We start from the raw sequence: 52,584 nt of genomic DNA on the forward strand, positions 1-52,584 counted from the left end.
GGCAGGGACGATTCTACGAGGATTTCGAGATCGGGGACGTGTACCAACACCCGCTCGGGCGCACCGTCAACGAGACCGACAACACGTGGTTCACGTTGCTGACCATGAACACCAATCAGGCGCACTTCAACGCGCAGGTAGGTGCATCGTCGGAATTCGGTCGCATGCTGGTGGTGTCACCGCTGACGATCGCCATCGCGATCGGGCAGTCCGTCACCGACCTCACCCAGAACGCCTTCGCCAACCTCGGTCTCGACGAACTCAGGCTGACCGCCCCGGTGTTCGCGGGTGACACCCTTTGGTCGGAGTCCATCGTGCTGTCCAAACGGGAATCAAAATCTCGGAGCCAGGCTGGCATCGTCACGGTCAAAACCCGAACGCTGAACCAAGAAGCTGTTGAGGTGCTGTCGTTCAAGCGAACTTTCTACGTGCACAAGAAAGAAGCCGGACGCGCAACGTCGCTGTTCCCACAGGCTGCCGATCCGCTGAGTTTGGAGAACGAATGAGGCCGCTAGAAGATGTTCGGATCATCTCTCTGGAGCAGTACGGCGCGGGGCCGTTCGGCTCGATGCACTTGGCAGAGCTGGGTGCCGAAATCATCAAGGTGGAGGACCCGGCCGCAGGCGGTGATGTCGGCCGCACGGTGCCGCCGTATGCGGCCGAGGGCGATTCGCTGTTCTTCCAGTCCTTCAACCGGGACAAGTACTCGATCACGCTCGACGTCCGGTCCCCGGAGGGGCGCGAAGTGTTCGAGGACCTGGTTCGCGGTGCGGACGCGGTGTATTCGAATCTGCGGGGTGATGTTCCAGAGAAACTTCGGATCCGATATGAAGACCTGAAGGAAGTGAACCCGCGGATCGTCTGCTGTTCGCTGACCGGTTTCGGCATGACCGGTCCGCGATCGAAGGAGCCAGGGTACGACTACGTGTTGCAGGCGCTCGGCGGCTGGATGTCCCTGACAGGGGAGCCCGGCGGTCCACCGCAGAAGACCGGTCTATCCCTTGTGGACTACTGTGGCGGTTACGTCGCCGCGATCTCGCTGTTGTCCGGGATTCACGCAGCTCGTCGTGACGGTGTGGGAATGGACTGCGACCTCTCGTTGTACGACACCGCGATCAGCCTCCTCACCTATCCGGGAACCTGGCATTTGACCGCTGACTACGAACCGACCCGCACCCGACGATCTGCGCACCCATCGCTGGTGCCCTTCCAAGCGTTCGAGGCCGCTGACGGCTGGTTGGTGGTTGGCTGCGCCAAGGAGAAGTTCTGGCAGCGCCTCACCGAAGTGATCGGGCAACCTGAGCTGGCAGCCGACGAGCGGTTCGCCACCTTCGCCGACAGGGACCGAAACCGCAGCGAGATCCTCCCGCTGTTGGAGGATGTGTTCCGTACCCGAACGGTCGCTGACTGGTTGGCACCGCTGTACGAAGCGTCGATTCCCTGTGCGCCGATCAACGATGTTGCTGCGGCCATGGCTGACCCGCACACGGTTGCGCGGGACCTCATCGCCAGCACCGAGCATCCCGCGTTCGGCACCGTGCGCACCTTGCGTAGCGCGGTGCGCGTTGGGCCGCCGGGCGCAGACCGGGTGTCGACCCGCCGGGCCCCGGCAATGGGCGAGGACACCGACCGCGTGCTGCGGGATTTGGGCTACGACGACAACAAGATCGCCGCGCTGCACGCCACCGGCGTGCTCGGAAAGGACTGACATGGATTTCACGCTCAACGACGAGCAGCGACTCTTCCGCGACACGCTTCGCGACTTCGTGGACAAGGAGATCGTGCCGGTCGCGCGGGATTGGGAGCACTCCGGCCGCTATCCGACCGAGATCGTGGAAGGCATGAAGCAGCTCGGCCTGTTCGGGCTCGCGGTGCCCGAAGAACATGGTGGACTAGGAGCGGACACCGTCTCCTTCGCGTTGGCCTTCGAGGAGATTTCCCGCGGCTGGATGGGCATCGCCGGGATCCTGGGCAGCCACTCCGTTTCCTGCTTCATGCTCAGCCGGCATGGCACCGAAGAGCAGAAGGCGAAGTACCTGCCCGAATTGGCGACCGGGCAAAGGCGCACCGGCATCGCGCTGACCGAGCCCGGTGCGGGTACCGATCTGCAGGGCATCCGGACGACCGCCCACCGGGACGGTGATGACTACGTCATCAACGGCACCAAGATGTGGATCACCAATGCCCGTTATGCGGATCCTCTGCCGGTGCTGGTGAAGACCGACCCGACGGCTACTCCGGCGCACAAGGGGATGAGCATCCTGCTGGTCGAGGCGGACACCCCGGGCCTTGAGGTCACCAGGGACATCGGCAAACTCGGTTACAAGGGCACCGAATCCTGCGAAGTCGTGCTCTCCGGCGTCCGAGTTCCCGCAACTCAGCTTCTCGGAGGGGTGGAGGGACGCGGGATGCAACAGGCGCTGTCCTCGCTGGAGACCGGTCGGATCAATATCGCCGCGCGCAGCGTGGGCATCGCGCAGCGCGCTTACGAGGAGGCGCTGAGCTACGCCCGTGACCGCACCGCCTTCCGTCAGCCGATCGGCGACTTCCAAGCGGTGCAGTTGCGGATAGCCGAGATCGCTGTGCGGCTGCAGTCGGCCCGGCTGATGACTTACTGGGCGGCATCCCGGATGGACGACGGGGTCCGGATGGACACCGAATCCGGGATGGCCAAAATCTTCGCGTCAGAGCAGGCCTTGGCCTGTGCGACCGACGCGATGCGGATCCACGGCGGCTACGGGTATTCGACCGAGTTCGAGGTGGAGCGTCTCTACCGGGACGCACCGCTGATGTCCATCGGGGAAGGCACGAACGACGTGCTGCGCAGTGTTGTCGCGAAGTCCCTGCTCGCGGGCAAGGCAACGCTCCAGTGACGCTCCACCACTCGATCAGGAGGTCCCCATGACGGACGGTGATGTCAGCGCGGCGTTCTCCCGGCAAGTGGCAGAATTCGTCGCAGACGTGTCGCTTGCCGAGGTGCCCGACGACGTCGTGCTGCGGGCACGGCACCTGGTGTTGGACGCCGTCGGTCTCGCCTTCGCTTCCACCCGCTACCACTTCCCGACATCAGCACTGCACGCGCTGTCCGCTTTCGGTGGTGGTGACCACCCGGTGCTGGCGATGCCCGACCGGCTTTCCGCGCGTGACGCTGCTGTGCTCAATGGTGTGCTCATCCACGGCCTGGATTTCGACGACACGCACATCCCGGCCATCACGCACGTGTCCGCGGCCGCTCTTCCCGCCGCGCTGTCAGCCGCGGTGAGCCACGGTGCCACGACGCGGGAGCTGTTGCTGGCCTACATCCTCGGGGTCGAGGTCTCCGCCCGGGTCGGCATCGGTGGTTCCGGCGGGTTCCACGACCTCGGGTTCCATCCGACCGCGGTGGCGGGCTCCTTCGGTGCTGCGGTGGCTGCAGGCAAGGTGGCTGGGCTGGACGCTGACCGTCTGTCCATGGCGCAAGGGATCGTCGGCTCGATGAGTTCGGGGCTGCTGGAGTTCCTGGCCGACGGTGCGTGGACCAAACGGCTGCACCCCGGGTGGGCGGCCATGTCCGGACTCACCGCAGCGAGCTTCGCTTCCGCGGGTTGGAGCGGACCGAACGAGGTCTACGAAGGCCGGTTCGGGTTGTACAACACGCACTTGGCAGGGCGCACCGCCCGACCGGAGGCGGTGATCGAGGGGTGGGGCGAGACGTGGGAGTTGATGCGCACCGCGATCAAACCCTACCCGATCTGCCACTTCATCCATGCTTTCGCCGACGCCGCTCTGGCTCTGCGGTCGGAGATCGGGGATGCCGAGATCACCCGCATCAGGTGTGCGATCCATCCGGTGCCGGGCAAGGTGGTCTGCGAGCCCCTGGAGGTGAAGTGGGCACCGCGCGACGAGTACGACGCGAAGTTCAGCCTGCCGTTCGTCGTCGCCGCCGCGCTCGCCCGCGGTCGGTTCACCTTGATCGAGCTCGAAGATGAAGCGCTCCATAGCGCGGAAATCCTCGACATCGCCGGGAAGGTGGAGGTGACAGAAGACCCCGAGAGCTCCTTTCCAGACGCCTATTCGGGGGCCATCGAGATCGAGCTGTCCGACGGCCGCCTGCTTCGGCACCGGGAGCAGATCAACAGGGGACACGACGAACGCCCTCTGAAAAACCCCGAGATCGTCGCGAAGTTCCGGGAAACGATCGGCACGGTCGCTTCGGACAGCACTGCGGACCGGGTCCTGAACGCGGTGTTGTCACTCGGCGACGAGACCCCTGCTTCAGCGTTCGCGGAGGCACTCCGTGCCTGAGCGGCCGAGCAGCTGGGATCGTTCCGGCTCACCAAGGCCTGCCGGCCGGAACCCGCTGAGGGCTTTGGTCGGGGTAGCACAGGTCGGACAGGCCGGTGTGAGACGACGCCTGGATTCGCCTTGAACGCCGACATGGCGATCCGCCGTGTGGAGACGTTCAGAAGACGCGTTGCGGATCAAGCCGAAAGCCACTCTGGAGATGAGCCGGGTGCCAGCTCGTGGTCTTCCACGCCGAGCGCTGTCGGGCAGTGGCGCGGCGCGATCAACCTGGGCCTGCGAGTACGCGGTGCAACCGACTGGGGTGGTGAGGATCGGTGTCTTCAGACGAGTCACTGCCCACGGACTACCTAGGTCCTGAGGACGACGGTTGATGCCCGGAAGCCCCGCCCGGCTGCTTTGCTGCCGCGGCTGGACGAAATGGGCGCGAGGACTTCGGCGTTGCGCTCCGCACGAGCGGCATGCCGGTGACTGATGCGTTGCCGGCGGTGTCCACGAGCGGGGCGCTGAAGTCGCGTCGGTGCTTCTGGCGAGCTGAGCACGGACGTTCGAAGCCACGCATGCGGCAACCAATACCTCTGCTTTTTTTGGGGGGTGGCCGACTGCAGTGGCACCCTTCTATCGCTAGGAAGTGGCGATCACGAAGATAAAGATCAGAGGTATTGCCAAGGCGGTGTGTCGTGGGACACCATGTGCTCGCCGCTCGTCGACGGTGGCAAAACCTATTGGAGACAACAGATCGGATACGCATGAAGCGCATAGGAGTAGACGTCGGCGGCACGTTCACCGACCTCGTGCTGTGGGACGATGACGGGACGGCGACCGTTCACAAGACACCGTCGACCAATGACGACCCGTCGATCGGCACGATGGACGGGATCGCGGTCTTGGCTGATCGGGCCGGTATCGACCCGAGCGAGATCGAGATGTTCTTCCACGGCACCACCGTTGCCACGAACATCGTGCTCGAGCACAACGGCAGCGACGTCGGTATGATCACTACCGAAGGTTTCCGAGATCTGCTGCACATCGCGCGCAAGAAGCGCCCGCTGAACTACTCCAACTACCAGGATCTCCCTTGGCAGAAGTGGCAGCTGGTGCCGCGCCGCAATCGGCGCGTCGTGGCGGAGCGGATCGACGCGGCGGGGCGAGTCTTGACGCCGCTGGACGAAGACGCGGTCCGCCGGGAAGTGCGGCTGCTTCGCGAACGCCGGGTCCAGGCCATCGCGGTCGCCTTCCTGCACGCCTACCGCAACCCGGCGCACGAGCGGCGCGTCAAGGAGATCATCGCTGAGGAGTACCCGGAGGTCTTCGTCTCGCTCTCCAGCGAAGTCGCACCGCAGTACCGCGAGTACGAGCGCTTCTCGACCACTGCGCTCAACGCCTTCGTCGGCCCGAAGACCTCGAGCTACATCGCCAACCTCGCGGCAGCTGCCCAGCAAGAGCAGGTCGCCGACGACGTGCACCTGATGACTTCCGCAGGCGGCCTGGTCACCTCGCGCAGCGCGCAGGACAAGCCGGTGTCACTGCTGGCCAGCGGCGTGGTCGCGGGACTGCTCGGGGGCTGCGCGATCGGTCGCGCGTCGGGCTTCCCCAGCGTCATCACGCTGGACGTGGGTGGCACGTCCGCCGACATCGGCGTTGCGCCAGACGGCCGGCTGAGGATGAAGCACTTGCTGGACACCCGCGTCGGCGACTACCACGCGATGATCCCCATGGCCGAGGTGGACACGATCGGCGCGGGCGGCGGTTCGATCGCCGCGGTCGATGAGGGCGGGATGTTCCGCGTGGGGCCGCGCAGCGCAGGTGCGGTTCCCGGCCCCGCCTGCTACGGCCGCGGCGGTGTCGAACCGACTTCGACCGACGCGATGGTGGTCATGGGCTGGTTGCGGGAGGACAGCTTCCTGTCGGGCTCGATGGAAGTTGTTCCCGCGTTGGCGGAGACCGCGATCCGCGATCAGATCGCCGGCAAGCTCGGTACCAGCCTGGACAAGGCGGCTATGGGGATCTTCACCATCCTCGCCCATTCCATGACCGAGGCGATCGGCCTCCACTCGGTACGCAAGGGCTATGATCCGCGCGAATTCTCGTTGGTGGCCGAGGGCGGTGCTGGTCCACTCTTCGCCTGGCAGATCGCGGAGCAGCTGGGTATCCCCCGAGTCATCGTGCCGCGCCATCCGGGGATCACCTCGGCGGTGGGGTTGCTGACCACCGACATCCGCACTGAGCTTCCCGCCACCGTGTGGACCTCTTCCAGCGATCCCGACATCGAGCTGATCGCGCACGAGATGAAGCGGCTCAGCGACGAGGCTCGTGCACAACTGCGCGCGGACGGGGTTGCGGACAGCGACATCACGCTCGAGCGGACCGCGGATTGCCGCTATCTCGGGCAGGGTTACGAACTGCGTGTTCCCGCACCCGACGGTGAGATCGACGCGGACTGGGTGGCGCAAACGGCCGAGGCGTTCCACGAGATCCACGGTCGTACCTATTCGCAGCGGTTCGACGAGAAACCGGTGCAGCTGATCAACATCAGGGTCACCGGCGTCGGTGCGGTTCCGCACATCCGGATTGGCGAGATCGGCAAGGGCGGTGCGGACGCGTCCGGTGCGTTGAAGACGACGACACGGGCGCTGTTCTGGGAGCCCGGATCCACCGAGCCGCAATGGCACGACACCCCGGTCTACAGCCGCGAGCAATTGCTCGCTAGGAACACCTTCGTCGGACCGGCCATTGTGGAGCAGTTCGACTCGACCACGATCATCGGTCCTGGACAGCGCGCCACAGTCGACGAGGTTGGCCACATCATCATCGAAAGGGCGGCCGCATGACCACGACACCCATGCCCACAAGCGGTGTTTCGCTCGCCGGAGTCGCTAGCCGAACGTGGAACGACGTCGACGTCGATCCGATCACTTTGCGGGTCATCGGTGGTGCACTCGACTCGATGGCCAAGGAAATGGCCCAGGTGCTCTACCGGATGGCCTATTCCAGCTTGATCCGCGAGTCGGAGGACCTCGGTGCGGGGATCTTCGATGTCAACGGACGAGAGCTCTGCGAGTCGGATTCGACGCCGATGCACTGCGGCTCGATCCCCGCCTACATCCGCGGCATCAACCGTCGACTGGCCGGTACGTACTCGCCGGGTGACGTCATCCTGCACAACCACCCGTACCACGGCGCCGCCCACTCCCCGGACTACGGCATCGTCATCCCGATCTTCTGGCAGGGCGAGCACGTGGGGTTCGCCGGCTGCACCGGGCACGTCTCGGACATCGGAGGCAACTTCCCCGGCCTGTGCATGGACGTCGTCGACGTCTGGGCCGAGGGCAAGTTGATGGATTCGATGAAGATCTACGACGCGGGAATCCGCAACGACATGCTGATCCAGCACATTCTCGACAATGTGCGCACCCCCGAGCAGAACAGCGGCGACCTCGAAGCGCTCATCGCATGCGCCCGGATCGGTGAAAAGCGGTTCCTCGAGCTGCTGGAGAAGTTCGGGCTCGACACCGTGATGAGCGCCTCCGAGCGCTGGATGGACTACTCCGAGCGGATGCTGCGCGCCCGGATTCGTGAGATACCGGATGGTAGTTACGAGGCGCCGATCGGCTACCTCGACGACGACGGCAAGAACCGGGGCGTTCCGTTGAAGGTCGCGGTGCGTGTCCAAGTCGACGGCGACGAGGTGCTCGTCGACCTGACCGGCTCCAACGACCAGGTTCAAACGGCGTTCAACGTGCCGTTCGAGGGATCGGTCTTGCCGGTCGCGGTGAGCGCCATCCGAACGATCCTGCTCGACGAGGCCGTAACCGAGGAGTACGTCCCGCAGAACGACGGCTGCTTCCGACCGGTGAAGGTGTACGCGCCCGAGGGGACGATCTTCAACCCCAACTTCCCAGCGTCGTGTTTCGCGCGGTTTTCCCAGGTCAACCGCATTTTCGACTCGATCAACCTGGCGCTGGCGCCGGTTCTGCCCGACCACGCGGTCGCGGGCTCCTCCGCAGCGCTGTGCGCGATCGCCTACTCCGGGCTGGCCTCCGATGGTGAGTCCTACTGGGTTTACATCGAGATCAACGAGGGATCCTACGGCGGGCGAAACGGCAAGGATGGCATGGACGCCGTCGATGCTCTGATGGCCAACACTCGCAACAACCCCATCGAAGAGCTCGAACTCAACCATGCGATGCAGGCGTTGAGGTACGAACTTCGTGACGAATCGCCGGCGCCCGGGAAGTGGCGCGGCGGCATCGGCAGCGTGCGCACGTGGCTCATGCAGACCGACACGTTCCTGGGCTCGGAGGCGGACAACCGCGTCGACGCTCCTGCCGGGGCACTCGGCGGTGCCGATGGCGTGTCCGGATCCTTCGTCCGGAACGTCGGCACGGACTCCGAGGAGGTGCTGTTCTCCAAGGTCACGCAGGAGATCATCCGCAAGGGGGAAACCCTGCAGATCAAGCTGCCCTCCGGCGGAGGCTTCGGAGACCCGTTCGAGCGCGATCCCTTCGCGGTTCTTTCCGACGTGTGGGACGAGTACATCACCGAGGAGGAAGCAGCCCGGGATTACGGAGTCGTCGTCGACACCGAAACGTGGACTGTGAACCACGAAGCGACGATGAAGCTGCGCGCCGGGGAACCGTCTTGAACGTCGACCGGGGAGGAGAGAAACTCCCCACCCCAGAGCAGTTCAAGGTCGACGAACAGCTGAACACCGTGATCACCTGGATCGGAGATCGGCCAACAGGTGCAGACGGCCCCCTCGCCGGGCTGACCGCCGGGATCAAGGACAACATCGAGGTCGCGGGTGTGCGATCGACGTGCGGGTCCGGATTCCTGTGGGACAACGTTGCTGAGTACGACGCCCCTGTGGTGCGTTCGCTCGAAGAGGCGGGAGCGACGGTGCTCGCGACGTTGAACATGGCGGAATTCGCAGTGGGTGTGACCTCGCAGAATTCCGCGGCGGGCGGCTCGCGCAATCCGTGGGACCCGAAGCGCGTTCCTGCGGGTTCGAGCGGTGGGGCCGGTGCGGCTGTGGCAGCGGGACTCGTCGACGTGGCACTGGGCACCGACAGCGGTGGCTCAGTGCGCCTTCCGGCTTCGGCGTGCGGCGTTTGCGGGTTGCGCCCCAGCTTCGGCTTGGTAGACACCGTTGGTGTCTATCCGGTCAGCAGGGACTTCGACGTCGTAGGGCCGATCGCCCGTGACGTCGAGCTGGTGGCACGCACCTTCGACGTGCTGACGCACCAGCCGCAACGCCCCCGCGTTCGACCGAGTGTGATCGGCGTGCCGAAGACCTTCGTGACCGACGATGTCGACCCAGCGATCACGGCTGCGACCGGCGGGCTGGTGGAGAGCTTGCGCGATCAAGGTTACGAGATCCGACAGGTCGACATCCCTCAAGCGGAGCGGGCGCAGGACCATGTCTACACCTTGCTGTACTCCCAGCTCGCCGACATCCATCGGGACCGGTTGCGCACGTCGCCGGAGGACTTCCAACCGGCGACGCTGGAGCGGGTCCGTCTCGGCCTGGAGATCGGTGAGCGAGCGATCCGAGATGCAGCCAAGGCACGCGACGAATTCCGGAAGGTCATGCGCCGCGTCTTCGAAGAAGTCGAAGTGGTGGTGACCCCAGCTATGCCGGTCGACGTACCGCTGATCTCAAGTAGCGAGTCGGTGATCGCGCAGTCACGCCGGCTCGGCCAGTTTTCCTACCCGTGGTCGCTGCACACCGGACCGACGCTCGTCGTGCCCGTGGGATTCCACCCCGGCTCGGGCATGCCGATCGGTGCGCAGCTCACCGCGGGGCACGCCGACGAGGCTGCGCTGTTCACCGTCGGGCGTGACTACCAGCGGGTGACAGAGTGGCACGAGCGGAGACCGCCGATCCGCGCTGATCAGTCCTCGTCCGCTGGCTCGCGCAGCAAGCCCATTTCCTTGTAGGCGTCGATCAGCCGGTCCAGGTGCCGGCGCATCTCGCTCATGGCCGCCATGGAGTCGCCGCGCTCGATGGCGGCCATGATGCGTTCGTGATCGACGTGCGATGTGGTCCAGAAGTCCTCCGAGGCGAACTCGCTGGCGAACCGGTCGTTGAGCACTCGAAACACCGGCGCGCAGGCCAACTCCAGCATGGGATTTCCTGCGGCGGCGAGGATCTGCAGGTGGAAGTCTTGGTCGGCCTCGTAGGCCGGACGGTTCTCGCGCGGTCCCAACGAGGCGCGCATCCTGGAGAGTTGCTCGTCGGTGCGCAGGTGTGCCGCGGTACCGGCAGCGTGGATTTCAGTGAGCAGGCGCACGTCCATGAGCTGGTCAACGGTGACCATCTCCGCAACCGTCATCAAAGCCACGCTGTTCTCGACCTGTGTGGTCAGCTGTCCCAGGTCGGGTCGCAGCACGAAAGTACCACCACCGGGACCTCGCGTGGTGTGTACGAGGTGCTCGCTGGCGAGGATCCGGGTCGCCTCGCGGATCGTGCTGCGGCTGAAGCCGAACTCCTGCATCAGCTCCGCCTCGGTGGGAAGGCGAGCGCCCGGCGGTAGATCACCTGAGAGGATCCGGCGGCGTATCCGGTCTGCGACAACCGCGTACGCGGGTAGTTTTACCGACTCTTCGGCCACGTCGTTCCTTAGAGCGTGTCTCGTTTGGATCTTGATCGGTGTTCAGGGCAAGATCATCGTCTGTGGTTGATGCGTTGTCACAGCGGTTGGTTCCCGACGAGCTCTGGGAGCTGGTCGAGCCGCTGATTCCACAGGCTGGAGAGCGCCCGCAGGGTGGTGGGCGGGCACCGGCGGATGCACGCAAGGTGTTCACCGCGATCGTGTATGTGCTCACCAGCGGGTGTGCCTGGCGGTGGTTACCGCCGTCGTTCGGGGTGAAAGTGCCCACCGCGCATCGATGGTTTCTGCGATGGACCGAGGCCGGATTGTGGGCCCGGATCCACCGGGGGGTGCTCGACGAGCTGGGCAGTCAAGGGCTGATCGACTGGTCCCGGGCCGTGGTGGATGCCGCCGCGGTGCGGGCGAAAAGGGGGGCGCTATGACCGGACCGAATCCGGTCGACCGAGGCAAGCCGGGCTCGAAGCTGCATGTGCTCACCGACCGGGGCGGACTGCCCCTGGCCACCGGCATTTCCGCGGCCAACACCCCGGACGGGTTCGCTGTCAAGCCCTTGGTCAACGCCATCCCCGCGATCCGGTCCCGCCGCGGACCTCGCCGCCGCAAGCCCGGCAAGCTGCACGGCGACAAGGCATACAACAGTGCCGAACGCCGAGTCTGGTTGCAGCGACGGGGAATTGTCGCCCCGCCTGGCTCGCATCGGCATCGAGACCAGCCAGAAACTGGGCCGCCACCGCTGGGTCGTCGAACGCAGCATCGCCTGGCTGGCCGGTTACCGACGCCTGACCATCCGCTACGAACGCCGCGCCGATGCCTTCAAAGGCTTCCTCGCCCTCGCCGCCGCACTGACCTGCTTCAAGAAGCTCAAACAAGCCAAGTGAGACACGCTCTAAAGCTCCACGACTTCGTTCCGCAACGCGGCCTGGACACCGCGGGTCTCGGTGAGCCACTGCTCGCGAGTCGTGTTCTTGGGTACGTACTTGGCGAAGTAGTACCTGAACGACTGGCTCACTCGGTTGGCGAAACCATCATCGAAGTTCCGATCGATCCACGTGCTGGAGAAGCAAAGATCGTCTTTGGCTCGCAACCGCGCGTTCCGGTAGTGCCACTCCAGCGCGGTACGGGAGGCCACGAATCCGGCGACGATGGCGAGCAGGTAACTCAAAACAGGCAGCACCGCAGTCTGCTGCAAGAGCAACCAGCCGAGATGTGCGACAGCGGCGACGAACAGGATGGACGAACCGATAGCCCGGACACGGTCGCTGCTGGTGGTCGAGTCGGGTTCCGGCTGCCGAGCCCGTGCACCGGCCGGCCTGGGATGGAAGTAAGCCCAAACTCTGTTGAGACGATCTTCAGCGAACCGACCCTCCTCAGCTGCGCGGCGGGTCTCAGCCCACACCGAGTCCTTCATCCCGCCCGTGAGGACGAGATCGAGGTGGCGGACGACCTTGTCACGCTGCAGCTGTGGCAGTGCGAGCAACTCGGTGACGGCTCCACCGGGATCACCGCGCGCCTCCTTCAGCCGTCTCAGCAAATCACAGATAGCTGATAACGCACGTTTCCACTCATCGTCTCGGTAGTTGCACAAGAGATCAGCGACGCAGTCGAGCTGTTCCCGCTCCGGCGGGGTCAGGTCGCGATAAGCTCGCTTGCTGAGCATGGCCAACACCCAGTGGAAGCGGACCTCTCCGGAATCATGTCCCCGCGCGATCGCTTGACCGATCAGTTCACGTGCCCTGCTCGGGACACCGTCATCGAGGTACCTCACGCCGATTTGGTACTTCTCGCTCGGCGGTGCATCGTGAAAGACTTGGTAGACTGGCGAGTTGTGCACCTCTTCGGCCTGGATGCCGACCACAGCCCCGTTGCTTGCGATGTTCGTCGTTGGAGTGGCCGCTTGGGTCATGACAGCCCGTTCGCCGCAGTGATCAACGCAGTCACCATGGCAGCCAGGTCCGCCAAGTCGTCGACGAGCCCGCGCAACTTCTTCAGCGCCACGACGAAAGTCCGCTTGTCCTCCGGGGTAGCGCAGTCCGCCGCCTTGGTGGCGGTGTCGAGCTCCGCCTGTGCCGCCTCGTACGTGATCTCGTCGACGTTGCCAGCGGAACGCTCCTGCATGAGGCGGTCACGGATGGCGGCCAGCTCCGCTCCGAGGTCGACCGACGTCGATCCCTGGGACGTCGTGCCCATGTAGACGACGTTCCCCGAGACGTAGCCGGCCTGGATCGCGACCTGACTGGAACCGGTCGCGATGTTCGTGACGCTCCTGGGCGCTTCCTCGTGCTTCGACCTGCGCATCGTGGTCTCCCCCTGTTCTTCGATCAGTGCCACTGCGAGACGGGTGCCGAACGCGGCGGCGTGGTCCGCGGCCCGCGGCTGCCATTCCCGGTCGGTGCTGGTGGCCTTGGTCCCGTCCGCCCTGTCGCTGATGCCGCGCACGACGGCCACCGGAGTGCCGCTGAGGTGTCCGGCCTGCGCCACCCCGGCGGATTCCATCTCGATCGCCAGCGCATCGTTGTAGTACTCGCGAAGCCACCGCGCTTCGTAGGAGATCCGCGAGTTGTGCACGATCTCCCCTGCCGCGATGGGTCCGAAGTGGACACGTGGCGTCCGAGGACCAGCCGGCACTCCGTCCAACCAGTCCCCGGTGCGAGCGAGGTGCGACGCGAGCTGGCTGATCCCGTGGTCGGTCTCCCACACGCGGGGACGCGACTTGAGACCGTCGTCTTCGCTGGTACCCCCGTGGTAGGCGTAGACATGCTTCGCCACCACCACGTCTCCCAGCGGCATGTCATCCCACAACGCACCAGCGACACCCACGAACAGCACGGCCACCGACGAGAACTCCTGGACCGCTCGCTCGGCCAACACCGCCGCCGAGTGGTTGCCCTTGTCCGTGAGCCCCAACGCGATGCGACACCTCGTGCCGCGAACCGTGCCGACTTCGAACCTGGTGCCCCGCTCGTGGCGGTGCACCTGCAGGTCGGTCAGCCGTCGGCGGACCGCTTCGTACTCGAGGTTCAAGGCGGTGAGGACCACCACCACGTTCTCCGTCATCGGTCACCCTCGTCGTCGCTCGGTGGTTCGGGTCGTACCAGCGGCGGGTGCAGCACTGCCCTGGGCCCAGCTCGGAACAACCGCGCGGGGCGTCCTCCCGTGGTCTTGCGTTCTCCCCCGGCCGGGAGGATGAAACCCGAGACCTTCTGGACCTTGCGGTAGAAGTTGCGGGGGTCGAGGTGCACGCCCCACACCGCCTCGTAGACCTGTTGCAGCTCCGAGATCGTGAAGGTCTCGCCGCAGAACGCGGTGGCCAACGACGTGTGCTCCAGCTTGCGCCGCGCGCGCTCCACCCCGTCGGCCACGATCCGCCGGTGGTCGAACGCCACCTTCACGCACCCGGCCAGGACGTCGTCGGCGAGCACCCAGGAAGCCCCTGCCGCGTCGGTACCCGCCACCGGCTCGGGCAACCCAGGTGCGATCGCCAGGTAGGCCACGGACACGACCCGACCGCGCGGATCACGACCGGGAGCCCCGTAGGTCCCCAGCTGCTCCAGGTGCAGCCGCGACGGGTCCAGATCAGCTTCCTCGCGCAGCTCCCGCTGAGCAGCGTCGAGGATGTCTTCCCCCGCGTTGTTCAGGAACCCACCGGGCAACGCCTGATCACCAGCGAACGGCTCCACACCACGCTCGACCAAGAGCACGTGGAGCGCAGAGTTCCGCAACGTCAAGATGACCAGATCCACGGCGAGCAACACGGCTGGAGGCGACCAAGACCCATCCGACATGGCGCCGACGATAGCTTACTGTCACATGGACAGGAAGTAGTTCCCCGACTCAAGACGAAGGAGGACCCGAATGGAGCAGTCCGGCGAACGCGATGCACACGAGGACGCAGGCTGGGTCGTTTTGGCAGGTCATCACCCAGATCGAGGACCGCGCCGAATGCGAGGAAGTCAGGTGGTTCACGCACCGAACCGGCCTGCGGCCGCTCGGGGGAAGTCGTGATCAGAGCTCGGGCGTCGATGACGACGCAGGACGACGTCCTGGCCGGAGATCAGCGCACGACCCCACATCGCCCTCCGACACCACAGCCGTACCCCTGATCACCCACCTGCACTGGTGCCAGCGGTGACATGCCTTCCCCGCGGCGCTGAGCGTGCTGTTCGACAGCCTCGTCCGGAAGCTCCACGACGTGTGACGGCGACGCGCGGGCACGATGCTGCCGGGAGAACGCGGTGCCTGCCGCGTCCTCCCGGTCGGATCAGATGGGTCGCACCCTCTCCTCGAGGACGTGCTGGGTCAGGCTGGCGTAGTCGAAACTCAGAGTGGGAGGTGGGATCCATCCCGTACTCCCCGAACTGCACCGAGGACTCCACGATGAGCTTGCAGCGCGCGTACCGGCGTTCCGTGTAGCGCTCGAACGCGTCGCCGGTGCTCTCGCCGGCAGCGAGGCATTCCGCGAGCACGACTCCGAACTCGATCGCCTGCGCCGCGCCCTGGCCGAGGTGCGGGATGACCGCGCGCGGCGTCGCCGATGAGCACGATGCGCCCGCGGCCCCACGGCGGCGGCGCGATCAGCCAGTCCTCAGGGAGGCAGACGATCGGGTACGGGGCGGTGAGGAACTCGTCGCGCACGCGTCCGGTCAGACCGCCGAAGGGCTTCAGGTGCTGACGCAGGACTCTGTCCACCTCGGACTGCTCGATCCGGGCGTCCCGGTCCGCCGTGGTGGTGTGGAAGAGGTACGCGAGGTCCGGACCGATCGGCACGGACCCGACCATGCCGTTCGGCCCGTGCTGCCAGGCGATCCGGTCGAGGGGATCGCGCCGCGCAGCGCGGTGAACGCGTCCTCTGACCACTGTGGACGACGTGGGGGCGGCGGCCCGGAACCGCCGCCCCCACGTCACCCGCTCAGCGGGGTTGCTGGCCGTACCGGGAGAACTGCTCCGCGCAGCGGGCCAGCTCCTCCTCGCTGAGCAGGCTCGGTTCGCCGACCCGCGTCGCGGTCAGCCAGAGCTCGCACAGCCACTCCAGCTGGCGGGCCCGGTTGTAGGCCTTCGGCAGGGTCTCGGCGATGGTGACCGTGCCGTGGTTGCGCAGGATGCAGCCGCCGCGGTCGGTCAGCGCCTTCGACATCGACTCGGCGAGCTCGGGGCTGCCGAACGTCGCGTACTCCGCCACCCGCACCGCGCCGCCGAACTCCGCCAGCTGGTAGTGCACGGCCGGGACCTCGTCGCGCAGCAGCGACAACGCCGTCGCGTGCAGCGAGTGCGTGTGCACCACCGCGCCAGCACCGTGCTCGCGGTAGGCGGTGAGGTGCATCGGCAGCTCCGAGGTGGGCTTGAGCTCCCCCTCGACCACCTCGCCGTCCAGGGTCACCAACGGGATGTCGTCGACCCGGAGGTCGTCGTAGTCGACGCCGGACGGCGTCACCGCCACCAGGTCGCCGCAGCGCACCGACACGTTGCCGGAGGTGCCCACCACCAGCCGGTCCGCCGTCATGCGCTGCGCGATGGCGATGACCTCGCCGCGCTGCTCGGCCAGTCGCGAACTGCTCACGTCACACCTCGTTCAACAGGAGACGCCGGGAACGTCCGACGCCGACTCGTAACCGGTGATCGCAGCCACCTTCTCAGCCGACGGCGACGCCTCGTCGAAGTGGTAGCCCAGCCACTCGGACGTGAGCTTGCGAGCCAGCTCCAGCCCCACCACGCGCTGGCCGAAGCACAGCACCTGGGCGTTGTTGCTCAGCACCGACCGCTCCACCGAGTAGCTGTCGTGCGCGGTGACCGCGCGGATCCCCGGCACCTTGTTCGCGCTGATGGCCACGCCGAGCCCGGTGCCGCACACCAGCAGCGCCCGGTCCGCCTTGCCCTCGGCGACCAGCCGCGCGGCGTTGACCGCCACGTGCGGGTAGGCGGTGTGCTCGTCGGAACCCACGCCCACGTCGACCACGTCGGAGACCCGCGCGTCGTTCTCCAGGTCCTTCTTCAGCGCGTCCTTGTACTGCAGCCCCGCGTCGTCGGAGCCGACCACGATGCGCAGCGGCGCGTGCTCTGTCACTTCTGTCCGTCCTTCCTGTCGCCGGCGAGCACCTCGCCGATCCGGGTCAGCACGAGCGCCAGCGACGTCGCGCCGGGGTCCGGCGTGCCGACGCTGCGCTCGGCCAGCGGTCGGGCGCGACCGGTGCGGGGCCGCAGGTCCGCGGTCCCCTTCGCCGCCTTCGTGGCCTCCTCCGCCGCCCGCGCCCAGGCCTCCGGCCCGCTCGCGCCGCCGTCGACCTCGCGGCGCAGGGTCTCGACGAAGGGCACCATCGCGTCGACCAACGTCTTGTCGCCGAGTTCCGCGCGCCCCAGCCGCTGCACCGAGGCCAGTGCCGCGGACGCCCCGGCGGCCAGGTCGCCCGGCAGCGCGGGACGGTCGTCGGGCAGCAGGTCGCCGAACGACCGCAGCGCCGCGCCCCACAGCACGCCCGAGGTGCCGCCGGCCTTGGCGGCCCACGCGTCACCGGCGGCGACCAGCACCGCGGCCGGACCGACACCGCGGGCCGCGGCTGCCTCCGCGGCCTCGACCGCCGCCGAGCTGCCGCGCGTCATGCCCCGGCCGTGGTCGCCGTCGCCGGCGATCGCGTCGAGGCGGCCCAGCTCCTCTTCCTCGTCCCGCAGCAGGTCCGCGACCGCGCGCAGGCCCCGCACCACCGTGGCCGCGGTCGCCTGCCCCTCCGCGGGGGCCACCGCCGCCACCTCCTCGGGCAGCTCCGGCAGCTCCTCGTCGTCCGCCTCCGCGTCCGCCTCGGAGAGCTCGACGGTGCCCTTGCGGTAGGCGGGCGTGTCCGCCGGGGCCTGCCACAACCGCTCCAGCTCGTCGTCCAGCCAGGTCAGCGTCAGCGAGCAGCCCGCCATGTCCAGGCTGGTCACCAGCTCGCCGACCTCCGGCGCGACGACCTCCACGCCGGCCTCGGCCAGCAGCCGCGCCACCGTGCCCCACACCACGAACAGCTCTTCGTACTTGGTGGCGCCCAGGCCGTTGAGGATCGCCGTCACCCGGCGGGACCCGGTCTCCGGCGCTTCCGCGAGCAGCCCGTCGACCAGGATCTTCGCCAGCTCCGAGGCCGACGGCAGCTCCCGCTCCGACACGCCCGGCTCGCCGTGGATGCCCAACCCGAGGCCCATCCGCCCCTCCGGCACCTCGAACAGCGGGGTGCCCTGGCCGGGCAGCGTGCACCCGTCGAAGGCCACGCCCAGGCTGCGGGTGCGCGCGTTGGCGTGCTCGGCGACCCGCACCACCTCGTCGAAGTCGTAGCCCTCCTCCGCAGCCGCCGAGGCGATCTTGAACACCACGAAGTCGCCGACCACGCCGCGCCGCTTGTTCTGCTCGGCCGCCGGGGCGCTGGCCACGTCATCGGTGACCACCACGTTGTGCGCGCGGATCCCGTCGCGCTCCAACCGCTCCACGGCGAGGCCGAAGTTCATGTTGTCCCCGGCGTAGTTGCCGAAGGAGAACACCACCCCGGCGCCGCGGTCCACCGCCCGGCCCACCGAGTAGGCGTCGTCCGCCGAGGGCGAGGTGAAGATGTTGCCGATGACCGCACCATCGGCGAAACCCTGCCCCACCACACCGCAGAACGCCGGGTAGTGCCCGGACCCACCACCGGTGACCACGGCGACCTTGCCGCGCCGCGGCCGCTTGGCCCGCACCACACCGCCCGGCACCTGACGGACGTAACCGGGGTGCGCGGCCACGAAACCGGTCACCATGTCCTCGGTGAACGTCGCCGGGTCGTCGTACAAGCGCGTCATCGCACTCCTCCAAGCGGGTCAGGAGCTCGCGCCCCAGTGCGGGCGGGCGCGTTCGATCGAATCCAGGTACTCGCGGTAGCCGCGTTCGTAGAACTCCACCGCCTTCGGGTGGGGCTGCACGGTCCGCCGCGCCGCGGCCCACCGCTCGCGGTCCACCGGCTGGCCCAGCGAGTCCCACGCGGTCATGGCCGCGCCGCGCGCGCCCACGCCCTCCTCGTGGGGCACGTGCAGCGGACGCCCCAGCACGTCGGCGAAGATCTGGCTCCACGCCCGCGACCGCGCCCCGCCACCGCAGGCCGAGACCTCGCCGGTCAGCCCGGCCGACTCGAGGTTGTGCCGGGCCGCGTAGGCCACCCCCTCGCACATCGCGCGCACCAGGTCGGCCTGCTTGGTGTCCAGCGACAGCCCGGTGAACTGGCCGCGCGCGTGCGGCGCCACGAACGGTGCACGCTCGCCGGACGTGGACAGGAACGACAGCGCCGAGACACCCCCGGCGCCGGGCTGGCTGCTGGCCAGCAGCGTCTCCAGCTGGTCCACCCCGGCGCCGACCATGGCCAGCACCCAGTCCAGGTTCGCGGTGCCGACCATCGCCGGCATCACCCGCAGGTAGCGCTCTGGCAGCGGGGTGGCCAGCCACATGCCCGCGACCTCGCCCTGCGGGTCGACGACGAACTCGTCGCGCAGCACCTGGCAGCCCAGCGTGGTGCCGATGACGAGGCTGCCGTCGCCGACGTCGCTGACACCGGACCCGAAGGCGCAGGCCGGCAGGTCGAACGGACCGGCCGACACCGGCAGCCCGGCGGGCAGCCCGAGTTCCTTGGCGGCCCGGCCGTCCAGCGCGAACAGCGTGCCCGGCGGCGCCGGTTCGGCCAGCAGCCGCCGGTGCTCGGCGATGCCGCACGCCTCCAGCGCCTCCTGCGAGTAGCTGCGCGCGGTCACGTCCAGGAACGGCAGCGAGGCGTCGGAGGCGTCCACGGTGATCTCACCGGTGAAGCGCTGCACGATCGCGTCCACGCAGTAGCCGGCGACCGCGGCCCGCTCCAGCCGCTCCGGGGCGTGCTCGGCGAGGTGCGCGAGCAGCGGTCCCGCCGAGCCGGGGAACATCCCGGAGCCGGTGAGCCCGAAGACCTCCCGCTGCACACCGGACTTCTCCCAGCCGTCCAGGACGTCGGCGGCGCGGGCGTCCAGCCAGGAGATCGCCGGGCCGACCTGCTGGCCCTGGTGGTCCCGCAGCCACAGGCCGTCGCCCTGGCCGGTGATGGCCAGGGCCTCGACCGCCTCGCCGGTGCTCTCGGCGACGGCGGCGACCTCCCGCACCACGCGGACCACGGAGCCGATGACCTCGTCGAGGTCCTGCTCGACCCGCCCACCGGGCAGCCGGTGGAGGGTGCTGCGCATGCTGTGCGTGACCACGGCGGTCCCGTCGCGGCTGAGCAGGGACGCCTTGGTCACCGACGTGCCGACGTCGACCCCGATGATCATGGCCGCAGACCTTCGAACTGGGCCAGCACGTCCGGATTGGCCACGAAGCGGGGCCGCGCGCCGTCGAGGAACCGCGCGACCTCGCCGGCCACGATCTGCGCCGCGCGGTGCGCGGTCTGCCGGGTGGCACCGGCCAGGTGCGGGGTGGTGATGACGTTCGGCGCGTCGAACAGCGGCCACTCGCGGGGCGGCGGCTCGATGTCGTAGACGTCGACCGCCAGCGCGCCGAGCCGGCCGGACTTCAGCATCTCGGGCAGCGGCTGGTAGTCCAGCAGCCCGCCGCGCGCGGAGTTGACCAGCACCGCGCCGTCCGGCAGCAGCTCGAGGTTGTCGGCGTTGAGCAGGTTCTCGGTCTCCGGCGTCAGCCGGGCGTGCAGGCTGACCACCGAGCTGCGGCGCAGCAGGTCGTCCAGCGCCACCAGCTCGACGCCGTCCCGCGCGGCGTCCTCGGCCTTGACGAACGGGTCGGCGACCAGCACGCGCGAGCCGAACGCCTTGAGCACCCGGGCCACGATCTTGCCGATGGCGCCGTAGCCGACGAGGCCGACGGTGGCGCCGTCCAGCTCGATGCCGGCGTTCTCGTAGGCGTAGTAGTCGCCGCGCCAGTTGCCCGACTTCAGCTCGGCGTCGGAACCGGGGATGCGGCGCAGCGCCGCCAGCATCAGCCCGACGGCGAACTCGGCGGCGGCAGCGGCGTTGCGGCCCGGGGCGTAGCTGACGATGACGCCGTTGTCGGTGGCGGCCTGCAGGTCGACGTTGACCGGCCCGCCGCGGCAGACGCCGACGAACTTCAGGTTCGGGGCGGCGGCCAGCACGTCGGCGGTGAAGGGGGCCATCTGGGTGGCGACGACCTCGGCGTCGCCCAGCGCGTCGAGCAGCTGCTGCTCGGTGCCGCTGGCTTCCCGCACGTTGCCGACCGGGCCGAACGGCTCCACCGGCCACGGCAGCTTCAGGGTGCTGAACTGCAGGTCGTGCTCACCCGCGCTGCTGCGCAGCGCGTCGACGAACAGCTCGGGGGCGACGAAGTGGTCGCCTGCAGCCAGAACGCTGGTCATGAGGACTCCTTTGTCACGAGGCCTGTTCTGCGGCCCTGCCGCCCGGCACGTCGGCGGGGTGCCGGGTGGTGAGCGCCTGGGGGTCGGGGTCGTCAGCTGCCGACCGGTTCCGGCAACGAGCTCACCAGGCGCTGCCGCACGTCGTCGAGGTCCGAGGCGATGTAGCTGGCACCGGCCAGTGCGTCCTCCGCCGGGGGGTAGTCGGCGTTGGGGATGGCCACCACGGTCATCCCAGCGGCCGCCGCGGCGCGCAACCCGTTGCTGGAGTCCTCGACCGCCAGGCACAGCGTCGGGTCCTGCCCCAGCTTCTCGGCGGCGGCCAGGTACACGTCGGGGCTGGGCTTGCCCCTGGGCACCTCGGCGCTGGAGACGGTGGCGCTGAAGTGCTGGGTGAGGCCGTGGCGGTCCAGCACGGCGTCGATCAGGCGACGCGGCGCGGAGGAGGCGAGCGCGATCGGGGCGCGGGCGGCGGCGTCGACGACCATCCGGGCCGACCCCGGCAGGAGCTCGATCTCGCCGCCGTCGAGCGCCGCGATCATGTCGTCGACCACGATCTTCTCGGTGGCCTCGGCGGACTCGGCGGCACCGGCGAACTCGGCGAGGAAGGCCGACCACTCCGGGGCGCTCATGCCCTGGACCTGCCGGGTCTGCTCCGCGGTCCAGGTCTTCCCGCGAGCGGCGGCGAACTTGGCCCACATCCGCTCCCACAGGTGTTCGCTCTCGACCAGGACGCCGTCCATGTCGAACACGACCGCGCGGTGGGCGCCGTTCGACCCCTCGGGCTGGGTCATGTCATACCTCCCGCCAAATCACTGACGCGGCTCAAATTAACATGATGAGCGTTAACTGTCACCCATCTTGTGATAGTCCCGTGCCACGTCGCTCTGCGCGCTCCGCGCGCGGCAAGATGACCGCATGGCGTCCGCACCGAAGAAGCAGTCCCCCCGACTCCTGCGCCAGCAGAAGATCATCGACCACGTGGTCGCGCAGGGTTTCGCCAGCGCAGCGGAGCTGTCCGAGCTGACCGGCGTCAGCCTGATGACGGTGCACCGCGACCTGGACGACCTCGTCACCCGGGGCCTGCTGCGCAAGTACCACGGCGGCGTCTCCGCCCAGCCGTCCACCGTGTTCGAGAGCAGCTCGGACTTCCGGCTGCACACCCACACCCGCGAGAAGGACGCGCTGGCCAGGGAGGCGCTGAAGTTCCTCACGCCCGGCACGTCGGTGATGCTCGACGACTCCACCACCGCGCTCGCGCTCGCCCGGCTGCTGCCCGACGTCGGCCCGCTGACCGTGGTCAGCAACTACCGGCAGGTGCAGGAGACGCTGCGCGACGTGCCGGACATCCGGCTGATCGGCCTCGGCGGCGAGTACTCCCGCACCCACGACTCCTACCTGGGGCTGCCCTGCCAGGAGATGATCAACGCCTTCTCGGTGGACATCGTCTTCATGTCCACCTCGGCGATGAACGCGCGGCTGACCTACCACCAGGAGCAGGAGATCGTGCTGGTCAAGCGGGCGATGCTGGCCAGCGCCACGACCAAGGTGCTGATGATGGACGCCAGCAAGGTGGCCCGCTCGGCGCTGCACCAGTTCGCCCCGGTCAGCGCCTTCGACCACGTCCTGCTGGCCGGCGACCTGGACCCCGCCCTGGTGGAGGAGATGCGCGAGGAGACCGACGTGCGCCTGGCCCCGCTGGACTGACCGCGAGTGCCGTCCCGGGCACGCGGCGTGCCCGACACGGAAGTTCTCGAAATTAACGTCTTGCGCGTTAACAAGAACAGGATGCATGATAGCCAGCACTCGCAGACCGGCCCGCTGTGAGCGTGAGCCGAGAACTTCCGATCCCTGGAGACAGTGATGTCCCGAGAGACCACAGCGGAGGCCGAGGCGCACCGCCCGGCCAGCAGGCTCGACCGCATCGGCATCCCCAAGCCCCTGTTCTGGGGCTTCGTCGCCGTGCTGATCTTCATGATCGGTGACGGCGTCGAGACCACCTTCCTCTCGGACTACCTGCAGCAGCCGGAGGGGGGCGGGCTGCCCGGTTCGACCGCGGCCTTCGCCACGGTCACCATCTACGGCGTCGCGGCGATGATCGCGTCATGGCTGTCCGGGACGCTCTCGTCGATCTGGGGCCCGCGCCGCGTGATGTGGCTCGGCGGCGCCTGGTGGGTCCTGTTCGAGCTGCTGTTCCTGTACGTGGCGCTGCCCTCGAAGGACGCCACGCTGATCGTGGCCACCTACGGCATCCGCGGCTTCGCCTACCCGCTGTTCGCCTTCGCGTTCCTGGTGTGGGTGCAGATCGCCAGCCCGGTCAAGATGCGCGGTTCGGTCGCCGGCTGGTTCTGGTTCGCCTTCACCGGCGGCCTGCCGACCCTGGGCGCGGCGCTGGCCGCGGTCGCGATGGGCGGCTTCGGCCTGAGCCAGCACGGCACGCTGGTGCTGTCGCTGGTCGTGGTCGCCATCGGTGTGGTCATCGGCAGCGTCGCCGTCCGCGAGGAGCACGGCCTGCGGCCGATCGCGGACGAGACCGTCGAGAACCCGCGCAGCCTCAAGCGGCTCGCCGAGGGCGTGGACATCCTCTGGCGCGACCGCCGCACCCTGGCCGGCGGCCTGATCCGCATCGCCAACACCGCCCCGCAGTACGGCTTCTTCGCGATGTTCCCGTTCGTGCTGGGCCCGGCCACGCCGGGCGGTGGGTTCCTCACCTCCGCCGAGGTCGCGACGCTGGCCTCGATCAGCTACGGCGCCAACATCGCCGCGAACCTGTTCTTCGGCGTCTTCGCCGACCGCTTCGGCTGGCGGCGCACCATCACCTGGTTCGGCTGCGTGGGCTGCGCCATCGCGACCCCGCTCTGGTACTTCGCCGCGGTGACCACCCAGAGCTTCGCGGTGACGGCCACCTTCGGCGTGGTCTACGGCCTGCTGCTGGCCGGGTTCGTCCCGCTGTCGGCGCTGATGCCGTCGATGGTCGCCCCCAAGGACAAGGGCGCCGCCCTGGCCATCCTGAACTTCGGCGCCGGTGGTGCCGCGTTCGTCGGCCCGGTCGTGGTCACCGTGCTGTTCCCGCTGGTCGGCGGCGGCGGTGTGGCGATCGCGTTCAGCGTGATCTACCTCCTGGTGGCGCTGCTGAGCCTGAAGGTCAAGGACCCGTCGGACCCCGGCGAGGCGCGCAGGCAGCGCGCGGCGGCGGAGCCCGTGCGGTCCGCGGCCTGACCCTGACGCCCGTCGAGCCCGCGTCCCCGCGCTGGGACGCGGGCTCACGCGCACCGGGACGCCGGTGGTGAACCGGCAGTTGAGCAGGGAGGAGCACACCGTCGCCACCGCGGTCGCGACCACGTGCGCCGGCAGGTACGGCAGCACCGCGACCAGGGCGAAGCAGCCCGCGCAGTGCACGGTCGTGCCTGCCCCGCCCACCAGGGCGAACCGCCCGAGCTGCACCCCGGAGCGCATCACGACACCAGCTCGGCGGGACGCAACCGGCACACCGCGGACTCCGGGCTGAGCTCCTCGACCAGGTGGTGCGGGCGGCGCTTGAGCTCGGTGTGGCTGCGCCCCAGGTACTCCCCGAGCACCCCCGGACAGCACGGCTACGACCCCGCCCCTCCCGGTCCCGACCAGCAGCAGCACCTCCGCGGCCGGACCCGAACCGTCCACAGTGGCCACCAGCATCGCGCCGGCCGACCACGCCACCGCGGCGACCACCGCCAGCGCGCCGAGGTGGAGCAGCATCGCCGCCTCCTCCCCGGAGTCGCGGCGCAGCGACACGGGGCGGGAGCGCGGGTCCGCCGCGGCCGGCCGGCGCGCCTCGTGCAGCGTGCCGTCGGTGCCGCCGTCGTCGACCAGGACCACCTCGTGGTCCTTGGATGCGGCCGGACAGCGCCGCGACCATCGCGTCGTGGAACCGCCGCAGGCCGTGCTCCGCGTTGGAGCACGGCACCACCAGCGACGCACAGGGCAGATCCCCGCTGTCTCGGCGGCTCGCGTACGCCGAAGCCGCTGCGGTCCTTGGAGATTCGCCTCGAGGCTGGCGCGACAACGCGGGGACCCTCCCGACACACCGGCGCACGACCCGTCCGCGTGGCAGATCGGAACCTGGCCGCACCGCGGCGGACCGCGAATGGCAGGCTGGAACCATGTCGTCCGCGTCATTCCCCCGCCGCAGCGCCCGCACGCAGGGCTTCACCCTGGGCGCACCCCGGAACATCACCGCCGCCGGAGACGGCGCGACGGTGCTCTTCCTGCGCTCGGCGAACGGCACCGACCCGCGCAACGCGCTGTGGGCGCTGGACACCGCGACCGGTGAGGAACGCGTGCTGGCGGACCCCACGACGCTGCTGGACAGCGACGAGGTGACCCCGGAGGAGCAGGCCCGCCGCGAGCGCGCGCGGGAACGCGCGGGCGGCATCACCGGTTACGCCACGGACCGCGCGGGCAGCTCGGTCGTCTTCACGTTGTCCGGTCGGCTCTTCCACACCGCGGTCGCGACCGGCGAGACCCGGGAGCTCCCGGTGCGGCAGCCCGTCGCCGACCCCCGGATGGACCCCGAGGGCCAGCGGGTGTCCTACGTGTCCGGTGGGGCACTGCGGGTGGTCGACGTGGACGGTTCCGGTGACCGCGCACTGGTCGAGCCCGACGCCCCGGACGTCACCTGGGGCCTGGCCGAGTTCATCGCCGCCGAGGAGATGAACCGGTTCCGGGGCCACTGGTGGGCGCCGGACGGGTCGCGGCTGCTGGCGGCCCGGGTGGACGAGTCCCCGGTGCAGCGCTGGTACCTCGGGGACCCGAACGACCCGGGGCGCGAACCGACGCCGGTGCGCTACCCGGCGGCCGGGACGGCCAACGCCGAGGTGAGCCTCGCGCTGGTCGGCCTCGACGGCACGCGCGTCCCGGTCGAGTGGGACCGGCAGGCGCTGCCGTACCTGGTCACCGCGCACTGGTCGCGGCACGGCCGCCCGCTGGTCGCGGTGCAGAGCCGGGACCAGCGCACCCAGCTGGTGCTCGCCGTCGACCCCGACACCGGGCGCACCACCGAGGTGCACCGCGAGACCGACCCGCACTGGGTGGAGATCAAGCCGGGCTGGCCCGCCTGGACCCCGGACGGCCGGCTGGTGCGCATCAGCGCTGACGCGAGCGCGTACCGGCTCGTCGTGGGCGACCGGCCGTGGACGTCGGCGCCGCTGCAGGTCCGCGCGGTCCTCGACGTCGGCGAGGACGACGTGCTGGTCTCGGCGTCGGAAGAGGACCCGACGCAGGTGCACCTCTACCGCGTCAGCGAGACCGGCGTCGAGCGGCTGACCACCGACCCCGGTGTGCACGCCGGGACGCGCTCCGGTGCGGTGCTGGTGGTCGCCAGCTCCACCCTGGACGAGCCGAAGACCCGCGTGCGGGTGCGGCGCGGCGACGAGGAGATCGCCGAGGTCGTCAACCGCGCCGAGGAGCACGGCGTGCAGCTCAACGTCGAGCTGCTGCGCCTCGGCGAACGCGAGCTGTGCAGCGCGCTGCTGCTGCCCCACGGCTACCGGCCGTCGGACGGTCCGCTGCCGGTGCTGCTGGACCCCTACGGCGGCCCGCACTCGCAGCGGGTGCTGTCCCGCCAGCAGGGGTTCCTGACCTCGCAGTGGTTCGCCGACCAGGGCTTCGCGGTGCTCGTCACCGACGGCCGCGGCATGGCCGGTCGCGGCCCGGACTGGGACCGGGCCATCGCCGGTGACCTGGCCGGGCCGCCGCTGCAGGACCAGGTCGACGCGCTGCACGCGGCGGCCGCGCAGCGCACCGAGCTGGACCTCGAGCGCGTCGCGATCCGCGGCTGGTCCTTCGGCGGCTACCTCGCCGCGCTGGCCGTGCTGCGCCGACCGGACGTCTTCCACGCCGCCGTGGCCGGTGCCGCGGTGGTGGACTGGCGCCTGTACGACACCCACTACACCGAGCGCTACCTCGGCGACCCGAACGCCGCGCCGGAGGTCTACGAGGCGAACTCGCTGCTGGCGGACGCGGCGAAGCTGGAGCGCCCGCTGCTGGTCGTGCACGGCACGGTGGACGACAACGTCGTGCTGGCCCACTCCCTCCGCCTGTCCGCGGCGCTGACCGCGGCGGCCCGCCCGCACACCTTCCTGCCGCTGCCGGGCGTCAGCCACATGCCCACCGACGAGACGACCAGCGAGAACCTCCTGCTGCTGCAGGCGGACTTCCTGCGCCGGGCGCTCGCCCGCTGAGCAGCGGTCCGGCTCAGAGGACCTCGAGCGGGACCGGCTGCGGCGGCGCCGGGAAGGCCGCGTCCAGGTCGGCCAGGTCCTCGGCGGTCAGCTCGACCTCCAGCGCCGCCCGGTTCTGCTCGACGTGCTCGCCAGTGGCGGCCTTCGGGATCGCGCACACCTGCTCCTGCGCGAGCACCCAGGCGATCGCGATCTGCGCCGGGGTGGCCCCGTGGCGCTCGGCGACCCGGCGCAGCGCGGGCTCGCCGAGCAGCCGCCCCTGCTCGATCGGTGAGTACGCCATCACCGGCACGCGCTGCTCCCGGCACCACGGCAGCAGGTCGAGCTCGACACCGCGCCGGGTGAGGTTGTAGAGCACCTGGTCGGTCGCCGACTGCCGACCGAGCTCGCTGGCGAACAGCTCGCCCATGTCCCCCGGGTCGAAGTTGCTCACCCCGAAGTGCCGGACCTTGCCGTCGGCGCGCAGCCGGTCGAACGCCTCCAGCGTCTCCTCCAGCGGGACGCTGCCGCGCCAGTGCAGCAGGTAGAGGTCGAGGTGGTCGGTGCCGAGCCGGCGCAGGCTGCGCTCGCAGGCCTCGACCGCGCCGCGGCGGCTCGCGTTGTGCGGGTAGACCTTGCTGACCAGGAACACCTCGTCCCGGCGTCCGCGGATCGCGGCGCCGACGACCTCCTCGGCACCCCCGCTGCCGTACATCTCGGCGGTGTCGATCAGCCCGAGGCCGAGGTCGAGACCGTGGCGCAGCGCGGCGACCTCGTCCGCTCGGTGCGCCCGCCGCTCCCCCATGCCCCAGGTGCCTTGGCCCAGCACCGGCAGTCCTCCGCCACCGGGCAACCGCAGTTCACGCATGCTCGCTCTCCCGTCGTCCGCGTTGCCAGCACGAGCCCTCAGGTCGGGAGCACGGCGGTGAGCCGGAAGCCGCCGTCCTCGGACGGGCCGGCGTCGAGCCGTCCGCCCGCCATCCGCACCCGCTCCGACAGCCCCTCGAGCCCCGCACCACTGCTGCCCACGTCGACGGCCTGCCCGCGCGGCGCGCCGTTGGTGACGACGATGTGCAGTGCGCCGTCCTCGCTGGCCAGGTCGATCGTGATCTCCGCGCCGGGCGCGTGCTTGGCGGCGTTGGTCAGGGCTTCCTGCACCACGCGGTAGGCGGCCCACTCCACCGCGGGCGGCAGGTCCGGATCGGTCAGCTCGCTGGCCAGCTGCACGTCCACGCCCGTCGCACGGGCCTGGTCGACCAGCGCCGGGATGGTGCCCGGACCGGCCCGGCCGGTGCTGCCGAGCCCGAGCGTCGCGCGCATCTCCTCCAGCGCCTGCTTGGCCAGCCCGCGCAGCCGTCCCGCCGCCTCCGCCGCCTCGGGATCGGAGGTGGTGGCCCGGAGGGCGGCCGACTCCACGGCGATCAGGGTGACGTGGTGGCCGACCGCGTCGTGGATCTCGCGCGCGATCCGCGCCTGCTCGTCGGCCCGGGCGGCCTCCGCCCTGGCCTCCAGCTCCGCCGCCGTGGCCGCCTCCAGCCGGCGCAGGCTGTCGGCGAGCTGCTGCCGGACCGTGACCAGCGCCCCCAGCGCGACCGGCGCACCCGCGGCCAGCACGACGTAGGCCAGGGTCAGCACGAGAGGTCCCACCGGCAGCGACTGGGTGAGCAGCACCGGGGTGACGGCCACCGCGGCAGCCAGACCAGCCCAGGTCACCAGCGACCGCGCCTGGGGCCGCGCCCGGCCGAGCGCGTAGAGCGCCACGATCGTCGCCGCCCACCCGAGGCCACCGGCCAGCGCGGGTGTGCACAGCAGCACCGTGGCGCGCGGCCACCGCAGCCGCAGCGGGAGCAGCGCCGCCGCGACCAGGCCCGACACCACCGCGTAGCCGAACGGGTCCGGGGTGGCCAGCACGGCCGCGGCCGGCAGCGCGACCACCAGCGCTTCGACGGTGAGACGACGCCACCGCACAGCGCTCACCAGCGGTCGCCCACGCCCGCGACGCGCTGCGCGATCAACGCGGCCTGCACCCGGTTCTGCGCGCCCAGCTTGCTCAGCACCGTCGACACGTAGCTCTTCACCGTCGCCTCGGTCAACCCGAGCCGGCACCCGATGTCGGCGTTGGAGCGCCCGCCGGCCAGCAGCTGCAGCACCTGCCGCTCCCGAGCGGACAGCGCCTGCACCAGCTCCGCCTCGCGCGCGCAGTCCGAGGCGCTGCGCAGGCGGGGCAGCAGCCGCGCGGTGATCCGCGGGTCCAGCACCGCGCCACCGGCCGCCAGGTCGTGCACCGCCCGGACCAGCACGTCCGGATCGGCGTCCTTGAGCAGGAACCCGTGGGCACCGAAGCGGAGCGCGTCGGTCACGTAGTCGTCCAGGTCGAACGTGGTCAGCACTGCCGCCACCGGCGCGCCGGGCAGCGCGGTCAGCTCGCGCAGCGCCGAGAGCCCGTCCTTGCCGGGCATCTGCACGTCGACCAGCGCGACGTCGACGCGGTGGGTGCGCACCGCAGCGAGCAGTTCGTCCCCGTCGCCCGCCTCGGCGACCACGCGGATCGTGCCGCCGCCCTCCAGCAGCAACCGCAGGCCGCGCCGCAGCACGGCCTCGTCGTCGGCCAGCAGCACCCGGACCGGCCCCCCGCCGTCCACCGCCTGCACCTCTCGGGTCACCTCCCCTGCTCCGAAAGGTTCGCCCAGCAGACTAGCGGGGTGCCCGCACCGAGCGGGCACACCACCCGGGCCAGGAGGAGGTCAGCGGCGGCCGCCCTTGGGCTTGCGTTCCCGCACTCGCACGGAGATCCGCACCGGGCTGCCGGTGAACCCGAAGGTCTCCCGGAGCTTGCGCTCCAGGAAGCGCCGGTAGCCGGCCTCCAGGAAACCGGTGGTGAACAGCACGAACGTCGGCGGCCGGGTCTGCGCCTGGGTGGCGAACAGGATCTTCGGCTGCTTGCCCCCGCGGACGGGCGGCGGGTGCGCCGCGACCAGCTCGTTCAGCCAGCCGTTCAACCGGCCGGTGGGCACGCGGGTGTCCCAGGACTCCAGCGCCGTGCGCAGCGTCGGGGCCAGCTTGGCCACCGCCCGGCCGGTCTTGGCCGAGACGTTGACCCGCTCGGCCCACCGCACCCGGACCAGCTCGCGGTCGATCTCCTTCTCCAGCTGGCGGCGGCGGTCGCCGTCGACCAGGTCCCACTTGTTGTAGGCGATCACCAGCGCGCGCCCGGCCTCCACGACCATGGTGATCACCCGCAGGTCCTGCTCGCTGAGCGGCTGGGACGCGTCGACGAGCACGATGGCCACCTCGGCGGCCTCGATGGCCGACTTGGTGCGCAGCGAGGCGTAGTACTCGGTGCCGCTGGCGGTCTTGACGCGCTTGCGCAGGCCGGCGGTGTCGACGAAGCGCCACACCTCGCCGTCCAGCTCCACCAGCGAGTCCACCGGGTCGACCGTGGTGCCCGCGACGTCGTGCACCACCGCCCGCTCCTCGCCGGTCAGCTTGTTGAGCAGGCTCGACTTGCCCACGTTCGGCTTGCCGACCAGCGCGACCCGCCGCGGACCGCCGGAGGCGCCGAACACCTCGCGCGGGGTCTCCGGGAACGCCGCCAGCACGGCGTCCAGCAGGTCACCGGAACCGCGGCCGTGCAACGCGCTGACCGGCATCGGCTCGCCCAGCCCCAGCGACCACAGCGAGTGCACGTCGGCGAGACCGCGCTCGTCGTCGACCTTGTTGGCGGCCAGCAGGACCGGCCGCTGGGACCGCCGCAGCACCCGCGCCACGGCCTCCTCGGTCTCGGTCGGGCCGACGCGGGCGTCGACGACCAGCAGCACCGCGTCCGCGGTGTGCATGGCCAGCTCCGCCTGCGCGGCCACCGACGCCATCATGCCCTTCGCGTCGGGCTCCCAGCCCCCGGTGTCGACCACCGTGAACCGACGGCCGTTCCACAGCGCGTCGTAGGCCACCCGGTCCCGGGTCACGCCCGGGGTGTCCTGCACGACGGCCTCGCGACGGCCCAGCAGCCGGTTCACCAGCGTCGACTTGCCCACGTTGGGACGGCCGACCACGGCCAGCACCGGCTGGGGCGCCGGCGGTGCGGCGTCCTCCGGGGCGGCGACCTCGTCGAACTCCGCCCACTCGGCCTCGTCGGACCACGTGCCGTCCAGGCCTTCCAGCGACTCGTCGGTCACGCTCGTTTCCCTCTCACATCGTCTTCGCGGTGGTCGGCGACCAGCCGGTCCAGTTCGGCGATCAGCTCGACCAGTTCGGTGCGCACCGCGTCCGTCGCCGCGACCAGCCCGGTGCGGCCCTTGCCCGCGGGCAGCGCGATCGGCTCCCCGAACAGCACGTCGATCCTGGGCAGGAGCCTACGGCCCTGGCCTTCGGGGCGGTGCGTGCCCCGCAGCGCGACCGGCAGCACCTGGGCACCGGCCGCCCGGGCCAGCCAGGCCGCGCCGTGCTGGGCGTTCTCCACGTCGCCGGACCCGCGGGTGCCTTCGGGGAACACCCCGACCAGCCCGCCGGCCTTGAGCACCCGCACCGCGGTGAGCAGCGGCGTGCGGTCGGCCTCACCGCGGCGCACCCCGATCTGCCCGATGCGGCGCAGGAACCAGCCCAGCGCGCCGCGGAACATCTCCTGCTTGATGAGGAACACCGCGGGGCGCGGCAGCATGCCGAGCAGCAGCGGCCCGTCCAGCAGCGAGCTGTGGTTGGCCACCAGCACCACCGGGCCGCGGTGCGGGACCCGCTCGGCCCCGTGGACGCGGACCCGGAACGGCAGCCGCACGACCCGGCGGGAGATCCACCGGCAGAGCCGGTGCAGGCGGGGCGACGCGCCCTCGGGGAGCTCGCTCATGCGCCCGGCCCTCCGTCGGTGAGCAGGCCGCGGCTCTCGACGTGCTTGTGCAGCTGCTCCAGCACGCCCGCCACGTCCAGGTCGGTGGTGTCCAGCTCCAGCGCGTCGTCGGCCTTGCGCAGCGGCGCCACCGTGCGACCGGAGTCCAGCGCGTCCCGCCGCTGCACGTCGGCGTGCGTGCGGTCCAGGTCACCGGCCCGGCCCTCGGAGATGTCCTGGGCGGTGCGCCGCTGGGCGCGGGCCTCGGCGGACGCGGTCAGGTAGACCTTCAGGCCCGCGTCGGGCACCACGACGGTGCCGATGTCGCGGCCCTCGACCACGATGCCGCCGGGTTCGGCGAGGGCGCGGCCGATCAGCTCCCGCTGGTGCGCCACCAGGAGTTCGCGCACCGCGGCGACCGCCGAGACCGCAGAGACCGCCGCGGTCACCTCGGGGCCGCGGATCTCCTGCCCGACGTCCTCGCCGTCGAGCAGCACCGAGGGCCGCTCCGGGTCGGTGCCCATGGTCAGCTCCACCCCGCACACCACGCGCACGACCTCGGCCTCGTCCGACGGCCCGACCTGCGCGCGCAGCACGGCCAGCGTCACGGCGCGGTACATCGCACCGGTGTCGAGGTAGCTCGCCCCCAGCGCCGAGGCCAACTTGCGGGACACCGTCGACTTGCCGGTGCCCGAGGGACCGTCCAGGGCCACCACACCGCGGAGCCTGGCGTGTGCCACGTGCTCGTCCTCTCGATCGTCGCCTCGATCCGGCTGACGGCCGGACCAACCGTCCATTCTGCCTGGTCCTCGGGCGCGGGTCTCAATCGCGTCCCGTTCTTGTCGAACACCCGGGCGCGAGTCGTCGATCACCGAATATGGTGGAGGGGTGGACGTAACAGTGACCCCGCTGCCGGGCCTTGGCACGCGGCAGGACTTCACCACCCGCTCCGGCCACCGCATCGGCGTGATCACCTACCGGGACGGCCGGTTCGAGCTGATCGTCTCGGACCACGAGGACCCGGACAAGGTCGCCGCTTCTGTCGACCTGACCACCGACGAGACCAGTGCGTTGGCCAACCTGCTGGGCGCCCCGCAGCTGGTGGCAAAGCTCACCGAGCAGCAGCGCGAGGTCACCGGGGTCACCACCTGGCAGCTGCCGCTCGCACCGGGATCGCCCTACGACGGTCGCACCCTGGGCGACACCGAGATGCGCACCCGCACCTCGGCGTCGATCGTCGCGGTCGTCCGCGACGGCACCGTGCACCCCTCGCCCCGCCCGGACTTCCTGTTCTCCGGCGGCGACCTGGTGGTCGTCGTGGGCACCAGCAAGGGGCTGCGCGCCGCAGCCGAGATCTTGGAGAAGGGCTGATCCCCGCCCGCTCCGCTCTCCCGGTCGCCGACCGGGACACGCGTTGCCAACGGTGGTCCCGCGCGTGCCGATCCCAGAACAACTCCATACGCAGCAACACGCGAGAGGAACACCACGGTGCACGACACGGCGATCTCGTTGATCGAGCTCGGCGCGGTTTTCTTCGGTCTCGGCGTGCTGGGCAGGCTCGCCTGGAAGATCGGCTTGTCCCCGATCCCGCTGTACCTGCTGGGCGGCCTGGCGTTCGGCACTGGCGGCCTGATACCGCTGCACGGCATCCAGCCGTTCACGCACCTGGCCTCCGAGATCGGCGTGGTGCTCCTCCTGCTCCTGCTGGGTCTGGAGTACTCCGCGGGTGAGCTGGTCACCGGTCTGCGCCGCTCGTGGTTAGCGGGCTTGATCGACATCGTGCTCAACGCGCTGCCGGGTGCTGCGGTGGCGCTCATGCTGGGCTGGGGTCCGATCGGCGCGCTGACCATGGCCGGCGTGACCTACATCTCCTCGTCCGGCATCGTCGCGAAGGTGCTCGGCGACCTGGGCCGGCTGGGCAACCGGGAGACCCCGGTCATCCTGTCCATCCTGGTCTTCGAAGACCTGGCGATGGCCGTCTACCTGCCGATCCTGACCGCGCTGCTGGCCGGGGTCAGCTTCCTCGGCGGGCTCACCGCGGTCGGGGTGTCGCTGGTGGTGATCACCCTGGTGCTGGTGATCGCGCTGAAGTTCGGCAAGTACGTCTCGGCGCTCATCGACAGCCCCGACCCGGAGGTGTTCCTGCTGCGGCTGCTCGGCTCGGCGCTGCTGGTCGCCGGCATCGCCTCGGAGCTGCAGGTCTCGGCCGCCGTCGGCTCGTTCCTGCTGGGCATCGCGATCTCCGGGTCCACCGCGACGAACGCGACGCGGATGCTGGAGCCGCTGCGCGACCTGTTCGCCGCGCTGTTCTTCGTGGTGTTCGGGCTGAACACCAACCCGGCCGAGATCCCGCCGGTGCTGCCGGTGGCGCTGCTGCTCGCGGTGGCCACCGCAGCCACCAAGGTCGCCACCGGCTGGATCGCCTCGCAGATGCAGGGCGTGGGCCGGATGGGCCGGGCGCGCGCCGGTGCGGCGCTCGTGGCGCGCGGCGAGTTCTCCATCGTGATCGCCGGGCTGGCGGTGGCCTCGGGCGCGGTGTCCGGTGAACTGGCCGCCCTGGCCACCGCCTACGTGCTGCTGATGGCGATCATCGGACCGGTCACGGCCCGCGTGGTCGAGCCGGTGGCCCGGATGTTCGTCCGCCGCAGCAGCGCCGCGAAGGCCTGATCCGGCGGCTACATCCCGACGATCCGGTAGAGCGATCCGACCTCTTGGCGGTTGAGGGGTCGGATCGCTCCCGGGCGCTCCGAGGTCAGGCGGACGTCGCCGATCCGGGTGCGCACCAGCCGCTGCACCGGGTGGCCGACGTGCTTGAGCAGCCGCCGCACGATGCGCTTGCGGCCCTCGTGCAGCACGACCTCGACCAGCGCGCGGTTCCTGACCGTGTCGACGACCTTGAACCGGTCCACCTTCACCGGGCCGTCGTCGAGCTCCACGCCCTTGCGCAGCTGCTGGCCCAGGTCCTTCGGGACCGGTCCGAGGACCTCGGCGAGGTAGGTCTTGCGCACCCCGTAGCGCGGGTGCATCAGCCGGTTGGCCAGCTCGCCGTCGTTGGTGATCAGCAGCAGGCCCTCGGTGTCCTGGTCCAGGCGCCCGACGTGGAACAGCTTGCCCTGGCGCTCGCGCAGGTAGTCGCCGATGCACGGGCGGCCCTGGTCGTCGGACATGGTGCACAGGATGCCGCGCGGCTTGTTGAGCATCAGGTGGGTGAGGTTGTCGTTCACCATCACCCGGGTGCCGTCGACGTGGATGACCGCGGTCTCCGGGTCGACGCGGCGGCCCAGTTCGGTGACCACCTCTCCGTCGACCTCGATGCGCCCCTCGAGGATCATCTCCTCGGCCGCGCGCCGCGAGGCCACCCCGGCCCTGGACAGCACTTTCTGCAGGCGCACGCCTTCCGCAGCGGCGTTGGACGAACGGTGTTCAGACGTCATCGATCGAATCCACTTCAGGCAACAGGGGAGCGAGCGGCGGCAAGTCCTTCAGCGACGACAGGCCGAGCCGTTCCAGGAACAGCTCCGTCGTGCAGTACAGGTTGCCGCCTGTCTCCGGGTCGGTCCCGGCCTCTTCGACGAGGCCGCGCCCTACCAGGGTACGGATGACGCCGTCGACGTTGACACCCCGTACGGCCGCCACCCGCGCGCGGGTCACCGGCTGCCGGTAGGCGATGACCGCCAGGGTCTCCAGGGCGGCGCGGGTGAGCTTCGTGCGCTGCCCGTCGAGCAGGTAGCGCTCGACGTAAGGGGCGTAGACCTCCCGCGTGTAGAGGCGCCAGCCGTCGCCGACGCGACGCAGGTCGATGCCGCGCTCGGACTCGGCGTAGCTGTCGGAGAGCCGCTGCAGCGCCTGGCGGACCCGCTGCACCGGCTGCTCCAGCGTGTCGGCCAGCAGCTCCTCGCCGGCGGGGACGTCGACCACCAGCAGCAGCGCTTCCAGCGCGGCGTCGAGCGCCTCGTCGGAGGTCAGGTCCGGCACCCGCTGCTGCTCCACCGCCTCGGCTTCCTGCGGTTGGGGCTCCGGTTCACCGGTGAACGGCGGGCCGCTGCCGGACGCCTGGTCATCGGTGGACGGCTGCTCGCCGGCGGGCTCCTGGTCCTCGGCGGACGACCGCTCACCGGTGGACGACTGGTCTCCGCTGGACGGCTCCCCCTCGACCGCCCGGTCCGCGGCGGACGACCGCTCGCCGCCCGACGACCGGCCGTCGGCCGGTCCGGCAGGGGCGTGCGGCGCGACCACCGAGCCCGGTGTCCCGGCCGGGGCGTCCTGCTCGGCAGCGGGCTGCGGCTCCCACTCGCCGCTCATGCTCGTTCCACCTCTCCGCGTTCCACAGTGGCGGTAGCGTCCCGGTCGGAGCGTGGCCGCTCCCGGACGATCATCCGTACTCCTCCTCGTCGGCGCTGGCGCGCTGCGCCTCGGCGTCGGCCTTGGCCTCCTCGAGGCTGCCGCCCACCCACCGCACGAGCAGCTCGCCCAGCGGCGTCTCCTGCTCGAACTGCAGCACCTTCTCGCGGTAGAGCTCCAGCAGCGCCAGGAACCGCGCCACCACCTCGATGGTGTGCCCGCAGTCGGAGGTGAGCTCGGGGAAGGTGGCGCTGCCCTTCTCCGCCAGCCGCACCCGGAGCAGCGCCGCGTGCTCGCGGACCGAGACGCTGTGCTGGTGGATGTGGTCCAGCGACACGGTGGGCGGCGGCTTCGGCCGGAACACCGCGGCCGCGATCTCGGCGAACTGCTGCGGGTCGACGCCGAGGCGCACCTCCGGCAGCAGGTTCTCGAACCGCTCCTCCAGCGACACCGCACGCGGGTAGCGCCGCAGCGCCCCCGCCTCCAGCTCGCCGAACAGCGCCGCCACCTGCTTGTACGCGCGGTACTGGAGCAACCGCGCGAACAGCAGGTCCCGGGCTTCCAGCAGCGCGAGGTCCGCTTCGTCCTCCACCTCGGCCGCGGGCAGCAGCCGGGCCGCCTTGAGGTCGAGCAGGGTGGCGGCGACCACGAGGAACTCGGTGGTCTCGTCGAGGTCCCACTTCTCGCCCAACGCCTTGGTGTAGGCGATGAACTCGTCGGTGACCTTGTGCAGCGCGACCTCGGTGACGTCCAGCTGGTGCTGCGAGATCAGCTGGAGCAGCAGGTCGAAGGGGCCCTCGAAGTTCTCCAGGCGGACGGTGAAGCCACCGCTGCCGCCGTTCTCCCCCGGTGCCTTCTCCTCCCCGGCGGCGGGTTCGGTCACTCGCCGGGCTCCCGCAGGCGACGGACCAGCTCCGAGTCGGCACCGCGCTCGTCGAGGTCGGCGAGCACCGCCGCAACCGCTTCCCGCACCACCCGGCCGCGGTCCACGGCGATGCCGTGGTCGGCCCGCAAAGCCAGTCGCGCCTGCTCCAAGGCCAGCAACTCCTCGTCGGAGACGTACACGGTGATCTTCGCATCGTGCTTGCGCCGTCCCGACCCGGTCCGCCCGGAACGGGCGGACCTGGCCGGCGCCGGGTCCGGCGCGTTCACGTGGTCCGTGCGAGGAACAGTAGTACGGAACAGTTCCGCGGCGCCCGGCAGGGCTGCCCGCCGGGTCATCGGGCGATCACCTCGCGGGCCAGCGCCCGGTACGCCTGGGCCCCCGCGGAGCGCGGCGCCCACCGGGTGATCGGTTCCCCGGCCACCGTGGTCTCCGGGAACCGGACCGTGCGGTTGATCACCGAGTCGAACACGACGTCACCGAACGCCTCCACGACGCGCGCCATCACCTCGCGGGAGTGCAGCGTGCGCGGGTCGAACATGGTGGCCAGGATCCCGCTGATCTCCAGCTTCGGGTTCAGCCGTTCCCGCACCTTCTCGATGGTGTCGATCAGAAGGGCCACCCCGCGCAAGCTGAAGAACTCGCACTCCAGCGGGATGATCACGCCATCGGCGGCGGCCAGCGCGTTGACCGTCAGCAGGCCCAGCGAGGGCTGGCAGTCCACCAGGATGTAGTCGTAGTCGGCGATCGCGGGTTGCAGCACCCGGGCCAGGGTCTGCTCCCTCCCCACCTCGGCGACCAGCTGCACCTCGGCCGCGGACAGGTCGATGTTGCTGGGCAGCAGGTCCATCCCCTCGACGCTGGTCCGGCGCACCACGTCGTGGATGGAGACCGACCGCTCCATGATCACGTTGTAGATGGTCTGCTCCAGCTGGTGGGGCTGGACACCGAGGCCGACCGAGAGCGCCCCCTGCGGGTCGAAGTCCACCAGCAGCACCCGGCGCCCGTACTCCGCCAAGGATGCGCCGAGGTTGATCGTCGACGTGGTCTTCCCCACTCCGCCCTTCTGGTTGCACATCGCGATCACCGAAGCGGGACCGTGGTGGTCCAGCAGCGGTGGTTCCGGGATGTGCCGACGTGGCCGGCCGGTGGGACCGAGACCGCGGGGTTGCGCCAGGTCGGCGCCGTCCACGTGGCCCGTCGTCTCGGGGGCGATGCTCAGGTCGACCGCGCCCCGGGGCCGCCCGTCGGCGGAGGGCTGCGGCAACGACATGGCGATCAGACTCCTCTTGGTACCTGTGGCGATCAATCGCAGCCTAAGTGGCATCCACTACCAGCGGCAACGCGCCTCGCCGGGGTGTCCGAAGTTCTCTGTGACCTCCGTGTGATCAACGTCTACCGCCATCCCACCCCCACCGCATGCGCAGTCCCGCCATCTCACCCCGAAGCGTGGGCCCGCGGGTGGGCGGTCGCGTAGACCTCGCGCAGCGCGTGCACGGTGACCAGCGTGTACACCTGCGTCGTCGTCACGGAGGCGTGCCCGAGCAGTTCCTGCACCACCCGGACGTCCGCGCCGCCCTCCACCAGGTGCGTGGCGAAGGAGTGCCGCAGCACGTGCGGGGAGACGTCACCGCTGATCCCGGCGCGGCGCGCCGCCGCCTTCAGCGCGTTCCACGCGCTCTGCCGGGAGAGCCGGCCGCCGCGCGAGTTCACGAAGACCGCCGCGCTCCCGCGGCCGCGCGCCACCAGCGCCGGTCGCGCCCGCACCAGGTAGGCGTCGAGCGCTTCCAGCGCGGGACGGCCGATCGGCACCAGCCGCTGGCGGCCGCCCTTGCCGTCGAGCCGCACGGTCCGGTCGGTGCGGTCGACGTCGTCGAGGTCCAGCCCGACGGCCTCGGAGATCCGCGCCCCGGTGGAGTACAGCAGCTCCAGCAGCGCGCGGTCGCGCAGTCCCTTGGCGTCGTCTCCCCCGGCGTGGTCGAGCAGGGTGCCGACGTCGTCGACGGACAGCGCCTTCGGCAGCCGCTTGGGCAGGCTGGGCGGCGCGACCTCGCGCGCCACGTCGACCGCGAGCGTGCCCTCGGCGTGCGCGAACCGGTGCAGCCCGCGCGCCGCGACCAGGGCGCGCGCCGCCGAGGAGGAGGCCAGCGGCGGGCGCAGCTCGGTGCCTTCCCGCAGCTCGGCCACGAAGTCCGACAGGTGCTGCGCGCGCACCTCGTCGAGCGCGGTCACCCCCGCGCTGACCAGGAACTCGGCGTACCGGCGCAGGTCCCGGGCGTAGGAGTCGAGCGTGCTGCGGGCGGTGCCGCGCTCGACCGCGAGGTGGTCGAGGTAGCCGGTGATCGCCTCGCGCAGCCCGGATGGCAGCGCGTCGAACCCCATCACCGGCCCAGCCGCCGGCGGAACCGCTGCGGCCGGTCCCGCCACTCGGCGTCGACGGGCCGCGCCGGGCGGGCGCCGTCGCGCACCGCCTTGGCGGCGAGCAGCCCGGACACCGCGGGGGCGTTGACGATCTCCCCAGCCAGCACCATGTCCACGGCCTCGTCGAACGGCACCCGGTGGACGACCAGGTCGGCCTCCTCGTCCCCGACCGCTTCCGGCCTGTCCACATCGGACAAACCGGTGGCCAGGAAGATGCGGATGCTCTCGTCGGTGAAGCCGGGCGAGGACACCACGTCCACCAGGACCGACCAGTCCGTCGCCGCGATCCCGGCCTCCTCGACCAGTTCCCGCCGCGCGGTGCGCACCGGCTCCTCCCCGGCGACGTCGAGCAACCCGGCGGGCAGCTCCCAGAGCCGCCGCCCCACCGGGTAGCGGTACTGGTGCAGCAGCACCACCCGGTCCTGCTCGTCGATCGCCACCACGGCCACCGCGCCGAGGTGCTCGACCACCTCGCGCCGCGCGTGCCCGCCGCCGGGCATGCCGACCTCGTCGGCCCGCAGCGCGAGGATCGTGCCCACGTAGACGTCCTCGCTGGCCAGCGTGGTGAACTCGTGCTCGCCGTTGGTGCGCTCCACACCGCTTCCCGTCTTGTCCACGCGACCACCCTAGATCCGGGTGGCGTCGCGCGGCGAGAGCGCGATCTCGCCGGAGGCGGGCGCACCCGGCCCCCGGCAAGGTCACCGGGTCACGCGCTCGGCGCGGGCTCCTCCACCGGCTCCAGCTCGACCGGCAGCCGCTCGGCGGCGCGGTAGTCCAGCGCCGCCTTGACGAACGCGGCGAACAGCGGGTGCGGGCGCGTCGGACGGCTCTTGAGCTCCGGGTGCGCCTGGGTGCCCACGAAGAACGGGTGCTGCTCGCGCGGCAGCTCCACGAACTCCACCAGCCGGCCGTCCGGCGAGGTGCCGGAGAACACCAGCCCCGCCTTGCTCAGCTGGTCGCGGTAGGCGTTGTTCACCTCGTAGCGGTGCCGGTGCCGCTCGGCCACCTCGGTCGTGCCGTAGGCCTCGGCCACGATCGAACCGTCGACCAGCTTCGCCGGGTAGGAACCCAGCCGCATGGTGCCGCCCATGTCCCGGTCACCGGAGATGACGTCGTGCTGGTCGGCCATGGTGCTGATCACCGGGTGCTGGCAGGGCTCCTCGAACTCCGTGGAGTTGGCCCGCTCCAGCCCGGCCAGCGACCGGGCCGTCTCGATCACCATGCACTGCAGGCCCAGGCACAGCCCGAGGGTGGGGATGCCGTGGGTGCGGGCGTAGCGGATGGCGCCGAGCTTGCCCTCGATGCCGCGGACCCCGAAGCCGCCGGGGATGAGCACACCGTCCATACCGGACAGCGCCTGCGCAGCACCGGCCTCGGTCTCGCAGGTGTCCGACCCCACCCAGGAGATCTCCACCTTCGCGCGGTGCGCGAAGCCACCGGCGCGCAGCGCCTCGGTCACCGACAGGTAGGCGTCGGGCAGGTCCACGTACTTGCCGACCAGGGCGATCCGCACCTTCTCCGACGGGTTGTGCACCCGGTCCAGCAGGTCGCCCCACACCGACCAGTCCACGTCGCGGAACGGCAGCCCCAGCCGTCGCACCAGGTAGGCGTCCAAGCCCTCGGCGTGCAGCACGCGCGGGATGTCGTAGATCGACGGGGCGTCCGGGCAGGCCACCACGCCGTCGGAGTCGACGTCGCACATCAGCGCGATCTTGCGCTTGAGGTCCTCCGGCAGGTCCCGGTCCGCGCGGCACACCAGCGCGTCGGGCTGGATGCCGATGTTGCGCAACGCGGCCACCGAGTGCTGGGTGGGCTTGGTCTTGAGCTCCCCGGACGGCGCCAGGAACGGCACCAGCGAGACGTGCAGGAAGAAGCAGTTGTCCCGACCGACGTCGTGGCGCACCTGGCGGCAGGCCTCCAGGAACGGCAGCGACTCGATGTCGCCGACGGTGCCGCCGACCTCGGTGATCACCACGTCGGGGGTCCGGCCGTCCTCGTCCGGCTCGGCCATCGCCCGGATGCGGGCCTTGATCTGGTCGGTGATGTGCGGGATGACCTGCACGGTGTCGCCCAGGTACTCGCCGCGGCGCTCCTTGGCGATCACCGCGGAGTACACCTGGCCGGTCGTCACGTTGGCGTTGCGGGTCAGGTCCCGGTCCAGGAACCGCTCGTAGTGACCGATGTCGAGGTCGGTCTCCGCGCCGTCCTCGGTGACGAACACCTCACCGTGCTGGAACGGGTTCATCGTCCCCGGGTCGACGTTGAGGTAGGGGTCGAGCTTCTGCATGGTCACCCGCAGACCGCGGGAGGTCAGCAGCTCACCCAGGCTGGACGCCGTGAGCCCCTTTCCCAACGAGGAGGCCACGCCCCCCGTGACGAACACGTGCTTGATCGTGCGTGCTTGCGGCGCCAACAAATGCTCCCCGTGGTCGAGCCGTCGCCTGGCTGGAACTTCTGCGCTGGCAGGACGGCTGGATCCGTCGCTCCCACGGGATTCCAGCCTAACGCACGTCAGCCGGCCGGCGCACCGTGACCCACCGCTCCCGGACCAGACCCGAACGCCCAGGTCAACCGCCATCCGGGCGGTGGGTCACGGGCGGCTCAACCCCGGGCGCTGGGCACCGGCCCCTGCGCGGTGGCGGCCACGCCGTAGTGCCCGGCCTGCCGGTCGGCCTGCTCGCGCACGGCGAGCACCACCGCCACCCGGCCCGAGCCGCTGTCGGCGTTGTCCACGGTGGACAGGTTCGACGAGATCGCCGGGTCGGCCCGGGCCACGCCGACCGCCCCGTGGCCGTCGGCCGAACCGGAGCCGCCGGCCAGCACCGCGCCCTGCCCGGCGCGGTCGACCTGCGTGGCGAAGCGGGCCAGCGTGGCGGCCTGGTCCCCGGCGCGGTCACCCTCGACGCGGCCACCGGTCAGCACCACCGCCAGCTGCGCGGGTCGCAGTCCCGGCGAGGCGGTCAGGAAGCCGCCGTCGGCCAGCCCGGCGAGCGCGGCCGCCCGCTCCTGGTCCCCGGTCTGCGGCTGGCCGGTCTGCGGGTCCAGCAGCGCCAGCGGGCCGACCAAGCCACCGGCCAGGGTCCCGGGGTCGGCCGCGGTGGGCAGCTGCAGGCCGGCGGGCAGCAGCTCGGTGACCACGCGGCGCAGCTGGTCGGCCTGGTCCGGGTCGGCGAAGCCCTCGCCCAGGCGCAGCTCGCCGGTCACCTCCGCGCCCGCGTCGCGCAGCAGCCGCGCCACCGCCTCCCGCTGCTCGTCGGGCACGTCCGCCGCGCTGATGAGCACGACACTGCGCCGCTCCAGCTGCCCCTGCACGGCCATCGGCGCCACCGCCGAGTCGAACCGCTCGGACGCGGCGACCTGCGCCTCCAGCGCGTTCCGCTCGCCGGTGAGGTCCTCGACCTGCTCCTGCAGCGACTGCCGCTGGCCGCTGACGGCGGCCAGCAACCGGTCGCTGACCGAGGTCGACCCCAGCACGACTCCGACCGCCAGCGCCAGGAAGACGGCGGCGATGGACACGATGTGGTACCGCATCGAGATCACGTGAAGAACCCCTTGACGTACGCCGCCACCTCGTCGCCCGCGTCGGCGACCACGTCCACGAAAGCGGTGCCCAGCCCGGAGACCAGCAGCGCCACGAGCACCACCAGCAGCACCGACGCGGCCAGCAGCGCCACGGCGCTGGCGGGCGTGCGGCTGCGCTGCAGGGCGGCCACCGCCCGGCCGTCGACGACCTTGCTGCCCAGCCGCAGCCGGGTCAGGAACGTCGACGGGTTGGAGCCGGAGCGCCCGCTGTCCAGGAACTCGCCCAGCGTCGCGTGGAAGCCCACCGTGACCACCAGGCTCGCCCCGTGCGCGTCGGCCAGCAGCAGCGCCAGGTCCTCCGGGTTGCCGGAGGCCGGGAACGTGACCGCGCCGATGCCGAGGTCCTGGATGCGCTCCAGCCCGGGCGCGTGCCCGTCCAGGTCGGCGGGGATGACCAGCTCGGCGCCGCACTTGAGGGTGTCGGTGCTGATGACGTCCGGGTCGCCGACGATGACGTCCGGCTTGTGCCCGGCCTGCCGCAGCACGTCCGCGCCCGACCCGACGCCGATGAGCACCGGCCGGTACTCGCGGAGGTAGGTGCGCAGCCGCGTGAGGTCGTCGGCGTGGCCGTAGCCGGGTGCCAGCACGAGGACCTGGCGGCCCTCCACCGACGTCCGCAGCTCCGGCACGCCGATGCCGTCGAGGATCAGCGTCCGTTCCCGGCGCAGGAACTCGATGGTGTTCGCGGAGAACGCCTCCAGCTGCGCCGACATCCCGGCCTTGGCCTCGACCAGCAGGTCGGCGACCGAGTCGGCGTCCTGCGCGGTGCCGCGGCCCACCTCCCGCTCGCCGAGGAAGACACCGCCCTCGTGCAGCCGGATCTTCGCGCCGTCCTTGATCCGGCGCGCCGGCTCCGGGCCGACGCCGTCGATGAGCACGACCCCGGCCGACAGCAGCACCTCCGGCCCGAGGTTGGGATAGCGCCCGGAGATCGACGGCGCCGCGTTGACCACGCCGACCACGCCGGCCGCGACCAGGGCTTCAGCCGTGCGCCGGTCCAGGTCGACGTGGTCGATCACCGCGATGTCACCGGCACGGACCCGGCGCAGCACGTCGTCCGAGCGGCGCTCGACCCGGGCGATCCCGGTCACACCGGGCAGATCGTCCCGCTGGCGAGCAAGCAGACCGCTGAGTTTCATGCACCGATGGTGACAAACCGATCACCCGATCCCGGTCCGCCACGCCGAGGGAACTGCTCCGTTCGGAGCAACAGGTGCTCAGCCGGACGCCGTCTTCCCGCCACTCTTCGCCTTCTTCTTGGCGGTCCCCTTCCGGCCGAACCGGGCCTGCGCCAGCTTGTACGCGGTCGCGGTCTCCAGCAGCTCCTCGGCGTGCGCGCGGCCGGTCTCGGTGGAGTCCATCCCGGCCAGCATCCGGGCCAGCTCCACCACCCGCTGCTCGTCGGCCACCACCCGCACGTCGCTGCGGGTCAAGCCGCCCTCGCCGCTGCCCTTGTCCACCACCAGGTGCCGGTCGGCGAACGCGGCGACCTGCGGCAGGTGGGTGACGACCACGACCTGGTGGGTGCGCGCCAGCCGGGCCAGCCGCCGCCCGATCTCCACCGCGGCGCGCCCGCCGACCCCCGCGTCGACCTCGTCGAAGACGAGCGTGGGCACGGTGTCGGCGTCGGCCAGCACGACCTCCAGCGCCAGCATCACCCGCGACAGCTCACCACCCGACGCTCCTTTGTGGATCGGCAGCGCGGGAGCGCCGGAGTGCGCGATGAGCTGCAGCTCGACGTCGTCCACGCCCTCCGGGCCCGCGTGCACGGTCGTGCCGCCGACCTCCAGCGCGTTCGGGTCCCCGGGATCGGCGGGCTTCGGCTGCACCACGACCTCGAGCCGGGCCTGCGCCATCGCCAGGCCCTCCAGCTCCTCGGACACCGCCGCCGCGAGCTGGACCGCGGCCTCCTCGCGCGCTGCGGTGAGCTTGGCGGCGAGCTCGGCCAGCTCGCCGGCGAGCTCGTCGCGCCGCGCGGCCAACGCGGCCAGCGCCTCCTCCGAGGTGTCCATCCCGGACAGCCGAGCGCGGGCCTCCTCGGCCCAGGCCAGCACGCCGTCGATGTCCGCCGCGTACTTCTTGGTCAGCTGCTTGAGCTCGGCCTGCCGGGCCAGCACCTGCTCCAGGCGGGCCGGGTCGGCGTCCAGCCGGTCCAGGTACCCGCCGAGCTCGCCACCGACGTCGGCCAGCACCGCCACCGCTTCGGCCACCCGGGGCTCGAGCTCCCGCAGCGCCGGGTCCTCGGCGCTGGACAAGCGGCGCCGCGCTTCCCCGATCAGCCCGATCGCGCCCGGCGAGTCCGGGTCGCCGTCGGCCGCACCGGTCAGTGCCAACTGGGCCGCCGCGGCGATCTCCCGCAGCTGGTCCACGTCGGCCAACCGCTTGGCCTCCTCGACCAGCGCGACGTCCTCGCCCGGCTCCGGCGCGACGGCCTCGATCTCGCTCAGACCGTGCCGCAGCAGGTCGGCTTCGCGGGCCAGCTCCCGGGAGCGCTCGGTGCGCTCGGTCAGCTCCCGGACCGCCTCGGCCCACTCCGCGCGCACCCGCTTGTAGTCCTCGAGCACCTTGAGCACGGGTTCCCCGGCGAAGCGGTCGAGCACCGCCCGCTGCTCACCGGACCGCAGCAGCCGCAGCTGGTCGTTCTGGCCGTGCACCGCCAGCACCTGCTCGGCCAGCTCGGACAGCACGGCGTTCGGCACCGAACGACCCCCGAGGTGGGCGCGGGAACGGCCGTCGGCGGTCACCGTGCGGATCGCGATCAAGCTGCCGTCGTCGTCGGGTTCGGCCCCGGCGTCGGACGCGACCTCGGCCGCGGGTGAGTCGATCGTCGTCTGGAACCGGCCCTCCACGACAGCACGCTGCGCACCGGAGCGGACGCGGGAGGCGTCGGCGCGGCCACCGCCGAGCAGGTGCAGCCCGGTGACCACCATCGTCTTGCCGGCCCCGGTCTCGCCGGTGACCACGGTGAGGCCCTCGTGCAGTGCGAGCGTGGCGTCGTCGATGACGCCCAGTCCCTGGATGCGCATCTCCGCCAACACATCAAGCACCCTACTGGCCCGCCCGGAGGCGCGGCGCCCCGCTGGGAGCAACGGATCGATCAACCCGCCCCCGCGCTGCTCAGCGCGAGGACGGACCCCGCCACCCCTGCACCGGGAGCTCGAACTTGTCCACCAGGCGGTCGGTGAACGCGGTGTCGTGCAGCCGCACCAGGCGCAGCGGGCTGTCACCGGCCACGACCTCGACCCGCGCCCCCGGCGGGAGGTCGAAGTGCCGCTGCCCGTCGCAGCTGAGCACCGCGTGGTGGCCGTGCTGGTCGATCTCCACCGCGACCAGCGAGTCCCGCGACACCACCAGGGGGCGGCCGAACAGCGCGTGCGCGTTGCTCGGCACGACCAGCAGCGCCTGCACCTCCGGCCACACCACCGGTCCCCCGGCGGAGAACGCGTAGGCCGTGGAACCGGTCGGGGTCGAGCAGAGCACCCCGTCGCAGCCGAACGCCGACACCGGGTGGCCGTCGACCTCCACGACCACGTCCAGGATCCGCTCCCGGCTGCTCTTCTCCACGCTGGCCTCGTTGAGCGCCCACGTGCTGGCCAGCACCTGACCGTCCAGCTTCGCGGTGACCTCGATGGTCATCCGCTCCTCGACGTGGTACCGGCCGTCCACCACGGCGGCCAGCGCCTCGTCCAGCGCGTCGGAGTCGGCACCGGCGAGGAACCCGACCCGGCCGAGGTTCACCCCGAACACCGGGACGTCGGCCATGTGGGCCAGCTCGGCGGCGCGCAGCAACGTGCCGTCCCCGCCGAGCACCAGCACCAGCTCGGTGCCCGCGGCCGCGTCCGGCCCCGGCACCGCCACCGCGCTGTAGCAGTCAGGGTTGAGCCCAGGCGCTTCGTCGGACAGCACCCGCACCCGCAGACCGGCGCCGACCAGCTGGCCCGCGACCTTCTCCGCGGTGCGCACGTTGTGCTGCCTGCCGGTGTGCACCACCAGCAGCACCTCTCGGGTCAACTCCCACTCCCTTACCGGTGCGAGCCCTTCGCCGCGGTCTGCGGTCCCTGCCGGACCGCTTCCTCCACCAGAGCTCCCGCGTCCGCCGCGTCGGTGCGTTCACCGGGCCGCAGCCACAGGAAGTACTCGACGTTGCCGGACGGGCCGGGCAGCGGACTGGCCACGACCCCGCGCAGCCCCAGGCCGTTCTCCGCCGCGACCTGCACGACCTCCAGCACCGCCTCGGCGCGCAGCTGGGGGTCGCGCACCACGCCGCCCGAACCCAGCCGCTGCTTGCCGACCTCGAACTGCGGCTTGACCATCGGCACCAGGTCGGCGCCGTCGGTCGCGCACGCCCTCAGGGCGGGCAGCACGAGCTTGAGCGAGATGAACGACAGGTCCGCGACGACCAGGTCCACCTGGCCACCGATGTCCTCCGGCGTCAGCGAGCGGACGTTGGTCCGGTCGTGGACGTGCACCCGGTCGTCGGTCTGCAGCTTCCAGACCAGCTGGCCGTAGCCGACGTCGACGGCCACCACCTCGCGCGCCTCGCGCCGCAGCAGCACGTCGGTGAACCCGCCGGTCGACGCGCCCGCGTCCAGGCACCGCCGCCCGGCCACGGTCAGCCCCTGGGGTTCGAAGGCCTCGAGCGCCCCCAGCAGCTTGTACGCGCCGCGCGACGCCCAACCGGGGTCGTCCACGTCCTCGGCGACCACCACGGGCGCGTCGATCTCCACCGCGGTGGCGGGCTTGCGCGCCACCATCCCGCGCACGGTCACCCGACCGGCGTCGACCAGCTCGGAGGCGTGCTCGCGGGACCGCGCCAGCCCGCGACGCACCAGTTCGGCATCCAACCGCGCCCTGCGTGGCACTGCGTCAGCTCCTGTGTGCGTTCGTTCCGGAGGAGAGGTGGTCGGCCTTCGACAGCGCGTCGGTGAGCGCGGCGTGCACCGCCTCGAACCGCTCGACGTGCTCGGCGACGGGCAACTCCTGCACGTCGTCGAGCCCGGCGACCGCCTCCGCGATGGCGTCGATCGCCGGCTGACCGTCGTCGGCCGGACGCGCCAGCACCGCGGGGTTCGGCACCTGCCCCGGAGAGGTCATCCGCTCCTGCTCCCCTCGATCACGCCGCGATCTGCGCGGCGACGGTTCCACGCTATCGGAACGGCCGGACGACGACACCGCGACGTCCGCCGCTCAGGCCAACCCCAGTTCGTGCAGGGCGGCCTTCGCGTGCTCGTCCGCAGCGCGCACCTCGACCGGGCCGGACGACGTGGCCCACCACGTCGCGCACAGCGTGCGCAGCGCCGCGAGCGCGTCGGCCTCGGGAGCGGATCGTGCCAGCTCCAGCACGCCGTCCGCGACCCGGGCCTGCCACCCGGGCTGCGCTCCGATCGCCACCTCCTCCGGCGCCTGCAGCAGCCCGCGGAGGTCGGCGGCGACGTGGTCGGGACGCATGTCGGGCGCGGTGAAGAGGAGGTCGGCAGGGGTGTTCACCCCGGTGAGCACCATCAGCGACGGCATCCCCGCGTTGACCGCGCCCGCGATGTCGGTGTCCAGCCGGTCCCCGACCATCAGCGGCGACCGCCCGCCCGCCGAGCGGACCGCTCGGTCCAGCAGCGGACGCTCCGGTTTGCCGGCCACCAGGGGCTCCTGGTCGGTCGCCGAGCGCAGCAGGTCCACCAGCGCCCCGTTGCCCGGCACCAGACCGCGTTCCGTCGGCAGCGTCCGGTCGCCGTTGCAGGCCACCCACAGCGCCCCGGCCCGGATCGCCAAGCACGCCTCGGCGAGGTCCCGGTAGGCGATCTCGGTGGACAGCCCCTGCACCACCGCGACCGGGTCGTCGGCGAAGTCCGAGACCGGCACCAGGCCGACCCGGTCCACTTCGGACACCAGCGCGGCGGAACCCACCACCAGGACCCGGGACCCGGCCGGCAGCTTCTCGGCCAGCACCGCGGCCCCGGCCTGCGCGCTGGTGCTCACCTCGGCCCGCTCCGCGGTGAGGCCGAGGCCCGCGAGGTGGTCGACGACCGCTTGGTCCGGTTTGGACGCGTTGTTGGTGACGTAGCGGACCTGGACGCCGCGGCGGTGCACCTCCCGCACCGCCTCGAGGGCGCCCGGGACGAGTTCACCGCCGCGGTACACCGTGCCGTCCAGGTCGAACAGCACGACGTCGTGGCCGTCCAGCAGCGTCCTGCTCACCGCGCTCGCGCGCCCCCTTCGGCGTCGCCCTCGGCGACGGCCTCCTCCGGCACGACCGCGTCATCGGTCCGCGCGGAGTCCTCGGTGGTCGTGACCAGCGGTTCGTCCGCGCTGCCCTCGTCGTCGGAGGGCACGTTCTCGCCGGCGGTGGCCGCGTCGGCAGGGTCGGTGCCCTCGTCCGCGGAGTCCTCGGCCTCCTCACTGGGGATGCCGGCAGCCGCCTCGGCCTCGGTCACGAGCTCCTCGACGACCTCGGGCCCACCGAGCTTCTCGGCCAGCTCCTCCAGCCGCTCCGGAGCGTCGGTCTCCTCATCGTCGTCGGCGTGTGCCGCGTGCACGAACCAGGTGAAGGCCTCGCGTTCTCGGCCGGCCGCCAGCAGGTTGTCGGCGTAGGCGTAGAAGAGTCGCGCGCTCCACGGGTCCTGCCGCTGCGGGTCGAGCTCGGGGATCTGCAGGCTCACCACGGAGGCCTCGACCTCGCCGAGGTCCCGACGCGCTCCGGCCGCCACGATGCGCAGCTCGACGGCGTCCTCCGGCTCGAGCAGGAGCGCCTCCTGGCTACGCAGGATCTCCACCGCCCGCTCCGGCCGGCCCAACGCGCGCTCGCAGTCGGCCATCATCGCGAGGTGGCCGGGGCCGCCCGCGATGCGCCGTGCCGCGCGCAGCTCGGAGAGCGCCTCGTTCCACTCGCCCGCCAGGTACGCGGCGAGCCCGTTGGCCTCGCGCACCGACGGGAGGCGGGAGGCCTTCTGCCGGGCGAAGCGGGCGTGCTCGAGCGCTCGCTGCGGGTCCTCGTCGACCAGCGTGCCCGCCGCGACGAGGTGCAGCGCGACCTTGTCCGCCACGTGCTTGGGCAGCTGGCGCAGCTCACGGCGCACCTCGGCGTCGAGCTCCTTCGGGTCCAGACCCTCGAGCAGCTCCGGCTCCTGCGACTTCGTCTCGACGACCTCGGACTGCTTCTGCGCCCGGACGTCGTTGCGCTTGCCGCGCCGGTCCTCGCGGTACGGACGGTCGCCGCGGCGCGGTCCCCGCCGGTCGCGGTCCGCCCCACCACGGCGGTCGAACCCGTCACGACGCGACCGGTCGTCCCGCCGGAAGTCGCGGTCGCGGTCGTCATGGCGGCCGTGGCCACCGCGGCGGTCGTCCCTGCGGTCCCGGTCGTCACGCCGGAAGTCACGCCGGTCCCGGTCGTCTCGGCGGTACCCACCGCGGTCATCGCGGCGGAACTCACGCCGGTCGCGGTCGTCTCGGCGGTACCCACCACGGTCATCACGGCGGCCACCGCCGCGGAAGTCGCGTCGATCACGGTCGTCCCTGCGGAAGCCCCCGCGATCGCGGTCGTCACGCCGGTTCCGGTCATCGCGCCGGAAGTCACGCCGGTCCCGGTCCTCACGGCGGTACCCACCGCGGTCGTCCCAGCGGTCGCCACCGCGGCGGAAGTCCCCACCACGGCGGTCCTTGTCTCGATCTCCCCCGCGGCCGCCGAAGTCGTCCCGGCCACGGCGGTCGTCGCGGTAGCCGCCACGACCTCGGTCATCGCGGTCGTTGCGAAAACCCCCGCGATCATCGCGCGAACCGAAGCGGCGCGAACCGCCCTGTGAACCACGGCGCTCGAAGCTCCCGCGGCCACCCTGGCCGCTTCGGCCGGCACCGGCCCCGCGGCGAGAGTCGCCGCGCTTGTCCTCGGAACCGGACACCGAACCTCCTGAAGCAGAAAAACTGAAGTACCCACCAGCGTAGACCCACGTGTCAGCGGGCCGCGGTGGGCCACACCCCGAATGTGATCGGGGGCAAGTGCGAACCATGAAAAAAGGGGCCGACCGGAGATCCGTCCCGTGCGGACGGGCCCGGTCGGCCCCACTCATGTTGTGTGTCGGCGGTGTCTTACTCTCCCACACCCTACCGAGTGCAGTACCATCAGCGCTGGGGAGCTTAGCTACCGGGTTCGGAATGGGACCGGGCGGACCCTCCCCGCTATCGCCACCGACAACCCTCACACCCCACACCCGTGCGGGGAAACCTCAGGGTCACCAACAACAAACCATGTTCGGTTATCAAGCAGGGCACCTGGTTGCTGTCCCAGACACCGTATAGTGAGTGCGCAACATCTTCATGTAACAAGTCCTCGGCCTATCAGCACCAGTCAACTCCACACATTACTGTGCTTCCATCTCTGGCCTGTCAACCCAATCATCTCTTGGGGGCCTTACCCCTATCACAGGGTGGGAGACCTCATCTAGGAACAGGCTTCCCGCTTAGATGCTTTCAGCGGTTATCCCTCCCGAACATAGCCAACCAGCCACGCCCTTGGCAGAACGACTGGCACACCAGAGGTTCGTCCATCCCGGTCCTCTCGTACTAGGGACAGCCTTCCGCAAGTCTCCTACGCGCGCGGCGGATAGGGACCGAACTGTCTCACGACGTTCTAAACCCAGCTCGCGTGCCGCTTTAATGGGCGAACAGCCCAACCCTTGGGACCAACTCCAGCCCCAGGATGCGACGAGCCGACATCGAGGTGCCAAACCATGCCGTCGATATGGACTCTTGGGCAAGATCAGCCTGTTATCCCCGGGGTACCTTTTATCCGTTGAGCGACACCGCTTCCACCAGCCAGTGCCGGATCACTAGTCCCTGCTTTCGCACCTGCTCGACCCGTCAGTCTCACAGTCAAGCTCCCTTATACACTTACACTCAACACCTGATTGCCAACCAGGCTGAGGGAACCTTTGGGCGCCTCCGTTACCCTTTAGGAGGCAACCGCCCCAGTTAAACTACCCACCAGGCACTGTCCCCGATCCGGATCACGGACCCGAGTTAGATGCCCAGAACGACCAGAGTGGTATTTCACCAACGACTCCACCCCAACTAGCGTCAGAGCTTCACAGTCTCCCACCTATCCTACACAAGCCGAACCAAACACCAATAC

Annotated in this window: 46 protein-coding genes, 2 rRNA genes and 2 pseudogenes (2 of these 50 running past the window's edge); 14 read left to right on the top strand and 36 right to left on the bottom strand. The window is 70.7% G+C overall.

Features of this window, described 5'->3' with window-relative positions:
- From HNR68_RS19815 to HNR68_RS19845, 7 genes are all read left to right on the top strand, one after another.
- Positions 1–506, top strand: partial view of a MaoC/PaaZ C-terminal domain-containing protein gene (locus tag HNR68_RS19815; protein WP_179723272.1) — the 3' portion only. 19 nt of this gene lie to the left of the window's left edge; 506 of the gene's 525 nt are visible here — the last part of the coding sequence; its start codon lies off the left edge, out of view; its stop codon occupies positions 504–506.
- On the top strand, positions 503–1,708 hold the full coding sequence (locus HNR68_RS19820; protein WP_179723273.1) for a CaiB/BaiF CoA transferase family protein: 1,206 nt from the start codon (positions 503–505) through the stop codon (positions 1,706–1,708). The genes HNR68_RS19815 and HNR68_RS19820 overlap by 4 nt, the downstream gene beginning before the upstream one ends.
- Position 1,709: 1 nt before the next feature.
- Positions 1,710–2,873 (top strand): acyl-CoA dehydrogenase family protein, encoded by a 1,164-nt coding sequence (locus HNR68_RS19825; RefSeq protein WP_179723274.1) that lies wholly within the window; start codon positions 1,710–1,712, stop codon positions 2,871–2,873.
- Positions 2,874–2,901: 28 nt separating this feature from the next.
- Positions 2,902–4,284 carry an MmgE/PrpD family protein gene (locus HNR68_RS19830; protein ID WP_179723275.1) on the top strand — a complete coding sequence of 461 codons (1,383 nt, stop codon included), beginning with the start codon at positions 2,902–2,904 and terminating at the stop codon, positions 4,282–4,284.
- A 746-nt stretch (positions 4,285–5,030) separates the two neighbouring features.
- On the top strand, positions 5,031–7,112 hold the full coding sequence (locus tag HNR68_RS19835) for a hydantoinase/oxoprolinase family protein (protein WP_179723276.1): 2,082 nt from the start codon (positions 5,031–5,033) through the stop codon (positions 7,110–7,112).
- Entirely contained in the window at positions 7,109–8,926 is a 1,818-nt protein-coding gene (locus HNR68_RS19840; protein WP_179723277.1) for a hydantoinase B/oxoprolinase family protein, read from the top strand. The genes HNR68_RS19835 and HNR68_RS19840 overlap by 4 nt, the downstream gene beginning before the upstream one ends.
- A complete protein-coding gene (locus tag HNR68_RS19845) occupies positions 8,923–10,221 on the top strand; it encodes an amidase (protein ID WP_218888361.1) in 1,299 nt (432 codons plus the stop codon). The genes HNR68_RS19840 and HNR68_RS19845 overlap by 4 nt, the downstream gene beginning before the upstream one ends.
- On the opposite strand, the gene HNR68_RS27475 is transcribed toward HNR68_RS19845, so the two are convergent.
- Positions 10,176–10,895, bottom strand: coding sequence for a GntR family transcriptional regulator (locus tag HNR68_RS27475; RefSeq protein WP_179723278.1), 720 nt, complete (start codon positions 10,893–10,895; stop codon positions 10,176–10,178). The genes HNR68_RS19845 and HNR68_RS27475 overlap by 46 nt on opposite strands.
- Positions 10,896–10,957: 62 nt before the next feature.
- Between HNR68_RS27475 and HNR68_RS19855 the strand changes: the two are divergent.
- A pseudogene (locus HNR68_RS19855) lies at positions 10,958–11,773 on the top strand (IS5 family transposase).
- Between the two features lie 8 nt (positions 11,774–11,781).
- Here the strand turns inward: HNR68_RS19855 and HNR68_RS19860 are convergent.
- The 9 genes from HNR68_RS19860 to HNR68_RS19900 form a co-directional block, all read right to left on the bottom strand.
- Positions 11,782–12,750, bottom strand: coding sequence for a hypothetical protein (locus HNR68_RS19860; protein WP_179723279.1), 969 nt, complete (start codon positions 12,748–12,750; stop codon positions 11,782–11,784).
- 44 nt (positions 12,751–12,794) lie between these two features.
- The gene (locus HNR68_RS19865; RefSeq protein WP_179723280.1) at positions 12,795–13,949 is read right to left on the bottom strand and encodes a 5'-methylthioadenosine/S-adenosylhomocysteine nucleosidase family protein; all 1,155 of its coding nucleotides are present in this window, start codon (positions 13,947–13,949) and stop codon (positions 12,795–12,797) included.
- Positions 13,946–14,677 (bottom strand): NUDIX hydrolase, encoded by a 732-nt coding sequence (locus tag HNR68_RS19870; protein WP_179723281.1) that lies wholly within the window; start codon positions 14,675–14,677, stop codon positions 13,946–13,948. The genes HNR68_RS19865 and HNR68_RS19870 overlap by 4 nt, the downstream gene beginning before the upstream one ends.
- A gap of 1,124 nt (positions 14,678–15,801) precedes the next feature.
- A complete protein-coding gene (locus HNR68_RS19875) occupies positions 15,802–16,449 on the bottom strand; it encodes a class II aldolase/adducin family protein (RefSeq protein ID WP_179723282.1) in 648 nt (215 codons plus the stop codon).
- 12 nt (positions 16,450–16,461) lie between these two features.
- Positions 16,462–16,953, bottom strand: a complete 492-nt coding sequence (locus tag HNR68_RS19880; protein ID WP_179723283.1) for a ribose-5-phosphate isomerase — start codon at positions 16,951–16,953, stop codon at positions 16,462–16,464.
- Positions 16,950–18,689, bottom strand: a complete 1,740-nt coding sequence (locus HNR68_RS19885) for a dihydroxyacetone kinase family protein (protein WP_179723284.1) — start codon at positions 18,687–18,689, stop codon at positions 16,950–16,952. The genes HNR68_RS19880 and HNR68_RS19885 overlap by 4 nt, the downstream gene beginning before the upstream one ends.
- 18 nt (positions 18,690–18,707) lie before the next feature.
- Positions 18,708–20,171 (bottom strand): FGGY-family carbohydrate kinase, encoded by a 1,464-nt coding sequence (locus HNR68_RS19890; protein WP_179723285.1) that lies wholly within the window; start codon positions 20,169–20,171, stop codon positions 18,708–18,710.
- Positions 20,168–21,226, bottom strand: a complete 1,059-nt coding sequence (locus HNR68_RS19895) for a 2-hydroxyacid dehydrogenase (protein ID WP_179723286.1) — start codon at positions 21,224–21,226, stop codon at positions 20,168–20,170. Before HNR68_RS19895 ends, HNR68_RS19890 begins: the two co-directional genes overlap by 4 nt.
- A 92-nt stretch (positions 21,227–21,318) precedes the next feature.
- Positions 21,319–22,017: an HAD family hydrolase gene (locus tag HNR68_RS19900; protein ID WP_179723287.1), complete on the bottom strand. Its 699-nt coding sequence runs from the start codon at positions 22,015–22,017 to the stop codon at positions 21,319–21,321.
- A 124-nt stretch (positions 22,018–22,141) separates the two neighbouring features.
- Between HNR68_RS19900 and HNR68_RS19905 the strand changes: the two genes are divergently transcribed.
- Together HNR68_RS19905 and HNR68_RS19910 are read left to right on the top strand one after the other, a co-directional pair.
- Positions 22,142–22,930, top strand: coding sequence for a DeoR/GlpR family DNA-binding transcription regulator (locus HNR68_RS19905; RefSeq protein WP_179723288.1), 789 nt, complete (start codon positions 22,142–22,144; stop codon positions 22,928–22,930).
- Between the two features lie 156 nt (positions 22,931–23,086).
- Positions 23,087–24,442, top strand: coding sequence for an MFS transporter (locus tag HNR68_RS19910; protein WP_179723289.1), 1,356 nt, complete (start codon positions 23,087–23,089; stop codon positions 24,440–24,442).
- A 78-nt stretch (positions 24,443–24,520) separates the two neighbouring features.
- On the opposite strand, the pseudogene HNR68_RS27480 reads toward HNR68_RS19910, so the two are convergent.
- Both HNR68_RS27480 and HNR68_RS27275 read right to left on the bottom strand, forming a co-directional pair.
- Positions 24,521–24,679: pseudogene (locus HNR68_RS27480) on the bottom strand (GtrA family protein); the annotation flags it as partial.
- Complete coding sequence (locus tag HNR68_RS27275; protein WP_281377477.1) at positions 24,679–24,801, bottom strand: hypothetical protein; 123 nt, start codon at positions 24,799–24,801, stop codon at positions 24,679–24,681. The gene HNR68_RS27275 and the pseudogene HNR68_RS27480, both read right to left, overlap by 1 nt.
- Positions 24,802–25,362: 561 nt before the next feature.
- Here HNR68_RS27275 and HNR68_RS19915 point away from each other — a divergent pair.
- Positions 25,363–27,441: a S9 family peptidase gene (locus tag HNR68_RS19915; protein WP_179723290.1), complete on the top strand. Its 2,079-nt coding sequence runs from the start codon at positions 25,363–25,365 to the stop codon at positions 27,439–27,441.
- Between the two features lie 13 nt (positions 27,442–27,454).
- Here HNR68_RS19915 and HNR68_RS19920 read toward each other — a convergent pair whose 3' ends face one another.
- From HNR68_RS19920 to cmk, 6 genes are all read right to left on the bottom strand, one after another.
- On the bottom strand, positions 27,455–28,288 hold the full coding sequence (locus tag HNR68_RS19920) for an aldo/keto reductase (RefSeq protein ID WP_179723291.1): 834 nt from the start codon (positions 28,286–28,288) through the stop codon (positions 27,455–27,457).
- A 38-nt stretch (positions 28,289–28,326) separates the two neighbouring features.
- Complete coding sequence (locus HNR68_RS19925; protein WP_343050270.1) at positions 28,327–29,388, bottom strand: sensor histidine kinase; 1,062 nt, start codon at positions 29,386–29,388, stop codon at positions 28,327–28,329.
- A 5-nt stretch (positions 29,389–29,393) separates the two neighbouring features.
- Positions 29,394–30,083 carry a response regulator gene (locus tag HNR68_RS19930; protein ID WP_343050271.1) on the bottom strand — a complete coding sequence of 230 codons (690 nt, stop codon included), beginning with the start codon at positions 30,081–30,083 and terminating at the stop codon, positions 29,394–29,396.
- Positions 30,084–30,164: 81 nt separating this feature from the next.
- Positions 30,165–31,595, bottom strand: coding sequence for a ribosome biogenesis GTPase Der (gene der, locus HNR68_RS19935; RefSeq protein WP_179723293.1), 1,431 nt, complete (start codon positions 31,593–31,595; stop codon positions 30,165–30,167).
- The gene (locus tag HNR68_RS19940) at positions 31,592–32,260 is read right to left on the bottom strand and encodes a lysophospholipid acyltransferase family protein (RefSeq protein WP_179723294.1); all 669 of its coding nucleotides are present in this window, start codon (positions 32,258–32,260) and stop codon (positions 31,592–31,594) included. Before HNR68_RS19940 ends, der begins: the two co-directional genes overlap by 4 nt.
- A complete protein-coding gene (gene cmk / locus HNR68_RS19945; protein ID WP_179723295.1) occupies positions 32,257–32,979 on the bottom strand; it encodes a (d)CMP kinase in 723 nt (240 codons plus the stop codon). The genes HNR68_RS19940 and cmk overlap by 4 nt, the downstream gene beginning before the upstream one ends.
- A gap of 148 nt (positions 32,980–33,127) precedes the next feature.
- On the opposite strand from cmk, the gene HNR68_RS19950 reads away from it, so the two are divergent.
- Together HNR68_RS19950 and HNR68_RS19955 are read left to right on the top strand one after the other, a co-directional pair.
- Positions 33,128–33,610, top strand: coding sequence for a cation:proton antiporter regulatory subunit (locus HNR68_RS19950; protein WP_179723296.1), 483 nt, complete (start codon positions 33,128–33,130; stop codon positions 33,608–33,610).
- A gap of 117 nt (positions 33,611–33,727) precedes the next feature.
- Positions 33,728–34,906: a cation:proton antiporter domain-containing protein gene (locus HNR68_RS19955; RefSeq protein WP_179723297.1), complete on the top strand. Its 1,179-nt coding sequence runs from the start codon at positions 33,728–33,730 to the stop codon at positions 34,904–34,906.
- Between the two features lie 8 nt (positions 34,907–34,914).
- Here HNR68_RS19955 and HNR68_RS19960 read toward each other — a convergent pair whose 3' ends face one another.
- From HNR68_RS19960 to HNR68_RS20035, 16 genes are all read right to left on the bottom strand, one after another.
- Positions 34,915–35,673, bottom strand: coding sequence for a pseudouridine synthase (locus HNR68_RS19960; protein ID WP_179723298.1), 759 nt, complete (start codon positions 35,671–35,673; stop codon positions 34,915–34,917).
- Complete coding sequence (gene scpB, locus HNR68_RS19965; RefSeq protein WP_179723299.1) at positions 35,663–36,541, bottom strand: SMC-Scp complex subunit ScpB; 879 nt, start codon at positions 36,539–36,541, stop codon at positions 35,663–35,665. The genes HNR68_RS19960 and scpB overlap by 11 nt, the downstream gene beginning before the upstream one ends.
- A gap of 70 nt (positions 36,542–36,611) precedes the next feature.
- Entirely contained in the window at positions 36,612–37,463 is an 852-nt protein-coding gene (locus HNR68_RS19970; protein ID WP_179723300.1) for a segregation/condensation protein A, read from the bottom strand.
- Positions 37,460–37,801 carry a hypothetical protein gene (locus tag HNR68_RS19975; RefSeq protein ID WP_179723301.1) on the bottom strand — a complete coding sequence of 114 codons (342 nt, stop codon included), beginning with the start codon at positions 37,799–37,801 and terminating at the stop codon, positions 37,460–37,462. The genes HNR68_RS19970 and HNR68_RS19975 overlap by 4 nt, the downstream gene beginning before the upstream one ends.
- On the bottom strand, positions 37,798–38,736 hold the full coding sequence (locus HNR68_RS19980) for a ParA family protein (protein ID WP_179723302.1): 939 nt from the start codon (positions 38,734–38,736) through the stop codon (positions 37,798–37,800). The genes HNR68_RS19975 and HNR68_RS19980 overlap by 4 nt, the downstream gene beginning before the upstream one ends.
- A gap of 164 nt (positions 38,737–38,900) precedes the next feature.
- Positions 38,901–39,845 (bottom strand): site-specific tyrosine recombinase XerD, encoded by a 945-nt coding sequence (gene xerD / locus HNR68_RS19985; protein ID WP_179725283.1) that lies wholly within the window; start codon positions 39,843–39,845, stop codon positions 38,901–38,903.
- Positions 39,845–40,501 (bottom strand): NUDIX domain-containing protein, encoded by a 657-nt coding sequence (locus tag HNR68_RS19990; RefSeq protein WP_343050273.1) that lies wholly within the window; start codon positions 40,499–40,501, stop codon positions 39,845–39,847. Before HNR68_RS19990 ends, xerD begins: the two co-directional genes overlap by 1 nt.
- A gap of 89 nt (positions 40,502–40,590) precedes the next feature.
- The gene (gene pyrG, locus HNR68_RS19995) at positions 40,591–42,297 is read right to left on the bottom strand and encodes a CTP synthase (RefSeq protein WP_179723303.1); all 1,707 of its coding nucleotides are present in this window, start codon (positions 42,295–42,297) and stop codon (positions 40,591–40,593) included.
- Positions 42,298–42,485: 188 nt separating this feature from the next.
- On the bottom strand, positions 42,486–43,424 hold the full coding sequence (locus tag HNR68_RS20000; protein WP_179723304.1) for a copper transporter: 939 nt from the start codon (positions 43,422–43,424) through the stop codon (positions 42,486–42,488).
- Positions 43,421–44,605, bottom strand: a complete 1,185-nt coding sequence (gene steA, locus HNR68_RS20005; RefSeq protein ID WP_179723305.1) for a putative cytokinetic ring protein SteA — start codon at positions 44,603–44,605, stop codon at positions 43,421–43,423. The genes HNR68_RS20000 and steA overlap by 4 nt, the downstream gene beginning before the upstream one ends.
- Before the next feature lie 78 nt (positions 44,606–44,683).
- Positions 44,684–46,504: a DNA repair protein RecN gene (recN, locus tag HNR68_RS20010; RefSeq protein WP_179723306.1), complete on the bottom strand. Its 1,821-nt coding sequence runs from the start codon at positions 46,502–46,504 to the stop codon at positions 44,684–44,686.
- Positions 46,505–46,583: 79 nt separating this feature from the next.
- Positions 46,584–47,477, bottom strand: coding sequence for an NAD kinase (locus tag HNR68_RS20015; protein ID WP_179723307.1), 894 nt, complete (start codon positions 47,475–47,477; stop codon positions 46,584–46,586).
- An 11-nt stretch (positions 47,478–47,488) separates the two neighbouring features.
- Positions 47,489–48,328: a TlyA family rRNA (cytidine-2'-O)-methyltransferase gene (locus HNR68_RS20020; RefSeq protein ID WP_179723308.1), complete on the bottom strand. Its 840-nt coding sequence runs from the start codon at positions 48,326–48,328 to the stop codon at positions 47,489–47,491.
- Between the two features lie 4 nt (positions 48,329–48,332).
- Positions 48,333–48,560, bottom strand: a complete 228-nt coding sequence (locus tag HNR68_RS20025) for a hypothetical protein (protein WP_179723309.1) — start codon at positions 48,558–48,560, stop codon at positions 48,333–48,335.
- 93 nt (positions 48,561–48,653) lie between these two features.
- Positions 48,654–49,658, bottom strand: a complete 1,005-nt coding sequence (locus tag HNR68_RS20030; RefSeq protein ID WP_179723310.1) for an HAD-IIA family hydrolase — start codon at positions 49,656–49,658, stop codon at positions 48,654–48,656.
- Positions 49,655–50,536: a tetratricopeptide repeat protein gene (locus tag HNR68_RS20035; protein WP_343050274.1), complete on the bottom strand. Its 882-nt coding sequence runs from the start codon at positions 50,534–50,536 to the stop codon at positions 49,655–49,657. The genes HNR68_RS20030 and HNR68_RS20035 overlap by 4 nt, the downstream gene beginning before the upstream one ends.
- On the opposite strand from HNR68_RS20035, the gene HNR68_RS20040 reads away from it, so the two are divergent.
- Positions 50,504–51,259: a hypothetical protein gene (locus HNR68_RS20040; protein ID WP_179716381.1), complete on the top strand. Its 756-nt coding sequence runs from the start codon at positions 50,504–50,506 to the stop codon at positions 51,257–51,259. The genes HNR68_RS20035 and HNR68_RS20040 overlap by 33 nt on opposite strands.
- Positions 51,260–51,529: 270 nt before the next feature.
- Here the strand turns inward: HNR68_RS20040 and rrf are convergent.
- A 5S ribosomal RNA gene (gene rrf, locus HNR68_RS20045) occupies positions 51,530–51,646 on the bottom strand.
- Between the two features lie 125 nt (positions 51,647–51,771).
- Positions 51,772–52,584, bottom strand: a 23S ribosomal RNA gene (locus tag HNR68_RS20050); it runs 2,268 nt beyond the window's last position.

The sequence above is a fragment of the Saccharopolyspora hordei genome (assembly GCF_013410345.1).
GTDB lineage: Bacteria > Actinomycetota > Actinomycetes > Mycobacteriales > Pseudonocardiaceae > Saccharopolyspora > Saccharopolyspora hordei.

Bases quoted from the DNA above. Each gene is read 5' to 3' on its own strand.
- HNR68_RS19890 (WP_179723285.1), bottom strand. From the start codon at position 20,171: ATGATCATCGGGGTCGACGTCGGCACGTCGGTGACCAAGGCGTCCCTG.
- steA (WP_179723305.1), bottom strand. From the start codon at position 44,605: ATGAAACTCAGCGGTCTGCTTGCTCGCCAGCGGGACGATCTGCCCGGT.
- HNR68_RS19885 (WP_179723284.1), bottom strand. From the start codon at position 18,689: ATGACGCGCTTGTACGACGACCCGGCGACGTTCACCGAGGACATGGTG.
- HNR68_RS19980 (WP_179723302.1), bottom strand. From the start codon at position 38,736: ATGTCGTTGCCGCAGCCCTCCGCCGACGGGCGGCCCCGGGGCGCGGTC.
- HNR68_RS19840 (WP_179723277.1), top strand. From the start codon at position 7,109: ATGACCACGACACCCATGCCCACAAGCGGTGTTTCGCTCGCCGGAGTC.
- HNR68_RS19910 (WP_179723289.1), top strand. From the start codon at position 23,087: ATGTCCCGAGAGACCACAGCGGAGGCCGAGGCGCACCGCCCGGCCAGC.
- HNR68_RS19820 (WP_179723273.1), top strand. From the start codon at position 503: ATGAGGCCGCTAGAAGATGTTCGGATCATCTCTCTGGAGCAGTACGGC.
- HNR68_RS19870 (WP_179723281.1), bottom strand. From the start codon at position 14,677: ATGTCGGATGGGTCTTGGTCGCCTCCAGCCGTGTTGCTCGCCGTGGAT.
- xerD (WP_179725283.1), bottom strand. From the start codon at position 39,845: ATGGGGTTCGACGCGCTGCCATCCGGGCTGCGCGAGGCGATCACCGGC.
- HNR68_RS19895 (WP_179723286.1), bottom strand. From the start codon at position 21,226: ATGACCAGCGTTCTGGCTGCAGGCGACCACTTCGTCGCCCCCGAGCTG.
- HNR68_RS19905 (WP_179723288.1), top strand. From the start codon at position 22,142: ATGGCGTCCGCACCGAAGAAGCAGTCCCCCCGACTCCTGCGCCAGCAG.
- HNR68_RS19915 (WP_179723290.1), top strand. From the start codon at position 25,363: ATGTCGTCCGCGTCATTCCCCCGCCGCAGCGCCCGCACGCAGGGCTTC.
- HNR68_RS19975 (WP_179723301.1), bottom strand. From the start codon at position 37,801: ATGACCCGGCGGGCAGCCCTGCCGGGCGCCGCGGAACTGTTCCGTACT.
- HNR68_RS19835 (WP_179723276.1), top strand. From the start codon at position 5,031: ATGAAGCGCATAGGAGTAGACGTCGGCGGCACGTTCACCGACCTCGTG.
- HNR68_RS19920 (WP_179723291.1), bottom strand. From the start codon at position 28,288: ATGCGTGAACTGCGGTTGCCCGGTGGCGGAGGACTGCCGGTGCTGGGC.
- HNR68_RS19825 (WP_179723274.1), top strand. From the start codon at position 1,710: ATGGATTTCACGCTCAACGACGAGCAGCGACTCTTCCGCGACACGCTT.
- HNR68_RS19830 (WP_179723275.1), top strand. From the start codon at position 2,902: ATGACGGACGGTGATGTCAGCGCGGCGTTCTCCCGGCAAGTGGCAGAA.
- scpB (WP_179723299.1), bottom strand. From the start codon at position 36,541: ATGAGCGGCGAGTGGGAGCCGCAGCCCGCTGCCGAGCAGGACGCCCCG.
- HNR68_RS20025 (WP_179723309.1), bottom strand. From the start codon at position 48,560: ATGACCTCTCCGGGGCAGGTGCCGAACCCCGCGGTGCTGGCGCGTCCG.
- HNR68_RS19960 (WP_179723298.1), bottom strand. From the start codon at position 35,673: ATGACGTCTGAACACCGTTCGTCCAACGCCGCTGCGGAAGGCGTGCGC.
- HNR68_RS19900 (WP_179723287.1), bottom strand. From the start codon at position 22,017: ATGACCCAGCCCGAGGGGTCGAACGGCGCCCACCGCGCGGTCGTGTTC.
- HNR68_RS19940 (WP_179723294.1), bottom strand. From the start codon at position 32,260: ATGAGCGAGCTCCCCGAGGGCGCGTCGCCCCGCCTGCACCGGCTCTGC.
- HNR68_RS19865 (WP_179723280.1), bottom strand. From the start codon at position 13,949: ATGACGGAGAACGTGGTGGTGGTCCTCACCGCCTTGAACCTCGAGTAC.